Source organism: Joostella sp. CR20, assembly GCF_038433465.1.
In the GTDB taxonomy this organism is placed as follows: domain Bacteria; phylum Bacteroidota; class Bacteroidia; order Flavobacteriales; family Flavobacteriaceae; genus Galbibacter.
Genome location: NZ_JAESVF010000008.1, coordinates 1 through 57,671, shown reverse-complemented (window position 1 = coordinate 57,671; position 57,671 = coordinate 1). Strand labels below are relative to the sequence as shown.

The following is a 57,671-nucleotide window of genomic DNA, read 5'->3' as shown; positions in this document are numbered from 1 at the left end:
GTACAAGAAGAAGTTGCAAAGCAAATTGAAAACTATTTAAATTCTGGAGAACCTGTTATTATTGAAGACGAAACGACACCTTCAAAAGTACCAGTTACTGTTTATGCTGAAAGCACTCCAAACCCAGCTGCCTTAAAATTTGTATCAAACAAAAAACTTGTGTTGGCTGCTTTTGAATTTAAAAATATTGAAGAAGCAAAAATATCGCCATTGGCAAGCGGACTCTTCCACTTTCCATTTGTAAAAGAAGTATTTATTGACGAAAATTATATTTCAGTTTTAAAATACGACATTACAGAGTGGGATGATATCGCTTCTGAATTAAGAGAATACATTCGTTTACATATTGAAGAAGGAAAAGAAATTGTTTCTGAAGATGCTAAAAGCAACACTCAAAACACAACAGAAAATGCAGAAAACAATACTGTTGAAACAACTTCTTTAGATGAAACTTCTCAGCAAATTGTAGACATTTTAGAAGAATATGTAAAACCTGCAGTAGCGAGCGACGGTGGTAACATTCGCTTTCAATCGTATGATGAAGAAAGTAAAACTGTGAGTGTTATTTTACAAGGTGCTTGTAGCGGTTGCCCTTCTTCTACTTTCACTTTAAAAAACGGAATCGAAACTATGCTTAAAAGCATGCTCGACGGGAAAGTAAACGAAGTTGTTGCTATTAACGGCTAAGATTTTCATAAAGCATAAAAAAAGGTCGATTGTAATAATCGACTTTTTTTTATGTCTATTTTATTCTAGAATAATCATCGTGAAACTCTTTAAATAAGGTTAACAAACTAATAGTTGCCGTGATTAAATCTTTAGTTTCTAGGAGTAAACTAAAATAGAGTTTTGTGTTTTTCGGACTCGTTTCGGTGCTTCGAATACGGTCTATTTGCTTCTGAATTAACCCAGAAACATTGTCGAGCAACTCCTTTTTATCTTCAATAATAAATCCAATATCTTCAAAAGTATTTCCGTCTAAGTCAACTTTAATTCTATCAAAAAGTACTTCCAAGCGTTCGTCAATTCGTTTTAAATCTCGAATTTGATTAAACTTTAAGTTTTTATGATTGTTGTTGACATGGGCATAGCTATTCTTGGTAATATAACTTATCGATTGCACCATGTCTTGCAAATAATCGAGCGTTAAAATGTAAAATTTACTAGCTTCAACAGAACTTTCATCCAACGATTTAATAAAATAAAATATATCACTCTTTAGCGTATCAACCTCTGTTTCTAATTTATTTAATTGCTTTTTCGTTTTTTTCAGTTTATTCAAATCTTGCAATCCTAAGCTGTCAATTACCTCGCCGTATACTTTACTTATTCTTCGGATAACTTTAGAGATATTATCAGAACTTTCACTTATAATTTCGTTAATCGTAATTAAAGAAGTTCTATCCACTTCAAGTGCAGCTTCTTTTTCTTTTTCATTTTTCTTATAAAGAAGAAAGCTTCTTGTCAGTAAAAATATCGCCAGCACTAATAATATTACAAGCGCTGTTGCTTTTCCGTAGTAAATTATAGTTGCAAACAATGCTGCTGCGGCAAACGCTACAATGGCCGTTACAAACCATCCGCCAATTACATTAAAAACTCCTGCAACTCTATACACAGCACTTTCTCGTCCCCATGCCTTGTCTGAAAGCGATGTTCCCATTGCCACCATAAACGAAACATAGGTTGTAGATAGCGGTAATTTAAGAGACGTTGCCAATGAAATTAAAATACTTGCCACCATTAAATTTACGGCTGCACGAACCATATCGAAAGCTGGTTCGTTTTCTGGATTCTTACTTCTTTTGGTTTCTGGTTTTTCAAACCTTGCCTCTATACTTTTTTGTAATCCATTTGGCATTGCATTAGACAGCACTTGGTTAAAACTAACCGAAGTACGCACAATAAAACGCGATAAAAAATTAGGTTCAAACTTCTCAGAACCATCGCCACTACGCGCTAAATTAATTTCGGTGTACATTACAGAACGTGCCTTTTTAGACAACCAAAGTGTAACAACCATAACCAAACCTGCAAGTACAAGCATATAAGTTGGAGTTTCTACTTGTCCAGATAAACTTGCCATTCCGAATTCTGAAGGCAAAACTCCCGAAGTTTCATAGGCAGTATGCCAAATTTCGTACGATTGATATGCAGCTATTGGCACCCCGATAAAATTTACCAAATCGTTTCCTGCAAAAGCCAAAGCCAAAGCAAAGGTCCCGATTAAAATGATGATTTTAAGTAAATTGATTTTTGTGAAACTTACTATAATTTGAGAAATTGCCGTGAATAACAACAAACAAACAAGTATAATTAAAGGCTTATTTCCGTCAACAAAATTTAAAAAAGCTTCAGGAATAATTGTTACCCCTTTAATTCCTTTTATCAGAATAAAATAGGTAATCGAAGTAATGGCAATACCACCAAAAATTCCACCAACGAATTTCATTCTTTTTTCATACTGAAAAGAAAAAATAAGTCGCGAAACCCACTGAACAACCGTACCGACAGTAAAAGCTATGACTACCGACATTAATATCCCAACGATAATTTCGGTTGCTTTGTCACCATTAATGTAATTCGAAATACTACCAATAGCAGCATCCGCTTGAAATATTTTAATAAATGAAATCGCTACGGAAGCTCCTAAAAGCTCAAAAACAATTGAAACTGTTGTAGAAGTTGGTAATGCCAACGAATTAAAAAGATCGAGTAATAAAATATCGGTGATCATTACCGCCATGAAAATAATCATGATCTCGTCAAAATAAAACTGCTCGGGATTAAAGATTCCCTTTCTGGCAACCTCCATCAACCCTGACGAAAAGATAGCACCCACAGCAACTCCTATACTTGCAATAATAAGTATGGTTTTTAAGGATGCCGCCTTGGAGCCTACTGCTGAGTTTAAAAAATTTACCGCATCGTTACTTACTCCTACCGTCAAATCTGTAATGGCCAAAACAAAAAGTGCCACTAACATAAAAATATAAAACTGCTCCATATCGATTTTTAACTAACAGCAAAAGTCTATTTTCAAATTAAAAGCAAAGTTAATTTAAGGTTACCAAAATATTACTTCGGAATTAATAACCCCTTATTAATGTATAAGTTACACTACCTATTTTTTCCAACCTCAAAAAAATGACTTATCTTTAAAAGAAAGATTAACCACAAAAAACAAATAATCATGGCAGTATTAAAAGTTATTGAAGTATTATCAAATTCAGACAAAAGTTGGGAAGACGCTACAAAATCGGCTATAAAAAAAGCTTCTAAGTCTGTAAAAAATATTCGCTCGGTGTACATTAACGAGCAAAGTGCCACTGTTACAGATGGCGAAATTGACAATTATCGTGTAAACGTAAAAATTACATTCGAAATCGATTAAAACACAAAGCCTAGCTAACAAGACTGTCTGGAAAATTAATTTTACGTCAAACTGAGCTTGACTCAGTTTCTCATCGTGTAAAAACTATTATGATGAGATTCTGAAATAAATTCAGAATGACGCCTAGAATATTTCAGGCAGTCTTCTTTTTTGGAAAACTTTAGGAAAATATGCACAAATAAACACCTTGATATTTTTCGTATTTAAGAATATAGGTTCTAATTTTGAAAAAAATTAAAAATTTATATGGAAACAGACAAGTGGTTACAACAAGGAATGGAAGTAGTTGCTGAATACGCTCCAAGAGTTGTCTTGGCTATTCTAATCTGGATAGTTGGGTCAATCGTATTTAGCAGAATTGTAAAATTTGCACGAAAAATTATGGAGCGTAGACGCTACGAAGTTAGCTTACGCGAATTTTTAGGGACTCTTTTATACTGGGCTTTAAAAATATTATTAGTAATTGTTATTTTAGGTACCTTAGGTATCGAGACAACCTCATTTGCAGCTATTATTGCTTCGGCAGGTTTGGCTGTTGGTTTAGCATTACAAGGATCTTTAGCAAACTTTGCTGGAGGAGTGCTTATTTTAATTTTCAAACCTTTTAAAGTTGGTGATTTTATCGAAGCGCAAGGACTTTCTGGTACGGTAAAAGAAATCGGTATTATCAATACTGTTTTAAATACCTTCGGGAACCAACAAGCTATTATTCCTAACGGAAAACTTTCAAACGAAAACATTGTAAACTACAGTGCCGAAAGTACACGTCGTGAAAATATTACTGCTGGAATTAGCTACGACTCCGACATCAAAAAAGCAAAAGCTATTTTATTGGATATCGTAAAGAGCAATGAAAAAGTATTAAAACATCCAGAGCCTGTGGTAATGGTTGCCGAACTTGCCGATAGTTCTGTAAACCTATCATTAAGATACTGGGCTACCAATGCCGATTTTTGGGATTGTAGATGGTATGTTTTAGAAGAAATGAAAAACAGATTTGATGCTGAAGGTATCGAAATTCCTTTCCCACATCAAGTAGAAATTCAAAAACAAGTTTAATTAATTTTTAGGTTTTGTAGTTACAAAATCTTTTAAATAATACGGTTCAAAATAGGCGACATCTTCAAAGTCGCCTTTTTTGTACTTTGTAAATGCTAAAACTGCCATTTCTTCTGCAGAAGGATACGCAACTGTATCTGGGAAAATAGCATTTTCATGTACGATTACATCTTTGCACTTTTCAGCACCATCACCAATAAAGTTCACTTTTCCTTTTGATAAAAATTCAGAAAAAGAAGTTTCAGTAATAATTTCTGCTTCTGTATCTCTACATTGCTCACCAGCCTTAAAAACTGCCGAATACACTTCCATACGTCGAGCATCTAATAACGGAATAACAAATCCTTCTTCAGCAACAATTTGAGAAGCTAAAATACTTAATGTAGGAATGGAAATTAAAGGTTTTTGCAAAGCATAACACAAGCCTTTTGCTGCAGAAACTCCAATGCGCAAACCTGTGTATGAACCTGGGCCCTTGCTCACCGCAATGGCATCGATGTCTGAAAATAATAAAGAAGCGTCTTTCAACGCTTCTTCTATAAATACATGCAAATTTTCGGCATGTGTATATCCGTTATCATTAATTTCTTTTAACGATAAAACTTTATCTTCTTTACTGATACTAACCGAACAATTGGTCGTAGCTGTTTCTATGTTCAGAATAATTGCCATAGTACAAAAATACCTGCAATGTTACCATTCTTCCAAAGGAATTCCGTAATAAAATTTCAATACTTTTAATCGGAAGATAAAATCGTATTTCGCCTGAATTAAAGTTGCTTCTGCATCGTCTAAACGTGCCTGCGACTGACTAAAATCGAAACTATTCATTAAACCTACATTGTAGCGCTCCTTTGCATAATCGTACGACAAACGTCTTGCCTCAACAGTTTTCCCTGCTGCTTCATAGCTTTTGTACGAACCTTTAACATCAACATACGCTTGGTTGATATCCGACTCTAGACTTAATTTATCTTGTGCATACTGAAGTTTAGCTCGCTCAACTCCTATCTGGCTTCTCTTAATATTATTACTCACAGAAAAACCGTTTAAAATAGGAATATTGATTTGCGCTCCGTATGAAAATCCATCTTGCAACCACAACTGGTCTTTAAACGAAATTTCTGCACCTGGAATAATTTGTTGTGTATTTGGGTCTACAGTACTCGGGTAACGAGCATTGTCAGAATATCTGGTGTTGTACTGAAAAAACGCACTCAACGTTGGATAACGAGCACCTTTGGCAATATCTAAATCTTTTTCAGCTAAATCAACATTCAACTCAGAAGCTTTAATATCGTTTCTAAAGGTAAGCGCCTTTTCATAAATTTCTCTCGGAGAAACATTCAAAACTGCATCATCTGGAATTACATAACCTTCGTCTACCACATCAAAATTTTCGTAATCGCTTATTTGTAAAAGCTGCGCTAAACTAATTCTCGAAATCAACACATTATTTTCAGCAGCTACAATTTGCTGTTGTTGTGTTGCAGCAGTAGCTTCAATTTCTAATAAATCACCTCTTGGCAACACTCCATTTTCCACCAATTCGTTTGTTCTATCTAAATCCTGTTGAGTAGATCGGTATTGTGCATTCAACACATTTAGCGTTTCTCTGTTTGATAAAATCTGAAGATACGCATTTGCAACTGCAAGTCGGATATCATCTTTAATATCGTCTGACTGATATTGCGTAGCAATAGCGTTTAGCTTTGCTCTATTTAACTGATGAAAATTACGCAATCCATCAAACAAAGTTAATGATGAAGAAACCGCTGGAGTTACATTGAAAAACTTCTGGTTTACAAAACTATTGGTAGTAGGATCGATAGAATACCCTGTACTAGACGATGCAGAAGCTTGTGCGTTTAATGAAGGAATGAAATTCCCAATCGCATCAGATTTGTCGATTTTAGCATTTTCCAAATCTAATTCTGCCTGCTGAATAGTTAAGTTATGCTCTTCAGCATAACGAACACATTCTTCTAGTGTCCACAGTTTTTTTTCTTGAGCAATAGCAAAAGTAGTAGTTACCAATGCCAATATTAATAATTTAAACTTCATAAGCTCTTTTTAAATATTCAGTAATTCTAGCTATCGCCTTTTTTATCGTCGTCCATCGACTCTACTTTATTCCAAACCTTAATCTTATCGTCTTTCGTAATTCCCGATAAAATTTCAACATTAATTCCGTCGGAAACACCCAACTCTAAATCGCGACGCTCGTATTCATTTTCGCCAACAACAACTTCTACGTATGGTTTTTCAGTTTCTTTATCAAACTGAAGTAAAGCTTCTTTGATAGCCAAAACATTTTCTTTTTTATCTAAAATGATAGCTGCATTGGCACTATACCCCGCTCTGATGAAAATGTTATCTGGAAGTTTCAAGTCGGCTTTAATTGTAAATTGTACCGCACCTTGATCTTCCACTCCTTTTGGAGCAATAAACTTTAATTTGGCATCAAACTCTTCATCTTGAACAGCCCCCAAACTAATAGTAATTGGCATATCCATTTTTAGTTTATCTACTTCAGCTTCGTCTACTTGTCCTTCAAAAATCATTTTCGACATATCTGCAATAGTAGCGATTGATGTACCGTCGTTAAAGTTATTCGCTTCAATTACTTGATCTCCTTCTTTTACAGGAATTTCCAAAACAGTTCCGTCAACCGTAGCACGAATATTTGTATTGGCCGTTGCTGAACCCCCAGCAGAACCTACTCGGATAATTTGATAGTCGTTTTGTGCATTTTGCAATTCTTGCTTTGCTTGATTGTATTGCAATTCTACTGCAAGGAAATCTTGACTCGATACAACACCTTTATCAAATAGTTTTTTATTTCGATCGTATTCAATTTGCGCATTGTTTAGTGCTATTTGAGCATTGCTTACACGCCCTCTTGCACTTACCAACGATTGCTCGTTTGGTACTACTTTAATCTTCGCAATTAAATCGCCCGACTTTAACTTATCGCCTTCTTCAACTAGAATAGATTCGATAATTCCAGAAATTTGAGGTTTAATAAGTACCTCGTCTTCTGGATTTACTTTTCCAGTAGCAATTACTTTATTGATAATAGTTTCTTCGGTAGCAGTGGCTGTTTCGAAGCTAACTGCAGGCTTGCTATTGGTTTTTAATACTCTTGCCACTGCGTATAGAACCAAAATTACGCCTACTCCAATTAAAACGTATCTTAAAATTTTTTTCATCAGTTAATATTTATTGTTTTATGGTTGTCTAGAATGCCTTTTGTTTTTTATTGGCGCTTCAATTATTCTTCTCTTAATGCTTCTATTGGTTTTATTTTTACAGCTCTGTTTGCTGGAATCAATCCTATCAACATGCTCAGTCCCACCATCAGTATAAATGAAATTAAGATTTGCATAATACTTACAGTTGGATTGGTAAACGGAAAGTCTTCACTTGCTCCAAACTTATAATCTAAAAAGTGTAAAGCTGCAACTGAAATTACAAATCCTACTAACCCTGCAAAACTTGTTAATACAATAGATTCTAATATAATTTGACGTCGGATAATCTTTGGAGTTGCTCCCAAAGCACGTCGTACACCAATTTCGTTGGTACGCTCTTTTACTGTAATTAATAAAATATTACTCACCGCAATTACTCCAGCTAACAAGGTGAAGATTCCGACAAAAAATGAGAACCCTTGTAATACAAATGTAAAAGCGCTAATTCCTTTAAAAATCTCTGAAAAATCGAAAGATCCAATAGCTCTAACATCATCTGGATGTACGTTGTATTTTCGTTTTAATAAGGTTTTAATTTTTCTTTCGGCAGTGGCTACTTCTTTATCTGGATCGACCAAAACAGCCATCCATCCTATTTTGTTTCCGCTGTTAAATGCTTTTTGGAATGTGGTAAAAGGAACGAAAATTGCGTTCTCTCCTTCAAAATTTATATTGTCGTTCTTTTTAAAAATTCCGACAACTGTAAAATACACTCCGTTTATCTTAATAGATTTTCCGATTGCCTTTTCGCCTTTATCAAATAGCAATTTATAGGCATCAACACCAATAACACATATTTTTTTCTGTTCGTCTATATCATTTTGGTTGATAAAACGCCCTTCAACAATACGTTTTTTAGAGACAAGGTCGATACTTGGGTAATCGCCATACACTCCAGAACCACTGGTACGGCCATTTCTGATAACCGTTGCGGTTCCGCCAAAGTCACCTAGCTGAATTCGCGGTGCGATGATATCTACCTCACTCACTTGTTGCTTGATTAAATCGACATCTTCCAACGTAAAATCTAAACGTCTGCCACGCTCAAAACCTTTATAGGCCATCGAAGTGGTTTGCGTCCACATAAACATACTGTTGGTAGCAGTTCCTGCAAATACTTTATTAAAACCATTTGCCATTCCATTGGTAGCACCGAGCAACAGAATTAAAATAATAATGGCAAAAATAACCCCCAAAGTAGTTAGGAACGTTCGAAGCATATTTTTGCTAAGCGTACTAAAAACTTCATTCCAAAGGTCTCTATCTAATATTCCCATAATTAATCGGCTCTTAGTGCTACAATTGGTTTTACATTGGCGGCTTTAATAGCAGGAATTAAACCTGCAAATACTCCTGCAATTACCAAAACTATGGTACAGGTTACAACCGTTATTCCGTCTACAGAAGGATTTGAAAATGCTGGTGCATCTACAATTGGAGAGATTAAAGCAACCAACCCCATGGCAAAAAGCATTCCTACAAATCCAGATATCGAAGTGATGAAAACCGACTCGAATAATACCAACTGAATTACATCCATCGGCTTGGCTCCAAGTGCTTTTCGAACTCCAATCTCTTTTGTTCTTTCTTTAATAATAAAGACTAAAATATTTCCTATCCCTACAATTCCTGCAATTAAAATAAGCATCCCAATCCCGATACTAATTACAGAAAGCATCGTTGTAAAATTGGAAACATTTGAAAACTGCTCGGCATAATTATTAAAATACAAGGCGCCTTGATCTTCAGGATCGATTATCAATCTTCTTTTTAAAACAACCTCTAAATTATCTGAGAAATTAATAGCTTCAGCAAAATTAAATTCAGGGTTATAGGTTAATGCAATCTGATCGATGTTACGCGTATTTCCATACAGACGTTGAATGGTAGAAACAGGAGCATACATATTTCGCTCTTCGCGTTCGTTTCCATCATCAGAAAAAACACCGATAACACGATACGATAATTTATTTAAAATGATGTTTTGCCCAACAGGATCTACATCTTTAAAAAGTTCGTCGGCAACAACCTTTCCAATCACCACTACTTTTAACGTATTTCGAATATCGGCATCGTTAATGTAACGCCCTTTATCGATAACTGTTCGTTCAATTTTTTGGTGATCTGGATTTACCGAACGCACAGAATATGTCCCAGTTTCGCTTCCAAAACTCGCTGTAACACTCTTGGTAAATCTCGGAGTTATATACTCGTAATATCCTTCAAAACTTCTTCTGATAAAATCGATATCATCATTATCAAACTGAATACGTCTTCCAGCTTCAAATCCGCCATACGGTTTTGTAGTTGTACCTGGATATATAAAAATTGAATTGGTAGCGTCGTCGTTAAATTGCTTGGTAAATCCGTTTTTCATTCCGTCAACAGAAGCCAACAAGAGCACCAAAATAAAAATACCCCATGCTACCGAAAACCCTGTTAAAAAGGTTCGAAGCTTGTTGCTTTTTATACTGTGGAATATTTCTGCCCAGAGATCTCTATTGAACATACGGCGTAACTCTTACTTGATCAACAACAGTGTCTTGCACTATGACACCATCTTTTAAATGAACGATACGTTTACACATATGCGCAATATCATCTTCGTGGGTAACAACCAAAATGGTTTTTCCTTCGTCGTTAATTTTTTGGATAAGATCCATCACCTCATGCGAAGTTTTACTATCTAAAGCCCCTGTAGGCTCATCGGCAAGCATTACTTTTGGATCTGCAGCCAACGCTCTCGCTATTGCTACCCTTTGCTTTTGCCCTCCTGAAAGTTCACTTGGTAAATGGTTTACCCACGGACCTAAACCAACAGATTCTAAGTGTTTAATGGCTGTTTCTTTTCGGATTTTTCTGTTTACTCCCTGGTAGTACAATGGAAGTGCAACATTTTCCCAAGCCGATTTGTAGTTGATAAGGTTAAAAGATTGAAAAATAAATCCTAAAAACTTATTTCGGTAATTTGCAGCTTTGGTTTCATTAAGGTTTTTAATGGCCACACCATCTAAAAGATATTCGCCTTCATCTAAATTATCTAGCATTCCTAAAATATTTAAAAATGTAGATTTTCCAGATCCTGAAGACCCCATTATGGCAACAAGTTCTCCTTCTTTTACAGAAAAATTAATTCCTTTTAATACGTGAAGAGAATTACTCCCCATGTGATATGACTTGTGAAGGTCTTTAATTTCAATCATGATGGTTAGGTTTCTTATAAACAACCCCTCCAAAAAAGAAGGGAGCTACATCTAGCTTTTATATTGAATTCACTGCAAGTAAATTACAAAAATTTTAGCTAGCTTAACACTTAGTTTCAATTATAAGACTCTCTTCACATCAATTTGTTACAAGAAAAAATGTTTTTTTTGAAAAAATTTATTCTGAAGTGTTTCGGAAGCGCTATTTCATTCTTTTAAAAATAAAAAAACCTAACACCGCAATCAAAACATAAGGCACCGCCATTAAGTACATAATGCCATTATTTATTCCCTCGGCTACCTCTTGGTTTTCTCCTGTTTCGAGTACGGCTCTACACATAGCACATTGCGCATGAAGCAAATCTGGCAAGCACACCAACACTAGTGTAACTAATAAAATTTTGTATATAGATATTGATTTATGCATAATAAGGCGAAATCATTAAATACACTACAACACCTGTTACAGCCACATACAACCACAATGGGAAAGTAATTTTTGCAAGTTTTTTGTGCTTATCAAAACGTTTTGAAAGTGCTCGTACATACGTAATTAAAACCAATGGAATAATTGCTATGGAAAGAATAATATGGGTAATTAAAATAAAATAATACACATATTTGATACTTCCTTCACCTCCAAAAGGTGTAGAATCTGATGTCATATGGTAAGCAACATACATTACTAAAAACGCTACAGATAGTCCAATGCAAACTTTCATTAACCACTCATGCAACACCAAATTTTTATTTTTTACCGCAATAACAGCAGCCACTAAAAAAACTGCAGTTAATCCGTTTATGCTAGCATATAATGGTGGCAAAAACGATAACGGCTCTACATTTGGAATTCGAACTCCAAATAAAATTGCTACCGCTACAGGTATGGCAATGGATAATATTACTATCCACTTATTATATTTTTTTTCTACTGAAGTAGGCTCCATATTAATTATTTAAAAGTGTTGCTATGTCTTGTTTAATCATTTTAATTCCTTCGTCTGTGGTGCCATCGTAATACACAATCGGGTTTCCAAAATCGTCGGCTCTAGAACGGATATAACCTTCAGCATCAATCAAAGCAAATAAACCAGAATGTTCAAAACCACCATTCACATTTTCATTTTGCCCCGCATACAAATTAAACCCAGTATTAGAAAGTTTATAAACTTGTTGCATATCGCCTGTTAGCAAATGCCAATTTTCCATTGTAATACCATACTCTTTTGCGTAGGCTGATAAAACTTCTGGCGTATCATGTGTAGGATTGATTGAAAAAGAAGCAATCGCAAAATTATCATCAGTTTTAAACTCATTTTGTAACTTCACCATATTCCCTGTCATTATCGGGCAAATAGTTGGGCAGGTAGTAAAGAAAAATTCTACCACATATACTTTACCTTTGTAATCTTCATTGGTAATTGTTTTTCCGTTTTGATCGGTAAATTCAAACCCAGGAACTTTTCCCATTTTTAGAAGACTCTCAACAGACGGTTTCTTTTCGCCTACAGCATGACGATCGCTATCTACTACCGAACCGCTTGAAATGCGGTCGATAATTTCAGGAATAAAGATAATTCCGAACACTAAGATTACAAATCCGACTAGTATGTACGATTTATTTTTCATCTGAATTTTTATTGTATTTTAAATAAGAATCTCTGTCTTTCGACTTTCCATTTTTCTTCAATGCCAATCTGTATTCTGCCAACAACACTTTAATATCGTCTATCATTTTATTATTTAAAACTGCCACAGAAGTTGCATCGTAGCCGTACAATTCTCTTTTAGTATCGTCGTCTTTTACGCGACCGCGTAATTTTTCGTCTTTATCAATTATAAAAACATACGGACTGTATCCAGTATCCGACAAGGTAAAAGGTGTTTGTAAACTATTAAAAACGGTTTCAATATTTTCTTTTGAATCGAATAAAAAATGCCAGTTAGAAACATCTGCAAGCGGACTCAACTCTTTCTTCAAGCTATCGGCAGCTTGTTCGGTTCCGAAGGGAAGAAGAAATACAAACTGAAAATCTTTAAAACCATTAAAGCGTTTGTATATTTTTTGATTAAGATTGAAGGCATTTAGTTTTTTTGAATTTACATCTTCACCTAAAAATCCTAAAACAGAAATTTTTCCTTTGAAGCTAACTGCCTTTGGGTTTGGATTTGTAAACGCAGTTACATCTTGTACTTGTTCTGTTGTCAAGGTAGGGAGTTTTCCAAAGTTATTTACTCCAGAAGCAAAAAACATATAGACAACAATTGGGAGAATAAACAAAACAGCAAGAACAATATACTTCTTCATCAAAATAAAATTAATACCCTACAAAAATAAAAAAAGACGGTTAAAAAACCGCCTTTTATATATAGTTAAAAACTCTTAAAAATCCCAACTTATAAATCCGTCGTGATAAACATCGTGAATGTAGTTACCTTCAACCAATAATATAAATGATAAATACATTATCAAAAACACTAAAGGTAAAACTATAGACCAACGTAAACCTGCTTTTTCTCCTTCAAGGTGCATAAATGCCCAAGCGATGTAATAAGCTTTAACGATTGTTAAAATAATGAATATCCAGTTTAAAAGTTTCATTCCAGCTACATGAGCCTCTAAAGCTTCTGGTCGGATAATTCCTAATATAACTTCTACGATAGTAATAACGGAAAGGATTCCAAAAACTACCCAAATTCTTTTTGTATTCGATTCGTGTGCGTGTGCCATTTTTCTATCAATAATAAATTATACAAGGTAAAAGAAGGTAAATACAAATACCCATACAAGGTCTACAAAGTGCCAGTATAAACCAACTTTTTCAACCATTTCGTAATTCTTTCTTCTTTCGTAAGTTCCTAAAATCACATTAATAAAAATGATGATATTGATAACAACTCCAGAAAGTACGTGAAATCCGTGAAAACCTGTAATGAAGAAGAAGAAATCTGCAAATAAGCGGTTTCCGTATTCGTTGTGAATTAAGTTTGCTCCTTCAACTACCATCGTTGCTTGCGTTAAACGCTCTGCAGTTTCTTCACGAGACAGTACAACTTTCTTTCCGTGCTCGTCTGAAATCTCTGTTCTTGCAACGATATTATGGTTTGCTTCAAAACCTGCTTTTACTTCTTCTACTGAAAAAGAAGGCAATGTGCTTTCAGACATATACCAAACTCCTTCGTTAGCATGTTGTGTGGTACGCTCACCATGAAGTGGCTTTGCAAAATCTGCTAAAGCAACACGTTCTCCTGTAGAAGCATCTAAAAATTGTAATATTCTACCAGACTTTAACTCTACTGCTCCGTATTCTCCTTTGATAAAGTTTTTCCACTCCCAAGCTTGCGATCCTACGAAAATGATACCTCCTATAATAGTTAGGAACATGTACCAAATTACTTTTTTCTGTTTTAATTGATGACCAGCATCTACCGCCAATACCATTGTAACAGACGAGAATATAAGAATAAACGTCATTAATGCCACGTAGTACATTGGCGCATCTACACCGTGTAAAAATGGAAAGTGTGTAAACACTTCATCGGCGATTGGCCATGATTCGATGAATTTAAATCTAGAAAAACCATAAGCGGCTAAAAATCCAGAAAAAGTAAGTGCATCTGATACGATAAAAAACCACATCATCATCTTACCATAACTTGCATTTAGGGGTTCGTTTCCTCCACCCCAAACTTTTTCTTTAGAACCTGTTGTAACAGTAGCTTCCATAAATGTTAAAGTATTCTTATTTTAAAAATTTTTCAAATTTACATTTTTTATTTATCTAAAGAAATAGAAAAATAAAATCAAATACACCCACAAAAAGTCTAAAAAGTGCCAAAACATCGCACCTAGCTCTATACCAAGGGTTTGACCGGGTTTATACTTTTCTTTATAATGATTATAAATAACAACCAACAACACTACCAGCCCGCCAAAAACGTGAACTAAGTGCGAAAACACGATTGCATAAAGAAAAGAAGTTGTAATGGTACTTTCACTTCCTGTAAAATAAAATCCAGCATCTATTATTTCTGAAAATCCTTTAAACTGAAGAAAAACAAAAAGTAACCCTAAAGCCAAAGTAACAAACAACGAAATAGACGCTGCACTTCTATTATTATTCTCGATAGATTTTTTAGCAAAATAAAACGTGAAGCTACTTAACACAATAGCAATTGTACTAAATACAAACGCCATCGGAATATCGATAGCCGACACCCAGTCTGGTCTTGATTTACTTACTACGTAAGCACTTGTAAGACCAGCAAACATCATTGCTATACTTATCATTCCAAACCAAAGCATCATTTTTTTTGCTCTAGCGTTTTTCACTTCGGGAGTCCCTTGAGTTAAATCCATCAACTTAAAAATTTATCAACTACATATACAATTTGCATTAACGAAATATAGCTAACACTAGCCAACATTAATGCTCTTGCCGATTTGTTATCTCTTTTATGATATAATTGAAATGCAAAAATCAGCATTCCTATTCCGAGTAAAAATATAATTACCGCAGCAGGAACAGACAATGTTAAACTCCCTGTTAACCCTGTTACAGGAAAAATAGAAGCTAAAATCATCCAAATAGTATACATTATTATTTGTATTGCAGTGGCTTTATCTTTCTTTCCCGTAGGCAACATTTTAAAACCTGCTCGGCTATAATCTTCATCTAAAACCCAACCTATTGCCCAAAAATGTGGGAATTGCCAAAAAAACTGAATCATAAATAAAGTGCCTGGCTCTATACCAAATTCATTGGTTGCCGCTACCCATCCTAACATAAACGGAATTGCGCCAGGAAATGCTCCAACAAAAACCGCCAAAGGTGTTTTTGTTTTTAAAGGAGTATACACACACGTATATAGGAAAATAGAAATTGCACCAAACATTGCTGTTTTTGGATTTACTATATATAAGGTAACAACGCCGAGTATTGTAAAAGTAACTGCAATTGCAAAAGCCGTTTTTGAAGACATTCTACCGGAAGGAATTGGCCTATTTTGCGTACGCTTCATTAAGGCATCGAGGTCTTTCTCGATTAATTGATTAAAAGCGTTTGAAGCACCTACCATAAAATAACCTCCAAAAGCAAGCAAAAGGACGGTTGTAAAACTAATGGTCTCCGCACCTAAAAAGTAACCTGCAATAGAAGAAAACACCACACTAAACGCAAGCCCTGCTTTGGTAATTTGTTTAAAATCATCAAAAACCAAAGAAAAAGAATTTGTATTTGTACTTGTATCCAATGCAGTTTTCATCAATCATGGTAAATCGGGTGCAAAGATAACTCACAAAAGGTTTCTATGCAATCATTTAAGAAATTACTGTACTTTAAAAATAATTGGCTTTAAAAAGATCACATCAACCTCTTGATCCCCCTGCCTACCTGGCTTCATCTGAGGAATCAAAGCTGTTACTCGAGCAGCTTCTCTTTCCAAAGACTTATGTGGCGCACGAACTTTAACATCTGAAACTTCTCCTTGTTTGTTAATTTTAAACTGAACATCTATCCTTAACGTTCCACTTAGACCATAATCCGAAGCTATTGAAGCATCAAAGTTTTTCTTAACTATACGGTTAATTTTATCGCTCATACAATCACGACGCTCTATATTTGTAGTTAAAGCTTCACAACCTGGATACACAGGAACATATTGAACTGAATTTATAGAAATTGGACCAATATCTTCAACTGGCTCTACATCCACAATATCATCTACCGAAATTTCCACTTTATCATCAACATTATTAAAAAACTCTTCCTTAACATCCACCACAGCATCATCCTCAACGACCTCCACTTCATCTATTAACTTTGAAATTTTCGATAAATCGTTTTTCTTAGTCACCTCTTTAACACGTTCAATCTCAAAAGCAGGCATAACATACACCTCATCTTCTTCTAGCATGGAAACATTAGTGGTGCTATTAACGTCGGGGATTGCAAAAGCGGTTTCTATTAATAGATAACACATTACTAATGCCACCAACAAACCAATTTGAAAGCGAATAGTTCCACCTTTAATTTTTAAATCTCTTTTAGATGTTTTCAACGAAGTGCTATGACTCAAATCAGACTTCTTTTCTTCTGGATAATTTTTCATAAGAATATGGTTTTTAAATAGTTAATTCTAAAAACCATATTCAATAAACATACCAAAAACAAAAAGCCCGAGTAAAAACTCGGGCTTCTAATATATTGTTATAAACTTTTCTAGTTTAATTTAAATACGATAGGATAAGCAAATGTTACAGGAGTTGGTCTTCCTCTTTGTTTACCAGGAATAAGTTTTGGTAACTTATTAATGATTCTTCTTGCTTCTTCATCCAAACTTTTGTCTGGAGCTCTTGTATTTAAAATTGTAATTGTTCCATCTTTATTAATACGGAAGTTTACATACACTCTACCTTGGATTCCCATTTCTTGAGCCATCTCTGGGTAACGGAATGTTTTTCTTACGTGCTTATCAAGATTTTCTTTGAAACAGTTAAATTGCTCTGCTTTTGGAACCCCTTTACATTGCTCAAACATCGGTTTGTCTTCAATTACTGTAAATGGTACATCCACGTCTACAGGAACATCAACCTCAACGATATCTTCAACTTCTGCAATTTCTTCATCTTGCGTAGTTTCAGTAGACTCGATAATAGTTTCTTCTACTTCTTCCTCATCTTCTACAACCTCAATAACTTCAGGTGCAGCTGGTGGTGGCGGTGGTGGTGGAGGCGTATTTAATTGCTCCGTTAAAGGAACTTCTTCTTCTAATTGATCATCTACATCTAAGGTATAATTAAAAGCCTCTACTTTATCGTACTTTTTCCACTCGATTGCTTGCCAACATACAAGCGTAATCAAAGCCAACCCTATAGCAAAGTATAGTCCGCTATTACGGGTTAAATCAGCTTTTGGATTCTTTTTAGGTTCCATAATTTATTAATTTGTTTGCTAATTTAATTATTTATTTAGTTTTTTTCCAATTAAATTTCCCTTTTTAATGCAATCTTGATGCTAACCAAAAGTTTATCAAAAAGATAGCTATTAAAATTCCTACTGAATTTGCAAGAATATCTTTCAAATCAAAGGATCTATCGTACGGTAATATGTATTGTAACACTTCAATAACTATACCATAAACGAATGAAAACAAAGAAACTTTAGGAAGTACGTTTTTAAAATTTGCTTTACGAAGGTAACAATACCACAAAATTGTATTGCCAAAGTAGAATATCCCGTGTACTAATTTATCAGAAACACGAATGTTTGTTTCTACTTCGTTTACAACAGATACAGAAACTAAACTACCTATTGTAACACCCAACAACCATAAAGCGGCAAATAAAAGATACGTAGTTTTATTAAGCCCCAATAAGCTCTTTATAATCGGCATCGCTTAATAAATCGTCTATTTCAGAAGTATCAGAAATTTTAATTTTAATCATCCATCCGTCTCCGTAAGGATCTGTATTTACTTTTTCTGGCTCGTCTTCCAACGACTCATTAAATTCGATTATTTCACCAGAAAGTGGTAAAAATAAATCTGAAACTGTTTTTACGGCTTCTACTGTTCCGAAAACTTCTTCTCTCTCTAAAGTTTCATCTACAGTTTCAACTTCTACATAAACGATGTCTCCTAATTCGCTTTGCGCAAAATCCGTAACTCCTACGGTAGCAACATCACCTTCGATTTTAACCCACTCGTGGTCTTTTGTGTATTTTAATTCTGAAGGAATATTCATAAAAATAAAATATTAAAATATTAGCTGGACAAATGTAATTCTTTATACTATTGATTTCAAACAGAAAGCTGTTAATTTCCAAAATTATATCGCAAAGTAAATCCTGTACGGATTGTTGTCTGCGGAAATGCAGTAGAAACTTTAAACTCAGAGAATGTATGATCGTAAAAGAATAGTGTTGTTAAGTTTTTTGTAAGTGCGTAATCTGCAGTAAACTTGAGCGCCCAAATATTCTGCCCCGCTGTAACCTGATTGGTGTTGATGTCGAGGTTTCTAATAACCGTTAAATTATCTCTCAAAGACAAATCGGCTTTCAAATTCAAATCGCCTTTCAATACATTTCTACGTCCTCCAATATTCGTAACAAAACGAAGGTCTGAAATTCGATACCCAAGTCCAACTACATATTCGTTACCAGACATTTCCGTGAGTAAGTTGTTATCAAAACTCATCGACAAGGCTCTGTCTTTACGCATTTCAGCAAGTACACTTACCGAGTTATTCATTTCAAAATCCATTCGCAACAGCGGATTAAACTGCTCCACCAAAGTTGCATTGGTATAAAGTATCGGGTTTTTATAATTCCCAGATTGGTCAAACTGACTTCCGTTTCCGTAGTCTAAGTTCGAACGGAAACTATTTATACTATAACTCGAACGATATCCGTGCGCCAAAGAGAAACGTCTAAACTTTTCTTTAAACCACCCTAAACGCATCAGCCCAGTATATTTTACTGTCCAGTTAGGAATTGGCGTATCTCTAAACGCTCCCAAAGATACCGAATTGGCACTCTTCCCTGTATAGGCAGCAATAAACGCTGGCAATAATACCGCTTGATTTGTTGGCCCGTACCCTTCTGGATATTCGGTAGCATCTGGATTTTGCGGTTCGCCTGCCAAACGCTGCGCTATTAAAATTCTATTTTTACTGAATTGATTAAATGTTTCTGAAGTAGCTTCTTCTGAACTATCAAAAGCAGTCCCCAACATAATAGTCGAGATCGAGAAGTCTCCATATTTATTTTGAATAAGCGGATTGTAATCTAAAACTCCATCTCCGTTTAAATCTTCAATTCGATAGTTTTCTGCATACGACTCGGAATACTGCCTGTCTGCAACCAAATCAATCGTTAAATCTCGCACAGGCTGAATGTTTGCCGAAATATTCAACTGATTGGCTTTTCTAGACATGTACTGCATGTTAAACTCTGGGAATGTTGTAAGCCATCCTTTTTGAGCTGCTTCAAATCGCACATCCGACTGACTACCAAATACAAACCCCCATGATGGACGCAAAGTTCCTATAAACCCAACCGACTCTGTATATCCTGGTAACAATTTACCATTGTTCTCACTATAACTTACATTAATACGTTTTACCATAGTTACCAAATCAATCATGGCATTGTACCCTACATATTTTTTACTTTTTGTTTCTTGTGGCTGTTGTTGCCCATTTGCATCTGCCACTGGTAAAGCTCCCCTTGAACTTCTGGCTGTAGTTCCAGATTTACGCTTCAACCCTAAAGCAGTATACAGTCTATCCATTCCTAACGAACCACTAAGATTATGCGTACTTGCATTTTGAATGGTATTTAATTCTTCCCCAGCAACTTCATTTAATACATCACTTCCACGCTGCCAATCAAAGTCTCCAGTGTAGGCATAAGTTCCAGAAATAAAATCTAAAAACGGAATTTTATCAAACGGAATATCATAATTCAACTGTAATTGTTGCATATGCCTATTCGGATCTCCAACATCCCAGAATCCATCCCATAATGCTAAGTCACGGTTTACAATTTGATCGCCGTTTTCATCTTCAGTAAAATAATTCTTAACTATATAATTGTTAGCCGCTGTAAAATTAAATTGCAACGATTTGGTAAGATTGTAATTTACCGCATATTGCCAATCGAATAAATAATTACGTTGCTGTACTTCTGGCAACCCAAGGAAATCTGCCGTTGTTCCCGCCTCCACAACTTGCCTAAACGACTGCCTGTTGAGCGTACGTGTAATGTTAGAATTTAAAGAAACACTTGTTGGCAATAGGTTAAAATTAAAGTCTTTTAACCACGTCCAATATTTACTTTTTAAAATAGAATCTTTATTTTTTAGAGGCACCACTTCCATCGGCTGGAAACTGTGGTTATACAAAAATCCTGTTCTTACATTTTGATCTCGAAGACGTTCAATTTCGTAATCGCGATGCTCCATTTGGTTGTAAGCAAAATTAAATGTGAAGTTCTCTACATCGTACACTGTTGGTTTTTGCTCTGGACCTCTATTTTTTCGAACACCAATAAAATTGATACTTTTTCGCTTGGTATAATCTTCCGCTTGATTTCTTATCTGATTTTTCTCCTGAGAAGTCTCAGCAGCATTAATTCGGTCTTCAAGCTTAAGGTCTTGATACAACGGATCAAACTCTGGTGTTATTAATTCTTCGGAAACACTATAATTCATTGGTAATTGAACCCCCCAATTCTTCGGAAGCAATTGCCCTAAATTAACATTACTATTCAACGAATACCCTCTAGCATCTTCTCTACTTCGCTCGTTTGGAGTTTGGTCGATACTTCCAAAACCAGAAGTACTCATATTTCCTGTTGCTGAAACATTTGCAAAATCGGCAACATTCAAATCCATTGAAGCTACTGCTGCCCAACCTCCGCTATTATCGAGTTCTGCCAAACGCAATTCGTTAAACCAAACCTCTCCACAAACATTATCTCCCACAGTTGTACTTGGGTTTTTCACCCCAACCATAGCTGCTCTAATACTTCCTAAACTCGGATTACCTTTTATAGCTACACGCATTTCTCCCAACTCTCGTGGAGCAAATTCGTCTACCAAGTTTCCGTCAGCATCGTAATACGTAACTTCTTGTAATGACCCATCTGCAATACCTGTAGCTTTAATTTTTGAAAGTAAATCCAAAGGCAAATCAATACTATTTATATCTGGCCAAATAGTTGAAGAATCTGTTGTTCCTGCAGGAGTAACTTGCAATGGCATCTCCACCTGATAATAGTTTTCTGTAAAATCGGTACCTATTCGAACAAACGCTACCAAATCACCATCGGCTAACGGATTTGTATTGTATTGTTCCGCATGAATAAACATTTTTAATCGTTTATACTGACGGATATCTACATTGATGTTTTTAAATACTGCACGAGAGTCTTCAGGTTCTAAGTCGCATACCGCAAAAGAAAGCGATTGCTCATTCTGACGAATAATGGTGTTATTGTTATTCAATTCTTCTCGAACAACTCCTGGAGGCAAACGATACGGAATTGGCTCTCTTTGCTCGTTTTCTTGTATGTTTACTGTATTTACATCTACTAAAGTTCCGTCGTCAGTTGGATCTGGATCGTCTTCTGGTTGCAAACTCGATGAGTAATTTCTCCAATCGCCACGCACTAAATCGAGCGTTCCAAAACGCAATACAATAGGTTCGCTAAATCCTGTCATAAACATTCGCATAAAACTAATCGAACGAATATCTGTAATTCCACCTATTGCTTCATCGTATTCATCAATTGGCACTTTAAACTGAATCCAACGTACACGATAATTGTCGTTGTTTGGCGTTTCAACTTCAACTTCTCTAATATCTGTTACAAAAGGATCGGTTCTTTGAATATTTGGTCCAATTGGAATTCGGTACTCAAAATAACTATCAACCGTATTCATCGTTAAATCTCGGTCAATATCTTCAACATCTGGCAAGGTAGTAGATCCTCTATTGGTATCTCCCACTTGTACAGGAGAGTTCCCTTGCGGATTGTTATAATTGTAGTAACGATCTAAAATTCCTCCTGTAGCATCCAAATAGAATTGATAGTTATCGAGTGCTGGATCAGGACCAGGATTACTATAATATGAAGCTTCCTCCTCGTCTAAAAGTCCGTCATAACCTGCATCCTGAACATTTCTATTAGAAGTATCGGCATTAAAAGCATATACCAACGATTGTGTTGAAGGCACTTTTCCGAAAGAAGTAGTATTTACAAGCGCAGGATTATTCTCTACTGGCAACCCGTTTTCGTACTGCTTTCTACCGTCTTTTAAAATATCTTCGTTTATGTTTCCCAAGTTAAAAACAAGCTCTCCGTTTTGCCCAGGAGTTGGCCCGTCTTGATAATAAGGATCGAGTACCCAAAACTGAATGTACTCCACATTTGATTGCTCAAAATTGGTACTGTTAACCGAACGCATAATTCCCGCCCAACGATCTTGTGCTGTTAAATTATCAAAACTCGCATTGTCGTTATAAGGTCCTTTTTCAGCAGGGTAATAAGCAACATCCAACGTAGCTTGCACCAACGTTTGCCCTTGTGCCACATCTTGCTGAGGAAAAATTTCATCTATAAAAATACGTCGTGTTTGATTGCTCGAAATATCGTTGTCGTTAATTCCGCTTGGACGTTGGTTGCTATAAAAAATAGGGTCGATAGTATACCAAGCCATCTTTGCACGTTTTGCACGCGAAGCCACATTGTCGTTTTCAATCTCTCCACCATAACCAATTGGTGCACTTGCCAACGACCATGCCAACGAAGATCGAATATCGATAAAAGCTTGCGCTCCTTCAAAATCATCAAGATAAGAAGTTGTTTCTCCGTCAAAGTCCGAACTCTTAGGAGAACCTGGAATTAAATATGCAAAGTCTCCACGAACCGAAAGCCTCGAAGGCGCATCGGTATCAATATTTGGAAGTTTGTTTACCATTCGGGTTAAAAATGGTATTTCTTTTGAATAGTTTCCGTTGAGTCCTAAAATAGTATTATTAACAGGCTCTATTCCGAAGTTTGCTTTTTGCGTTAACGGACGTTCGCTCATATTCAAAAACGTACCTCCTAACATAAAATCTTCATTAAACTGATGCTCTACATGAACTCCAGAAAAACGACGCGTTTGTTGCCCGAAAACTGCATTGTTTTCTACGGAAACTTCAATCGGCACATTCGAAGCCTCCAAACTCGGATCGATAATTTGTACTGTTCCCGCCTGATAATTTACCGTATAATCTACACCCTCTTGAAGTACACGTCCACCAGCAGTAACACGCACAGAACCTTGAGGCACGTTAAAAGCCCCTAAAGGAATTCCGCCAGAGCTTTGCGCTTTGTAGCGTCCTTTCAGCATAAACTTATTTTTCTCAGCATTTTCTAAAGAAGCTGCTTTGGTAAGTTTATACATATTTCGGTAAACATATTTAGCTTGGTTATCGTTATTTGGCGAATAATTATCATCGTCATAATTATTTCCGCCTCCTAAAACATCGTATAAATAACCTCCAAAAGGCTCAACTTTTGTAAACTTTATCAATCCGTTTTGAACATCAATAGTTACTCCTGGCAAATAATCAAAAAATCCATCTCCACCATTCTGCGGATCATTGTAAACATTTAATCGGTCAAAATTGAAAACTTGCAATAAAATTTTCTCGTCCAATCCTTGTGGCCAAGTAGCCTCGTCTACAGGAGTAATATAATTTATAGGAGAAGGATCGGTGTACAAAATGTTCATCCTAAAGTCTTCTTGAGATAATTGATATGCTCCTGTTGAATAGAAGTTTTTCATCATCAAATCCCACACAGGATCGGAAACATTTGTAATGTTACTCTTTAGCATTTTCAATACCAATGCTTGCGGATTTACTTGTGTTACGACTCCGTTAGATTCTTCAAACTCGGTAGCATTTACACCATCATTTGCAAACTCCCCAACTTGGTAAACTTCACCTTGATATGTATATTGATAAGCTACTGCAAGCACCTCATCATTGCTCAACCGCTGATTTAAGGAAATATACCCAAGCTGCGTATCTACTGTATATTCTCGATTTGGCTCTAATTTTCGAGCGTTTTCTAAAATCGAATAATCAAAACCTTGACTCGGGTTGTAGCCCGCCATATTAAACCCTTGCTGAACCGTTGCGATATCTCGAATAGCATCGGTTAACACAGAGCCTGCACCTCCAATATTGAATGGATCGTAAGCATTTGCAGCGTTTCGTGGTAAATTGTTTATCGAACCAAAAAATCCGCCTGGCGCATTTTGGTTGATACGTGTATTTTCTTGTTCGGGTTCCCCTAAATCTTGAAGCGCCACAACATTTCTAACATTGTCGGTTCGTTGCGCACGGTTGGTTACCCAAACCTCAATTCTTGTAATTTGAACTTGACTTCGGATGTATGGATAGTTCTCCAACGCCTGGTCGTATTGATCTCTAAAATATTGTGATAAGAAGAAGTGTCGATCTTCATCGTAATCGAGTGCTAAAATTTCGAAATCGTTTATGGTTCCTCCGCCTTGCGCCGTTACGCTTCGGCTTTGAGAACGCTGCTCTGAAAACACTCCTGTAACCCTTGTACGCCCAAATTTAAGTTCTGTTTTTACACCGAATAAACTTTGTGCCCCACTAATCAACGAACTGTTAAGCGGCATACTAACATTACCAACCTCTACTTTTTGAATGATATCGTCTTCGTTGGGTTGATATTCTAATTTGATGATATTCTGAAAATCGAAAGTTGCCTCGGTATCGTAATTTGCATTAATCGACAAACGCGTACCTACACGCCCCAATAAACTCAAACTAATTCGTTGATCGAAGTCGAAAGAAATATTACTTCTATTTCTAGGCGATAAAGCTGGGTTGTCATTTTTTTGATAACGCACCCCCAAATCCATCGCTACCGAACCTTGCGGAATTACCTCGATTGTATTTCCTCCGAAGACACTTTCAAAAAAATCTGAATTTACATAAAAACTAGGCAGTAAATTTTTCTGAGCCCCTTCCGTTCCTTCCTTCCCATCAACAGCGTCTATTTTCTCTTTGAAATACTCTTTCATTTGTTCCTTCAGAATCAATTTTTCATATTCTTCTGAAGTCAACATAATAGGGTGGGAAACATCGTATTTACCAATGGTTTCGGTATAAATATACATATCTGACACAGGGTCATAAGTATATTTGGTAGCAATACTTTCGAGTTTTTGCATTTTAATCCGACCCAAAGACGCTCCTGCCTGGGTAGAATCTTGCTCTTGATTAGACTCTTCCTGGGAAAAAATTGTAGTTGTAAAAAACAAGCAACATACAACAAAAAGTGTGCTTAGCTGCCTATTTAATAAGTTAGGGCTAGTATTCTTTTTCAAGCCAGTTATAAATTTTTAAGCGCGTTTTTAATTATGTTTTCAACACTTAAATCGGGTTCGGTTTTTACTATTTTATCTACCACTTTTTCGGCTTGCTTTCTCGCAAAGCCTAAAACTTCTAAAGCAGATAACGCCTCATCTTTATTTGTATTGCCCTGAGGAGTAAAAACTTCATCGATATCGTAAATTTTAAGTATTTTGTCTTTTAAATCTATGATAACACGCTGCGCTGTTTTAGCACCAATTCCTTTAACAGATTGAATTGTAGCCACATCGCTTGAAGCAATAGCATCGCGTATTTGAATAGGTTCTAGCGAGCTCAACATCGTTCTTGCTATACTAGCACCAATTCCTGAAACAGAAATTAACAGTCTAAATATTTCTCTTTCCGCTTTGTCTGCAAACCCATAAAGTGTATGCGAGTCTTCTTTTACTTGCAAATGGGTGTACAGCAGTAGGTTTTCGTTTGAGGGGATCTTTGAGTAGGTATTCAAAGAAATGTGTATTTCGTAGCCAACACCATTACACTCGATAACCACATCGGTTGGATTCTTTTCAACAAGTCTTCCTTTAATCTGTGTAATCATTCTTAATAAAACGTTAATGCTCCAAATGTAACAAAATTAATTACATTTAGAGCATTTATTCTTATTATGAATTTATAATTCTTATGAATTTGCTGCCTTCTGACGCTTTTCTTTCTCTTGGGCATCAACCACTGCAACAGCTGTCATATTTACAATTTCTTCTACTCCAGCTCCCAATTGAAGAATATGAACAGGTTTTTTCATTCCTAATAAAATAGGTCCGATAGAATCGGTTTGATTCAACTCTTTCATTAACTTATAGGTGATGTTTGCAGCATCTAAGTTAGGGAATATCAAGGTATTTACTTTTTTCCCTGCTAGTTTTGAAAATGGAAACTGACTTTGTAACAACTCTTTGTTTAAAGCAAAATCTGATTGTAACTCTCCATCTACCAAAATATCTGGATAATGACGGTGTAAATACGCTACTGCATCGCCTACTTTGTTTGCTCTTTCATCTTTAGAAGAACCAAAGTTTGCATACGAAAGCATTGCAATAACAGGCTCAATTCCAAACATTTTTGCAGCAGTTGCTGTCATTTGTGCGATCTTAGCCAATTCTTTTGCTGTAGGATCGATATTAATTGATGTATCTGCTAAGAACATTGGACCACGACCCGTAATCATTAAGTTCATTGCAGCAACTTTACTTACGCCATTTGCTTTCCCGATAAGCTCTAACATTGGTCTAACTACCGTTGGATAAGCTCTAGAATACCCAGAAATTAAACAGTCGGCATCACCTTCATTAACCATCATGGCAGCAAAATAATTGCGATCGCGCATTTTCTTTTGTGCATCATAAAAAGTTACTCCATGACGCTTTCTAGCTTCCCAATATTTTTGTGCATATTGTTTTTTCTTCTCGTTGCAAGCATCGGTTTTGGTATCGATGATAACTACATCGGCTTCAAAATCGATTTCTTTCATCAACTCGACAATGGTTTCTTTGTTCCCTAGTAAAATAGGCTCTGCAATTCCTTCATCTAAAACAATTTGCGCAGCTTTTAAAATATCTAAATGATCTGCTTCTGCAAAAACAACTTTCTTCGGATTTGTTTTCGCTCTGTTATGCAGTAGCCTTACAATTTTATTATCGTTTCCAAGGCGTTGTAGCAACTCCTCCTCATAACGATCCCAATCTTCGATAGGCTCTTTTGCAACACCACTTTCCATAGCCGCTTTGGCAACTGCTGGCGGCACTGCTGCAATAAGTCTTGGATCGAATGGCTTCGGAATGATATAATCTCTACCAAAAGTCAATTTTGTTTCGCCATAAGCAATATTTACTTGCTCTGGCACTGGCTCTTTTGTAAGCTCTGCAAGTGCTTTTACAGCCGCCATTTTCATGGCTTCGTTAATTTTTGTAGCACGTACATCTAATGCTCCTCTAAAAATAAAAGGAAACCCAAGAACGTTATTTACTTGGTTAGGATGGTCGGAACGTCCTGTAGCCATAATAATGTCTTCGCGAGTGCTCATTGCCAAATCGTATGCAATTTCTGGATCTGGATTTGCCATTGCAAAAACAATTGGGTTAAGCGCCATCGACGTTAGCATTTCTGGCGTTACCACATCGGCAATCGAAAGTCCGATAAAAACATCGGCGTCTTTCATAGCTTCTTCTAAAGTGTCTATTTTTCTATCGGAAGCAAATTCCAACTTTTCTTTTGAAAGATTTTCACGATCTTTTCTGATAACACCTTTGCTATCGAGCATTACAATATTTTCTGCACTTGCTCCAAAGGCTTTATACAAACGCGTACATGAAACTGCTGCTGCCCCTGCTCCGCTAATTACGATACGGACATCTTCAATTTTCTTCTCTGCAATTTCTAATGCATTTAACAACGCTGCCGCCGAAATAATTGCCGTTCCGTGTTGGTCGTCGTGCATTACAGGAATATCTAATTCTTCCTTTAAACGACGTTCAATTTCGAAAGCTTCAGGCGCTTTGATATCTTCTAAATTAATTCCTCCAAAGGTTGGTGCAATTGTTTTTACGGTTTCGATAAACTTATCTACATCTTTGGTGTTAAGTTCGATATCGATTCCGTCAATATCAGCAAAAATTTTAAACAACAATCCTTTACCTTCCATTACTGGTTTTGAGGCTTCCGGACCTATATCTCCAAGTCCTAAAACAGCAGTTCCGTTGGTAATTACTGCTACCAAATTCCCTTTGGCGGTGTATTTGTATGCGTTATCTACATCTTTTGCGATTTCCAAACAAGGCTCTGCAACTCCTGGCGAATATGCCAATGCCAAGTCGCGTTGCGTAGCGTATCTCTTGGTTGGAACTATTTTTATTTTTCCCGGTTGGGGTTTAGCATGGTATACTAAAGCTTCTCGTCTTCTGCTTTCTTTACTCATAATTGCTGTTTTTCCTACTGAATGAGTTTTTTATCTTCTGATAAAATTATATAAATAACGCAAGGCGATGATTTATATTTTAACTATTAATTTCTATACGCAAAGGTATAAGAATAATCATCGAAACGTTTAAACAAAAAGTGAAAATATTTATATTCTTTTATGTGTTTTATTCCTATTGAAAATTTTGGATAAACTTTCAAATTTTTCGAACTACACACTATTTTTTCCCTTCGGAAAGAAATTCAATATTCCGTTTAAGTCCGGCGTATTTTGTGCGTTTTACTGCCGATTTCTTGAAAATTTCGCTAAAAACTTCCTGTGTGATTTCTTCCCAATCTTTTTTGGTCATTGCTAACAACTCTGGATGCGGATTAAAAAGTGGTTCATTATGCGGTTTTGAAAAACGGTTCCACGGGCATACATCTTGACACACATCGCAACCAAACATCCAATCGTCAAATTTCCCAGAAAAACCTGTTGGGATTTGGTCTTTCAACTCAATTGTAAAATACGAAATACACTTGCTACCATCTACCACATAAGGCTCCGTAATTGCTTGCGTTGGACAGGCATCGATACAAGCAGTACAACTTCCGCAGTGGTCGGTTACTGGAGTGTCGTAAATTAAATCTAAATCGACAATCAATTCAGCAATAAAAAAGAAAGAACCCACTTGTTTGGAAAGCAAATTACTGTTTTTGCCTATCCATCCTAAACCGCTTTTTGCAGCCCAAGCTTTGTCGAGTACAGGTGCCGAATCAACAAAAGCACGCCCTGAGACGTCTCCAATTTCGGTTTCTATAAATGCCAAAAGTTGTTTCAGCTTGTCTTTTATTACAAAGTGGTAATCGGTTCCGTAGGCATATTTCGAAATTTTTGGCGCTGAAGTGTCTTGTTGCACTTCCGAAGGAAAATAATTTAACAGCAACGAAATAACCGATTTTGAACCTTCTACCAACTTTCGAGGATCCAAACGCTTATCAAAATGGTTTTCCATATAACGCATTTCGCCGTGCATTTCATTTTTTAGCCAACGTTCTAAGCGAGGTGCTTCGGCTTCCAAAAAATCGGCTTTCGAAATTCCGCAGGACAAAAACCCGAGACGTTTTGCTTCGGCTTTGATAAGGTTTGTATGTTTTTCTTTGGGCGTCAATTATCTATTCTTTGCTGAAAATGTAAGGGCACTTTTTTAGGTTTCAAGGAAATAAGCGGATTGATATCTACCGCTTCCAACCTTGATGAAACTTTATACTTTTTGAAGATTTCTACTAAAACCAGCATCATTTCAAACATTGCAAAATTATTTCCAACGCACATTCTCGGTCCAGCTCCAAACGGATAATAATAAGCAGCGTATTCTTTTTTGTCGGTATTTAAAAAGCGATCTGGATTAAATTCATCTGGGTTTTTCCAAAAATTTTCTGCTCGATGCAATTCGTAAATAGACAATAAAACTAAAGTGTCCTTTTTAAAAATATGCCCTTCTACCTCATCGTCTTCAATAGCAACCCTATCGATTACATAAACAGGCGGATACAAACGCATTGCCTCCTCAATACACGCTTTCACATACGGTAACTCCTTAAAAACAGCTGCTATTTGATCTTCATCAATGGTAATATCTTTAATTTCTCGGTATAATTTTTCTTGAATTTCAGGATGTTTTGCCAATAAAAACAAAGTAAAACTCAAGGTATTTGCCGTAGTTTCGTGCCCCGCTGTAAATAAAATTAAAACTTCATCTATTAATTGCTGTCGCGACATGGAAGTTCCGTCTTCATATTTGGCATTGAGCAACATATCGAGCAAATCGTTTTCTTCTCTTTTAGACGAAATCCGTTCTTCGATAATTGTATTTAAAATTTCGCGCCCTTCTTGTGCAAATCCCAAATGCTTTTTTTTCATTCCAGATAACGAAAACCACCATTGTAAATATGGTTGTCTCATTTCGCGAATTACCATTTGCTGATTCACTTCGGTAATATGCTGAAGTTTTGCCATCGATGCTCGAATATCGGTACGACTAAAAAGTGATTTTGCAACCACTTGAAAAGCCAAATCTCCCATCAACGGATATACGTCTAAGGTTTTGTTTTCTTGAATTTGAAGAAGTTCTGCTTTGATAGCATGGAGCATTGTATTCAGTAAATCTTCCAACTTTTTTTTATGAAAAGCAGGCTGAATCATTCTTCGATGTACTAACCAGTGCGCTCCTTCCGAAGTTAATAATCCGTGACCGATATAATTTGCTAAATCTTCTGTTTGAAGTGAAGACTTTTTGTAATTACTGTGGTTTTTCTGAAGAATATGCCGAACTATATTTGGGTTTTTGGTAAACACAACAGGCGCTCCTGTAGGTGTACTGACCGTGAAAATATCTCCACTCTCCTCAAAAATTTCTTTATGAAAAGATAATGGATTCTTTAAAATCCGTTGTGCATTTAAAATCACTCTCCACTGCGGAACTTTTGGTAATTTTTGCATAACGTATCGATTTTTACAATTCTATTTAAAACAATCCGCCTTGGATTCCTCCTTTAATTTTTCCCAAATGTTTGTAAGCAAGTTCGGTTACCTCGCGTCCTCTTGGCGTACGAATTATAAATCCTTGTTGAATTAAAAAAGGTTCATAAACCTCTTCAATAGTCTCCGCACTTTCAGAAACTGCAGTCGCCAAAGTGGTAATTCCAACAGGGCCGCCTTTAAATTTATCGATAATGGTGGTTAAAATCTTGTTGTCCATTTCATCTAACCCAAAAGCATCAACATTAAGCGCTTTTAAACCGAATTTAGAAATTTCGATATCTATTTTTCCGTTTCCTTTAATCTGTGCAAAATCACGAATTCTACGTAAAAGTGCGTTTGCAATACGCGGTGTTCCTCTACTTCTTCCTGCAATTTCAATAGCTGCTTCCATAGAAATTGGCACTTTTAAAATGTGTGCACTTCGCTGAACAATATCTGCCAATAACTCGGTGGTGTAATACTGCAACCGACTACTAATTCCGAAACGAGCACGCATAGGCGCCGTTAAAAGTCCAGATCGTGTGGTTGCGCCAATAAGTGTAAACGGATTGAGGTTAATTTGTACGGTTCGAGCATTCGGACCACTTTCAATCATGATATCGATTTTATAATCTTCCATTGCAGAATACAAATACTCTTCTACAATAGGACTCAACCGATGGATTTCATCAATAAAAAGTACATCTCGTTCTTCAAGATTGGTTAGCAACCCTGCTAAATCTCCAGGTTTATCCAACACTGGCCCCGAAGTAACTTTAATTCCAACTCCAAGTTCGTTAGCTAAAATATGCGCCAAAGTGGTTTTTCCCAATCCTGGAGGGCCATGAAACAATGTATGATCTAAGGCTTCCGAGCGCAAATTGGCAGCTTGCACAAAAACAGTTAAGTTTTCCAACACCTGTTCTTGCCCAGCAAAATCGTTAAAACTTAACGGCCGTAATGCTTTTTCAATATCTACTTCTTCCGGAGAAAAATGGTCGCCTGTAGGATCTAAATATTCATTCATAGGTTACAAAAGTACGTGATTTTTTTTCATTTTTATTTGTATTAAAACTGCGTACAACTCGTCAAGTTATAAATAGGTTAAATTTTATTTTTCTGAAACAGAAATTTGTAATTTGTATCTATGAAAAATACTACATATACCGCCGAAATATTAAAATACATCCCATTTTTATATGTTATTTGGTCTGATGAACTGCTTTCGCCTTCGGAAATTTCTGTACTGAAAAAATCTATCGAAGCTGATGTTATTTCAAAAGATAGTAAAACGACTCTTAAAAAATGGATTAATCCTGAAAAGTCTCCTTCAAATGAAACTCTTATTTCATGGAAGAATATTATTGACGAATCTGAGCTAAAGCTAATTGAAAGCGACGCTTATCCGCTTACATCTTTTAGCAAACGATTGGCAAGCAATAGTCAAACTACCGAAATTCATGATGAAAGTTTAAAATATATCGAAATCAATTTAGGAATTCAACCCAACCATTACCACCATTTATTCAATGTAAAAGTTGAAACTGTTGGTAGTGTTTCGTTTTATTCCGCAGAAAAAATAGACAGCCTATTAAAAGGCGAACATGCTGCTGAAATTGATAAGTTTCGAGAAAAATTGAACGATCCCATTTTTGATTTTAAAATCATTAGAGATAAAGATGAGTTTAGGAATCGAGTACTGTCGCAAGTAAAATTTCTAGCGAAAGACGGTTATGGTGCCATGGCTTACGATAAGGCTTATGGAGGAGTTGCAAACATGCCTACCTACGCTAGCATTTTTGAAAATCTAATGTTTGTAGACGGAAGTTTAACCGTAAAGTTTGGAGTTCAATTTGGACTTTTTGGAGGGAGTATTCAGAATTTAGGGACAAAAAAACACCATGATAAATATTTAAAAGAAACTGGCGAAGCCAATTTTTTAGGCTGTTTCGCTATGACGGAAACACGCCATGGCTCAAATGTAAGAGGGGTGAAAACTACTGCTACGTATGTAAAAGAAACAGATTCGATAATTATTGAAACTCCTGGAGAAAACGACAATAAAGAATACATTGGAAATGCACTTCATGCTGAAATGGCTACAGTTTTTGCGCAACTCATTGTTAATGGTAAAAACGAAGGTGTACACGCTATTCTAACTCGAATAAGAGATAAGGATGGAAATTTAATGCCTGGCGTAAGAATTGAAGACAACGGCTATAAGCTTGGGCTGAATGGTGTTGACAATGGAAAAATTTGGTTTTCGAATGTTGCTGTGCCACGAGAAAATTTATTAAATAGATATGGAGATATCGACGAAAATGGGAATTATACTTCGCCGATTGAAAACCCAAACAAACGCTTTTTCACCATGCTTGGAACCTTGGTTGGTGGAAGAATTTGCGTGGCGAAAGGTGCTTTAAGTGGCGCTAAGAAAGCGTTAGCGATTGCGGTGAAGTATGCGTTGCAAAGACGACAATTTAATAGTAACGAAAAAGTTCAAGAGGACTTAATTATGGATTACCCTACGCATCAATTACGGTTAATAAAACCTATTGCGAAGTCTTATGTTTACCACACTGTACTAGACAAACTTATTAAAGATTATGCAAATTCTACTGAAGATGGTCGCAGAGAAATAGAAACACAGGCAGCGGCATTAAAAGCTTCGATAACTTGGTTTTCGAACCAAACCATACAAGAATGCAGGGAAGCATGTGGCGGAAAAGGATATTTGTTAGAAAATAAAATTCCATACATTAAAGGAGACGTAGACATTTTCACCACTTTTGAAGGAGACAATACCGTATTAATTCAACTAGCAGCGAAAGGGATACTGACTAATTTTAAAACTGAATTTAATAGCGACAATTTCATGGATGTGCTTAAATATGTAGGTACACAATTGTCTGACCGACTCACTACTTTCAATCCTATTTTCACCAATAAAACAGACAAAGAACATCTCTTTGATTCGGATTTTCACCGAGAAGCTTTTGAATACAGAACTCGAAGACTCACATTTTCTGTAGCGTCGAGAGTTCAAAAATATATTAAAAAGGGAATTCCTTCCTATCAAGCGTTTTTAAAAGTACAAACACATTTGGTTATGTTAGGAAAAGCGTACAGTCAGGAACTGGCGTATAATGAATTTTTAAACTTCACTGAAAATATTAAAGATGAAGAGCTTCGCTTTTTGTTTAATAAACTAGGCGTATTATTTGCTCTAAGCGAAATTAACGAACATGCCACTTGGTATTTAGAGCAAGGCTACATCAGTGCCAACAAATCTAAAGCAATTAGGAAACAGGTTGAACGCATCTGTTCGGAATTAAGACCGCACGTAAATACACTTGTAGATGGTTTTGGTATCCCGAAAAGTTGTTTAGAAACTCCTATTCTATAGATACAGAAGCAAAAAAAAAAGCTGGTTTAAAAAACCAGCTTTTTTTATATAAACGGAATTAATTTCCTATTTAGTCTTCTAAAGAAGCTACCATAGCATCTGTATAGCTACAAGCAACTTTTTCTTGTAAGAAAGCAACCGCTTCAGCTCTTGGTGTAGCTGGATCGATTTTTACTTCTTCTCCGTTTGGAAGGTTAACAATGTACATTCCTTCTTTAAATGAAGAAAGCTCGATTACCTCTCCGTTTGGTTTTACAGCGTTCCAAGATTTTGCATCTGGCTTGTAAACTAAATCTACTTTTTCTCCTTTTTTAGGACCATCAACAACTGCAATTTGCATTCTGTTTTTGGTCGCTGTCATTTCGTACGTATTTCCTTCTCTTTCTACAATTTGAGTTTCAGACTCTCCTTCTTTCATTGCAATTGGATTAGAACCTGTCCAGAACTCAATAACGTTGAAAATGATTGTATCTCCTAAGAAGAATAAACCATAAACAGGAATAATGTTAAGTCCCCAGAAAATTAAGTTATTTACAAACTTGTTTCCAGTTACACCGTCGTTCCAGTCTTTTAAATTATTAAAAGCACTATAAGAACCTAAACAGCTTGAACATAAAATAGTAAGTGCAAGAGCACCTGAAATGACAACTTTTTTCATGATAAAAAGATTTTTTTTGATTATTAGTATGTCTAATTTATTAATAAAATTAGAAACTACATCATTTTTTTATAGTAATTTTCCTAAGTTATAGAAGAAAAAACGTTTGTCATTATTCATCGCTACAAATAAACCATCTTTAAACACACTGTTTAACGGCACTGTTACTACATCGCAACCATCGGTTTCTTGCGTACTTAAATTCAGCTCTTTAACAAAACTTCTCGTTTCTTTATCAAAAATAACAAAACTGTGGTTTTGCTGATTTGATACAATGATATAGCTCTTTCCATCTGCCATATCAGCAATGCAAAGTCCTTCTATATCTTCACGAAAATATTCCACTCCAAAAAAGTCCAATTCTTCATTTCCTTTGCTTGGTTCGGCATAGTACATATGAATCCCCGCACCTTCATCCGAGTAGTACACAATACCTTCTTTATCATCTACAGCAATAGCTTCAATTTCTTTCTTTCCGCTAAATTTTCCAAACTTACGTACCAATTCAGCTTTAACTCCTGTAGAATCTGACTTCAATAAATACTGATATAAATACCCATCCGAAGGACCAGTTTTTCTACCAACAATAGCATACATCTCTCCGTTTACTGCGGAATGATACAAACTTATTCCCATTGGTAAATTGTGCTCTGGAACTGTTGCATCAGTAAAAACAGGAAAACCACCATTATCCAAAGGCTTCATGTCTGGAACTGAAAATAAACGGATTTGTTGACGCTCGCGCTCTGTAAATGCAAGTACATCTACTTTGGTAGAATCATTCAATTGAAAATCGTAACGTACATCAACATTATTTGGACGCTTTAGTCCTCTTATTGTTTTTTCTTCAATAATTTTTCCGTCTAAATCGAAAGCATAAATAGCCCCATCGGTATCTTTATCAGTACCAAAAACAATACTTTTTGAAGCATCATTTTTGTTAATCCATATTGCAGGATCATCGGTGTCGTGTAATGTTTCTTGTGTAGTAACATCTGGACTTATTGCTGGTAAATTATTTTTACTGCAGGATACAGCTACCAATGCTGTTACTGCTAAAATTCTGTATAGTTTCATTTCCGTAGAGTTTTATAACAACGGGGGAAGCAATCTAAGCTTTTGGAATTAAAATCGAAACAGATTGCTTCGCTCCCGAAAAAATATTAGTAGTTTTTATTTTTTAAACAAATCGTATTTAATACCAAAAGTTAAGCGCTTTTCGTAGTATTCCATTTGCATGGTTCTACCTTTAACTCCTTGGTAATAACGCAAAGGTTGGTTGGTAATATTATTCAAATTAGCGTACACTCTAATATTGTTGGTAATTGCGTAGTTTACACTAAAATCTAAAAAGAATTGCTCATCGTAGTAACGATCTTCAAATGGGTTTCCTCCAATTTCATCGATATACGCATCAGAATAATTAGCAGATAAACGTACGCTTAATTTCTTGTCGTTATATCCTAACGATCCGTTAAACATGTTTGGTGATGTGTTTGGTAAGTCGATGTCATCACGCTCGTCTCCATCTTCATTTTTAATACCATTTGCATCTGATGTTAAATAAGTATAGTTAAGGTAAATATTGAAGTTTTTGGCAAATCCTGGTAAGAAATCTAATTGTCTTTGCAAAGAAACTTCAGCACCAAAAATAGATGCATTGTCTCCATTTTGTGGCTGATACAAGTCGAAACCTGTTGTATCATCTCCATAAATATCACTTGTAGCCTCGGTAATTGAAGTGTAAATAAATTTATCTACATCTTTATAAAACAATCCTCCCGATAAAATACCAACAGACTCAAAATAGTGTTCTGCCATGATATCGAAGTTCATAGAAGTTGTTGGATCTAAATCGGCATTTCCTAATACAATTTCTTCATCTTCAGAAATTACATCTACATACGGCACTAAATCTACATAATTAGGACGCGCTAATGTATTTGTCCAAGCAAAACGCAAAATTGTTTGATCAGAAAAATCATATTTAAAATGAACTCCAGGAAGCACATTGGTATACGAACTCTTCTCTGTAATTGTTCCTATTAAATCTTCTTCGTCTAAAATACTATTTCCAGTTGCTGTAATTTGTGTGTTTTCAATACGAATACCCGCCAACACACTCAACTTGTCTGTTAACTGCTGTTTCGTCATTACATACCCTGCATACACTTCTTCATCTACATCAAAGTTAGCTCTTAAATATTCATCTGGAACCGACCCTCCTTCAAACTGACTTTCATCGGTAAGTTTCATGTTTCCTAAGAAATCTGGCGTAACAAAATATCCAGCTTTGTATTGACTTCCCGCTAAATAATCTGCATCTGTATAATCTCTAGTTTCTACTAAATCCATAGTATCGTATTGCGAACCAAGTGGCGAATACTCAAAGAAGTTATTATCGCGATTTTTATTTTTGATACGTGTACGCGCACCAAATTTGATACTTCCATCTCCGTTTCCAAAGAAATCTGCTGGCAATTCAAAGTTTAAAAATGCATTGATATCTTTTTCTTCTGTATACTGATATTCTTCTGTAAGTTCATCAAACTCATAGTTTCCAAGTGCATTATCACTTTCATCTTGAGGAGTGAAAATTGGTTTTTTAGTATCTAAATTTCTGTTGATTCCAAACTCACTTGCGTAAGTAATATATCGCTCATGCGGACGCTCTTCTGAAGCTTTTGCATACGAAGCCATCCAGTCGAATTTCAATTCTCCAAATAAATGATCTCCACCAATGCTATAGTTTTGCATTCTTTGATCTTCCAAACGTGCATTTTGAATTCTTCCACCAGGAATTCCTCCTTTGGTTTCTCTTTTTGCCTCTATTGGAAAAGCAACTAAATTGTTGTTGCTATCAATCATAAAGTCATCTGCACCAATATCTTCACCGTCTAAAATTTCGTTGCTGTACACAAAACGATTTTCACGATCGTCTCTCCAGTTGTACATTGTTTTTAAGTAAACGCTATTATTTTCGTTCAGCTTATAATCAAGATTTGCCGAAAAACTACGTCTTACTCTTTGTACCAAATACGTACGTGTTTCGTAAACCGAAGCGTATGGGTTAACATCTAATTCCTCAAGAATATCTTCGCCATCGGCATCTTGCATTCCTGTGTTGTACTCAAATTCATTGCTCCATTCAGCCTCAACATCATCCGATCCAAAATCGTTATCGTTAATCGATGCAGAAACCATCCATCCAAACTTTCCGTCTTTGGTACGATCTCCTACTAAAAACGATCCGTTTAAAATTCTTTTATCAGTAATAAAATTAATTCCAGAACCAGCAGTAGCCGAAACTCTAAATCCTTGCGGAGCGGTACGTGTAACTAAGTTTACAGAACCTCCCAAAGCATCACCATCCATATCTGGTGTAACTGCTTTGCTTACCTCTACAGTTTGGATCATGTCTGAAGGAATTAAATCCATCTGAACGTTTCTGTTATCTCCCTCTGCTGAAGGAATACGGCTCCCGTTTAAAGTTACCGAGTTTAATTGTGGCGACAATCCACGCACAATAATATTACGCGCCTCCCCTTGGTCTACTTGCATCGTAATCCCTGGTATACGTTTTACAGCATCTCCAATGTTTGCATCTGGAAATTTCCCAATCTGGTCTGTAGAAACCACATTGGTAATATTGGTGTTATTTTTCTGTGTGTTTAATGCTCTTGCCTGTCCGCTCAATCCGTAGGCAGAAACTTCAACACCTTCAAGCTCTAAACTTTCTGAATTTAAACTTACAGAAACAGCTACAGTTTGTCCTGCAATAACTTCTATTTCTTGAAAGTAATCAGAAAACCCTAAATACTTAATTAATAATTCGTGTTTTCCAGCAGGAACAGCAACAAATGTAAATTTCCCATCTACATCAGAAACAACTCCTTTATTTAAGTCTTGAATTAAAACAGTTGCACCAGGTATATAAATTCCGTTTTCGTCGGTAATTACCCCCTGCACATTCCCATTTTGAGCACTCATACTACTCGCAAAAAAGGCAACAATTAAGGTTGCAAAAATTAGTTTAAATGATTTCATAAAATTAGGTTTATTTTTATGCAAATCTATATTTAACAAGACTTTAGCACGTAAAACTCATGAAAACAAAATGTAATGAAAATGCATTTTTAGGTAGTATACAAAGGCAACATTTAAGTTTGCGTAACATTGAATTAACATAAAAAGCATTTGTCTTAATATTCACTACAACTGATGTAAAAAACTCGTTAATTTTTCTCCGGAATTGATAGCTAACTTTTTTCGTAATCGATACCTTGCTATTCGAATACTATCTGGAGTGATTCTCAAAATTGATGCAATTTCTTTGGAAGATAAATTCAGCTTTAACAACATGCACAATCTCATTTCTGAAGACGACAATTCTTCGAGGGTTTTACTTTCTAAGTTTTTGAAGAAACTCGGATGAATTTGACCAAAGTACCCCATAAACTCTTCCCATTCTTGTTTTTCAGAAAGGTCATCGTTTATCAACTCCACCACCGATGTGAGTTTGCTATGCACATCCATTTGTTTCCTCCCTTTCAAGTTTTTTAACGTGTGCGCTACATCTGCCAACATTTTATTTTTATGCGCTAAATGCAAACTGTACTTAGAAAGCGATGTAGTTTTAAGTTCTATTTCTCGTTGTAAATTCTCTTCAATAAGTTGCTTCTTTTCCAAATCGGCTTTTAAAACTTGCTGTTTATAATGCTGAAGTTTTATCGCACTTTCTTTTCTTTTCTTCAAGTACAAATACGCGCCAATTGCACAGAGTACCAAACCAACTAGCGCCAACAAAAGCATACTTTCGTGCGCCGACTTAACTTGATTTTCCTTCAGCAACAAATCTATTTTAGACTGTTTATTCTTGGCATCATACAGCGCCTGCAAGGCATTCACTTGTCGGGTGTTTTGCAATTCCAGAATTTCTTCGTGGATAGAATCAGATAGCACCAATGCCCCATAAGCTTTTTCATAATCTTTCAAAAAAGCATAGTTTTTAGACAAGTCTTTATACGCACTTTCCAACTGATGCGAGTTTGAAGTTTCTAAAGCAATTTTAACCGCCTGTTCAGTATACGGCAACGCATCAACATACTTCCCTGCCTTTCTATTGGCATCTCCCAAATTGTTTAGAATATTAATTTTACGATCTACATCATTCGTTTTTTCTACGTAGGTTAGCGCCTGTTGGAAAGCTTGATAAGCTTTTTCAAACTCAAACTGATCTTCATAAATACTACCAATGTTTTCATTTACAAGTGCCAGTCCTAAATAATCATTGAGTCTCTCGAATAATGTCAAACTTTTCTGCTGATGGACAAGTGCCTGTTTGAAATCCCCTTGCTTTTCAAAACAACTTCCCAATGCACTTTGCGCCATTGCTTCACCACGAGTATAATCCATTGCTCGAGAATCTTGAAGCGCTTCAAGGTATGCTTGCTTTGCAATTTCAAATTGTTTAATAAAAAAATTAATACTCCCAATTTGCAATTTTACGTACACTTTTAAAGTATCGTCGGTATGCTGTAATAAATCGGATGCCTTTTGATAATTCAAAATAGCTTCATTTACAGCACCCGAGTTGTTATAAAAATTGGCAAACTCGATATGTTTAATGGTAGTAAGCGAATCGTTTTGTTGTTCGATAGCAGACGTAAGTTCATCCTTCAGTTTAAAAAAGGTGCTATCGATACTTTGTTGTGTGGAAGAATAATTGGTTGCAACCTCTTGCCCATATAAGTTGGATACATTCAGCAGTAAAAAAAACAGTATGACTTTATAAAAATTCACTCGAAGCAATATTTTAAAACCTCGAAAAATACATGCTATAAAGTTTATAGAAATTAATAAACGGTTAAGAAAAAGTTGTTTTTATAGTATTAAGATTCATTTTCAATATAAATTCTAAAAACGCAAATACAACTCAGTAGAGTTAATAGAGTTGTTTATTTTTCATTTTTGTCTTGACACAAAAACGAAACAAAAAAGTCAAGACTAATTAAAAAAGTATAAAAAAATCTACGGAAACAACCGCCACAGATAAAAAGAACTCGCTGCGCTCAAACAGCTTTTTATCTTTCAGCCTACGCTGCTTCCTTGATTTTCAACACTTTTTTAAAAGGTCAAATAAACACATATAAACTTTCAGCAAACTTGTGCTTTAGAAAATTGATACATAATTAACGTAAACTTCAAGCATAAAAAAACCCTTCCTAATTTGAGAATAGGAAGGGTTAATACCATAAGAGAGTAAGCTCAATTATGCCTCGAAAGGCTCTATTGAAACGTATGATTTGTTATCTCTTTTCTTTTGGAACTTAACGATACCGTCAATCTTGGCATGTAATGTATGGTCTTTCCCCATATATACATTTTCACCTGGATTGTGCGAAGTACCTCTTTGTCTTACGATGATATTTCCAGCAATTGCAGCTTGACCACCAAAAATCTTAACTCCTAATCGTTTCGATTCTGATTCTCTACCGTTCTTGGAACTACCAACACCTTTTTTGTGTGCCATTTCTTTCGGTTTTAATGCTCTTGATTACATCAAGAAATGTTATACTTTATTTTAAAAAAATCTCGATGGATTATTTACCACCGTTTAATTCGTCTTGCCATTTCTTTAGCTCGTCCCATTTGTCGTTTGCTGCAAGGTCTGCTTGCGCTGCCCACGTTCCTGGATCTAAATGTGCTAAAGTTGAACTAGCCTCAGTTAAAATTTCTTTAACCTCGTCTGCAGATTTTTTAGCTAATTTAGCAAAAGTATCAACTCCTGCATTTGTTAAAGCCTCTGCTGCTTTAGGACCAATTCCTTCAATTTTCTTTAAATCGTCTCCTTTTTTAGAAGTAGATTTTTTAGTAGCTTTCTTTGCTGCTGGCTTCGCTTCTTCAGTTTTAGCTGCTGCTTTCTTTTTAGGAGCTTCTTTTTTAGTTGCTCCGCTAGCTACGATGTTTTCAATAACGATTTCAGTTAAAGATTGTCTGTGACCGTTTTTCTTACGGAAACCTTTACGTCTTTTCTTTTTGAAAACGATTACTTTATCACCTTTTAAGTGCTTAACGACTTTCGCTTCTACTGAAGCTCCGTCTATAGCCGGGGCGCCTAAAGTGATTGCTCCATCATTATCTAACAATAAAACATTGTCAAAAGATACTTTATCTCCTTCTTCAGAAGCTAAACGATGAACAAAAACCTTTTGGTCTTTCGCAACTTTAAATTGCTGCCCTGCTATCTCTACAATTGCGTACATAGCGTTGTTATTAATAAATTTAACTTTATAAATGTGCTCAAATTAAAATTTAAGCGGGTGCAAATATACTGCTAAATCATTAAAGAACAAATGTTTTTATAGCTTTTAGAGTGTTTTTTTTAAGTTCCAACTCGGTTTAAACTTTTGCATTAGTACAAATGATATAATCATGGAGGCTGCAAACCCTTCAATTAAAAGTACAAATAGCAGTATTGCAGGCCCTTGATTGTAGTCTTCAATCCAAGTTCCCATTACTTCAGCAGGAAATCCTACATCGATATGATACATATAAATTGCCATGAAAATTATAAAAAGTGTGGAGGCTACAAACCCAGTATAAATTGCTGCCAATCCTCCGGAAAATAAATCAAAATCTGCTCCTAGAATTTCTTTTTGCTTTTTAATTACAAAGTACAACCCGTAGGCTACAATAATTCCGTTTAACAACCTTAACCATATATATTTATGTAATCCGAAGATTTTAAAAATTAAAAAAAATGCTATCAATCCGAGTGCTATATAAACAGCATATTTAAAAAAGTGCTTAAAAAAATTCATTGCTTCAGTGTTTTGGTTTACAAGCAGTTAAGTTACAAAAAATAGAAACTAAAAACGTTAAACATTTTTTAATTGTTATTTGACTGTTTTTTGTGTAGAAAAAAATCATTAGCTTAGAAACTTTAACAAAAATCGTCGTAACATTTTTGTTAAAAAGAAGTCAAACAACAAAACTATTTATTTAATTATGAAATGTTTTCATGTTGAAGCACCCTATTTACTTCAGTATAAAACATTCCATCTGACCATTTAAAAACAACAACAGATGAAACACAAACTACTCTCTTTAGCAATGGTAGCCTCTTTTTGCACCGCTTCTTTTGCTCAGGAAATTAAATTTCAAGAATACGATTTGGCCAATGGCTTACACGTAATTCTTCACCAAGACAATACGGCTCCTGTGGTTACCACTTCGGTGATGTACCACGTAGGATCGAAAGACGAAAACCCAGAACGCACAGGTTTTGCACATTTCTTCGAACATTTATTATTTGAAGGAACCGAAAACATTGAACGTGGCGAGTGGTTTAAAATTGTAAGTGCCAATGGAGGTAGCAACAATGCAAATACTACTTCAGACAGAACTTATTATTACGAAGTATTCCCTTCAAACAAAGTAGAATTAGGACTTTGGATGGAGTCTGAAAGATTAATGCATCCAGTAATTAATGAAATAGGCGTAGAAACTCAAAACGAAGTTGTAAAAGAAGAAAAACGCCAACGTGTTGATAATGCTCCTTATGGCGGACTAAGCTACGGGACTGCTATTCAGCCACACTTATTTACCAACCACCCATATCGTTGGAGTGTTATTGGATCGATGGAACATTTGGACGCTGCAACTTTGGATGAATTCAAAGCTTTCTTTAAAAAGTATTATGTACCAAATAACGCTGTACTTGTAGTTGCTGGTGATATTGATATTGCCAAAACTCAAAAAATGATCCAAGATTACTTCGGACCAATTCCAAGAGGTGCAGCGATAGAAAGAACTCATCCTAAAGAGGCTCCTATCACACAACAAATGACTGCTACCGAATACGATAGCAATATTCAAATTCCAGCATTGGCACTTTGCTACAGAACTCCTGCCAGAACTGAAAAAGATTCGTATGTGTTAAATATGATTTCAACATATTTAAGTGATGGTAAAACATCTAAACTATACAAAAAAATGGTCGACGAAAACAAATCGGCTTTACAGGTTTTTGCCTTTAACAGAAGTCAAGAAGATTACAGTATGTACAATATTTTTGCACTTCCGTTGGGCGATGTTTCTATGACACAATTAGAAACTGAAATCGACGAAGAAATTAAAAAACTTCAAACTTCATTAATTTCTGAAAACGACTACACTAAACTTCAGAATAAAATGGAAAACGACTTTGTAAACTCAAATGCTAGTATTTCTGGAATTGCAAGTTCGTTGGCAAGCTACTATATGTTGTATGGTGATACTAATTTAATTAATTCTGAAATTGAAATTTACAGAAACATCACCAGAGAAGACATTAAAAGAGTTGCAAATAAGTACCTTAACAAAAACCAACGTTTGCGATTAGAATATTTACCAAAAACTGCACAAGAAAAATAAAAACACATGAAAACCAGAATATTATCTATCATATTACTATTTAGTGTAGGGTTTACATTTGCACAAATAGATCGCTCAAAACAACCAGCTCCTGGTCCAGCACCAACCATTAATTTGGCAGAACCAGAAACCTTTGTATTAAACAACGGCTTAACGGTAATGGTTGTAGAAAATCATAAACTTCCGCGAGTTACTACCACTTTAACAATAGACAATGCTCCTATTGTAGAAGGACAAAAAGTTGGAGTTTCTCAATTAACAGGAGATGTACTCGGAAGCGGAACAACAACAAAAAGCAAAGACGAATTTAATGAGCGCGTAGACTTTCTAGGTGCTTCGGTTAATTTTGGATCGCAAAGCGCTTACGCTAGTTGTCTTTCAAAATATTTCCCAGAAATTTTATCATTAATGGCAGACGGTGCCTTGAATCCTGTTTTTAGTCAAGAAGAATTTGACAAAAAGAAAAAGCAACTGGAAGAAGGTATCAAATCATCAGACAATGATGTATCGAGTATCGCTGCGAGAGTAACAAATGCGTTAGCTTTTGGAAAAGATCATCCTTATGGCGAATTTCTTTCCGCAGAAAACTTACAAAACATCTCATTAAACGATGTTCAAAACTTCTACAACACTTACTTCAAACCAGAAAAAGCATATTTGGTTATCGTTGGAGATGTTAAAGCAAAAGAAGTTGAAAAACTAGTTAAGGATACTTTTGGTAAATGGAAAAAAGGAAATGCACCACAAGTAACATATTCGGCTCCAAAAGATGTACAGTACACACAAATCAACTTTGTTGATATGCCAAATGCTGTACAATCGGAAATTGAAGTTGGAAATATGGTCGACTTAAAAATGTCGGACAAAGATTATCATGCCGCACTTATTGCAAACTATATTTTAGGAGGAGGTTTTGGTAGTTACCTTAACATGAATTTACGCGAAGCACACGGTTATACGTACGGAGCGCGTTCTAGTATCAATACAGACCAATACAACGCTTCTCAATTTTCAGCATCTGCAAGTGTAAGAAACGCAGTAACCGATAGCGCTGTTGTAGAATTCATGAAAGAAATAAAACGTATTAGAACCGAACCTGTAAGCACAGAAGACTTGGTAAATGCAAAAGCAAAATACGTTGGAAACTTTGTGTTAGCGCTCGAAAACCCGAGAACAATTGCTCGTTACGCACTTAATATCAAAACAAACAACCTTCCAGAAGATTTCTACTTAAACTACCTTGAAAAAATAAATGCTGTTACTGTTGCAGATGTACAACGTGTTGCGCAAAAATATTTCAAAGAAGACAACGCTCGTATCGTAGTTACAGGAAAAGGAAGTGAAATTGCAGATAAATTAGAAGCGCTGAACTACCCTGTTACGTATTACGATAAAAAAGCAAATCAAGTAGAAAAACCAAACTACAATGTTGCAACTCCAGAGGGTGTTACTGCAAACGATGTGTTGACAAACTACCTAAATGCTATTGGAGGAAAAGACAAAATCGAAGCGCTAAAAGCTATCGAATTTGTTTACGAATCTAGCTTTAATGGTGCCACTATTAAAACTGTAACGCAAAGAGAAGCCAACAGAACTGCTGCTCATATTTATATGAATGGTAGCTCAATGATGGATATTGTTGCAAGCGGAGACGATGCTTTTATGAAGCAAGGTGGAAATAAACTACCAATCCCTCCAGCAATGGTAAACGACTTAAAAACTGACAAAGGAACTTTTCCTGAACTTACACTCTTAAACAACAGCAAAGTTAAATTGGCTGGAGTTGAAAAAGTAGACGGAAAAGACGCTTACAGAGTAGATGTTGCTGGTGAGGTGGTACAAGCTTCTTATTTTTACGATATAGAAAGCGGATTAAAAGTGAAAGAGGCAACTGTTACTTCAATTGGCGGACAAACACAAAATCAAGAGACTTTCTTAAAAGATTATAAAGAGCACGAAGGTATTAAAGTACCAAGTACTAGAGAAGCTTCTATGGCAGGACAACCACTTGTTCATACGCTTTCGGAAGTTAAAATTAATCCGGAGTTTACCGCTGCCGATTTTGAATAATTCTTTTAAAAAAACAAATTAATATAAGGCTGTCGTAAAAGTTTGACGTATAATTAAACTTTTTACGACAGCTTTTTTTCAAATAAAACTATATCCTTTCACTTCCAAACACAATTTAAATCCATTTTTCAGCAAAAAATTGAAGCTTTTATATATTTTTGCAAACGAAAATGCGAAAATCCATTTTGTGAAACGATTTTTTCCAATAGTATTTACATTGTTATACATGCTTGCCATGCTCAAGCCTGTATTGCCAGTTTTCGACTATGTGATAAATCAAGACTACATTGCAGAATACCTTTGTATTAATAAAGACAAGCCCGAGATGCATTGCGACGGAAAATGTTATTTAATGCAAATGCTCGAAGAACAAAACAACGAGAAAAAGCAAAACCTACCCGCTATCGATTTAAAAGAGTATCCAATAGGTTTTGTAACACTTATTAACCTCCCGAGCGAAACTACAACTACAACACCACAAAAAAATCATAACAATTACCATAATCAATACCGCTTTTTAACAAGCGAGCAGCACTTCCACCCTCCTATTTTTTCTTAATTGCAAATTATTCGAAATTCATTTTTGGCGTTCCCTGCGGGCGGGCTTTACGCGCTACATGGTAGCTAGCTCCAATCCCTAACGCAATAACAACACTTTTTTATAACCACAAGTGTAAAGCAAAAATGTGCCTTTTCGAATCTTTTATCCTCACAAAAGTTTGTTCATTTAAACAAAAAACAATCAAGAAAAAATGAAATCTATAAGGTTAAAACCGCTATTTCGAGTAGTGTTTTAACTAATGAGATTCCATGTGTACTTTCAAAAAAATAACAAAATAAACACATGAAAAATATAATTTTTGCCATCTTTATTTTTATAGCAAACTCGGTACTTTACGCCCAAACAACTTATACTGGCAAAGTAACCGATGTACAAAATACACCACTAACGGGAGTTGCTGTTATCGCTAAAAACAGTGTCAACAAAGGTGTTGCAACCGATAGCAATGGAAACTTCAATATTACGCTAAACAGTCCTGAAGTCATCATAAAATATATGGGCTACGAAACCCAAATTGTTACATTTACAAACACTTCCAATGTCATCATTTTACAAGAAGACACTCAAGCGCTTGAAGAAATTATAGTTTCTGCAAGTCGCGAAGCGCAAAAACGCTCCGAAATTCCTGGTGCTATATCAGTTATTAGCGCAAACACCATTGAAGAAACAAAACCTTTCGGGATTGAGCAACTAGTCAACCAAGCGCCTGGAGTGTATATGTCGACTTCCAAAGCTTCAAGCAACGAGCAACACATGATGGCTGTAAGGTCTCCAATTTCAACCAAATCGCTATTTTTATATCTAGAAGACGGACTTCCAATTCGGCCAACGGCAGTTTTTAACCATAATGCCCTACTAGAAATGAACGATGTTACTTTTGGTAGAGTGGAAGTTTTAAAAGGTCCTGCTTCCAGTATATACGGGAGCGAAGCTATTGGTGGAAGTTTCAACTTTATCACCAAAAATCCAACACCAGAACTCGAAGGAAGCCTTGGTTTCGAAATTAACGATATGGGGCTTACAAAATACGCTTTTGAAGCTTCTAAAAATGTAAGTGAGAAATTAGGTCTTTACCTCGGCTCGCAATACGTCCAACGAAATAACGGTCCAATTCAACACAGTGATTACGAAAAATTTGCTGTGTCATTTAAAACCGTATATCAACTTAACGAGTCTACCACTTGGACAAATATGATTGACTTGATTGATTACCGGTCGGACATGACTGGTTCTTTAACAGAAGAAGACTACAACGCAGGCAATTACGAAAGCGACCAAACTTTTACCGAACGCGTAGCTAAGGCTTTTAGATACCGTTCTACGCTAACAAAAATTTGGAACGAACAAAACAAAACAGCCTTCAATTTCGTGTTTAGAAACAATCAAATGGACCAAATTCCTTCGTATCGCATAAGTCAATTTAGACAAAACGGTCAACTTACAGGCGAAGGTTCAGGAGAAACTAACACAAATAAATTTAATAGTTTTGTAGGACTTATTCAGCATAAAAAAGATTTCAACTTTGCCAATTCGTCTTTAATTGTTGGAGCTACGGTAGATTACTCTCCGCAATCGTATATCGCCGAAACCATCGATGTAACTGTCGATCCAAACACTGGTGTAAACACAGCATATTCACTCGATAACAGTTCATACATTTTAAACTACGATGCCGATATTTTAAATTATGCAGGCTTCCTTCAGTATGAAATAAATCCGCTTGAAAATTTAAAAGTAACAGCCGCGTTACGTTACGACCGTTTTGAATACGACTACAACAATTTACTAGATGGACAAGCAGGACCAAAAGATTCTAGAAACCAATACGACAATATTGCACCAAAAATCGGACTCAACTACAACCTAAACAATCACACAGGTGTTTATGCCAATTATTCTAACGGTTTTACGCCACCAGAGACTTCAACTTTATACAGAAATAGTTATGTTGGTGTTGGCGGAGAAGTATTCGATTTAAAACCGAGTTCTTATAACAATTACGAAATTGGAGGTTATTTTGTATCCGACAAATGGAAACTCGATGCTGCGCTTTATATTTTAGACGGGAAAAACACCTTGGTAACACTTCGAGATAACAACGACCAATACTACAATGCAAATGCAGGAAAAACACGCTCGTACGGTATTGAATATGGCATTACTTTTAAACCTGTACCAGAATTGAGTATTAGTCATAACGGAAGCTACGCAAAACATCGTTATATTAAATTTTACGACAGCGGAATTGACTATTCCGACACCGATCAAGAAACAGCGCCAAACTTACTTGGAAATACACAAATAAACTATCAGCCTAATTTTATTAAAAACTTTAGTATTGGTTTAGAATATGAATTAGTAGGAAAATACAATACCAGTTTTGAAAACCAAATAGATAATGGTGATGGTAGTTATAGCACTGCAACTTACGACGGACATAATATTTTCAATCTGCGTGCAAGCTATCAACTCTATCAATTCGAAATTTGGGCACACGCTTTAAATATTTTCGACAGTTTGTATTCAACTAGAGCGTCATATAACAGGTACAGTAGAGAAAACAATTACTCCATAGGAAACCCTAGAGCGTTTCATTTTGGTGTTAAATACAAGTTTTAAAACATGGCAAAAAACAACAAACTCAACAAATGGCTTTGGAAATGGCACTTTATAGCCGGACTCATCTCCTTGCCTTTTATACTGTTATTGTCGGTAACAGGAACTATTTACCTCTTTAAAGCACAATACGAAGCTCCTATTTACAAGCCAATTAAAGAGGTTATTGCTGAAGGAACTCCGATTAGCTACCAAGAACAATGGGAAATTGCGAATGCAAATGCAATTAAAAAACCTAACGGAATGATTATTCCTTCGGAAACTACGCAGGCTACCGAATTTACTTCGGGAATGTTTGGAGAAGCAACAAGCCTTTTTGTAAATCCCTACCAAGGAAGCATTTCAGGAGAAATTATCCCAAAAGAATCGTTTATGTACAAAGTTAGAAAACTGCACGGCGAACTCTTAATGGGAAGTTACGGAACCAAAATTGTAGAACTCATTGCCTGTTGGATGGTAGTACTTATCATTACCGGGCTTTATGTATGGTGGCCAGAACGCGGATGGAAAATTAAAGGATACTTTATCCCTCGTACCAATCTGGGGAAACGTACTTTCTTTCGAGATACGCACGCTATTACAGGGTTTTGGATGTCTATTTTATTTTTACTGATTTTAGCAGGCGGCTTACCTTGGACAGATGTTTTTGGAGCCGGATTTAAATGGGTGCAAAATGTAACAAATACTGGATATCCAAGTACCTGGAATAGATTTTCTGTTACTGAAGAAAACACTAAAATGATTAGTCTTGACGAAATGGTTGCAAAAGCAAAAGCTTTACAGCTTTCTGGAGACGTAAAAATTGGTTTTCCGAAAGGTGATAATGGTGTTTTTAGTGTTTCAAATACGTACTACGAAGATTTAAATCAGCAAAAAATGATTCATTTTAACCCCTATACTGGCTCTCAAGTTTTAAAACACAACTGGGAAGATGTTGGTATTTTAATGCGTGGGAGAATGTGGGTTATGGCATTTCATCAAGGGCAATTTGGAAAATGGAATTGGGTATTAATGCTCTTTACTGGCATTGTTTTATTCCTAATGAGTTTGTCGGCTTTAGTCTCGTATGTTTTACGCAAACGAAAAGGAGATTGGGGTGTTCCTAAAGTTCCTGCATCATTTAAACTCAACTATTTTATAGTTTTTATTATTGGTTTGCTATGCATCTTGCTTCCGTTATTTGGAATTAGTGTGCTTTTAATATGTATTTTTGAATTGTTTAAACTGAAAAAATTATCATTTTTAAAATAATAAATCATGAAAAGATTACTTGTCCTCGCCTTAGCAGTTTCACTTTCAGCAATAAGTTGTAAAACAGAAACTAAAAACGCTGGCCCTACTCAAATGGAAACAGTAATGGCTGTGCACGATAGCTTAATGCCAAAAATGAGTACCGTAAACAAATTAATTGGGGAGTTAAATGCAAAAGCTGACACGACCGAAGTAGGCTTAAAATATAACGCCGCAAAAGAAGATTTACAGGCTGCTCATAAAAGTATGATGGATTGGATGCAAGATTTCGGAACAAAATTTGACCATGAGGAAATTTTAAAAGGAAAGGAATTATCTGAAGAGAAAAAAGCGCTTCTAGATGAAGAAGAAAAAGAAGTAACAGCGCTTAAAGAACAAATAAATACAAGCATCGAAAATGCAGAAAAGCTTTTAGCTGAGTAAATTCAAACAGCTGAAACATATTAAAAAAACGTCATTCTCAAGTTAATCAGAATGACGTTTTTTATATATACTGAAGCTACTACCTCTTTTTACTTCCAATGTAGAGTCTCCATCATCTTTCGGATGTCTTCTTCTAAATATTTAGCTGCAGGTAAAACCGAATCGTAATTTGGTTTTGTATTGAAATAAAGCGACCCTGTTAAAAAATGCGAAGTACTATCCGTTACATAAAATTGCGATGCCGATGCTGCATTTCCAGAAACTACATAAAACATTCCGTAAACTTTATTGGTAGGGTTTACAAAAGGTTGCTCCTGTATATTATCGGCTTTGGCAACATGCTCGTAGGTTAGTTTCTGCGCATCACGAAGTAGTTTGTCTAAATTATCGGCTACAGGTTTGTAGGTAATAAAGATACTCGCATTCATTTTTGGATATTGCAAGGTTAACGCACAATTATTGGTTAACGTTACTACTGTTTCTTTATTGATATCAAAAGCATATGCGCAAGTTGTATCTAACTGCGAGTAACTTGCCTTCGGATATTCCAAACGAAGCATTCCTTTTGGTTTTGGCAAAGGGTCGCCTCCGCAAGAAAACATCAAGAAACTAATAAGGATAAGGCTTTGGAGGATTATTCTTTTCAATTGAGGGTTACTTTTATTTGTTTGATTCGTTTTTTATCTAACGCTTCTACCACAAAAGTAATATCGTTAAACGTTATCTTTTCTCCTTTGGTAGGGAAACTTCCTGCAATTTCTAGCACAAAACCAGCAATGGTTTCCGATTCGCCTTTGTTATCTTCAAAAATACTTTCATCTTCAATATCGATAACTCTGTAAAAATCTTTCAAGGCTGTTTTTCCTTCGAAGACATAATTTTTTTCATCGAGCTTTGAAAATACCAAATCTTCATCATCAAACTCGTCACTGATATCTCCAACTATTTCTTCAATAATATCTTCTAAAGTAACCAAACCAGAAGTTCCTCCGTATTCATCAACCACAATTGCTAAATGGTTTTTCATCTCTTGAAATTCTTTTAGCAAATCGTCTAACTTTTTATTTTCAGGAACAAAATAAGGGTCGCGTTTCAAAGAAGCCCAATCAAAGTTTTTCTTATCTAAATACGGCAACAAATCTTTTACATACAACACTCCAGTAACATTGTCCATATTGTCTTTAAAAACAGGAATTCGAGAATATCCGTTTTTAATAATTTCATCGACAATTTCTTGAAACTTCATTTCTTCATTAAGTGCAAAAACATCAATTCGCGGTTGCATTACTTGGCGAGTATCGGTGTTTCCGAAAGAAACAATTCCTTGTAAAATTTTCTGTTCTTCTACTGTTGTATCTTCTTCAGAAGTAAGTTCGAGTGCGTGCGAAAGTTGGTCGACCGAAATATTTGTACGTTGCTTTCCCAATTTATCTTGTAAAAATAAAGTGATAGAACGCATTGGCATACTTAACGGATAGAAAAGCGTGTCCAACACATTCAGCGGATACGCCATAAAATAGGCGAATTTGATTCGGTTTCGACTGGCGTAAACTTTCGGAAGAATCTCTCCGAAAAGTAAAATCAAAAATGTAACGACACCAACTTCTATAATAAAACGAACAATTCCAGTTTCTAAAGCACCAAACAAAAATTCGCCAAGCGAACTAAACAAAAGTACAATGGCGATGTTTATAAAATTGTTGGCCACCAAAATTGTAGCCAATAGTTTTTTTGGTTTGTTAAGGAGTTTTACAATAATTGCTCCTGCGGAAGTTTTAGAATCTTCCACCTCATTTAAATCGGTTTGCGATAAAGAGAAAAATGCTACTTCTGCTCCAGAAATTAAAGCAGAACAGATAAGTAATACAACTAAAACTATCAATTTAATAATTGAAGCTGAATCGATAAAAAGTGCTATTGAAAATAAACTCGAGGGCTCTGGGTCCAAAGTTTTTTGTTTTGATTAAACTTAATTAAAATGGCAAATCGTCGTCTGCATCTTGCGACAACGGCGATTGCTCAGTTGGTTTATTATACGTTTGCGGTGCTGATGTTGGTTGTTGGCTTCCGCTATTTTGGTTTTGCATTGGTATTGAAGCACCCGCACTATCTGCTTTATTGGTTAGAAACGTAAAATCGGTAACCTGAATTTCGGTTGTATATCGTGTATTTCCGTCTTCGCCTTGCCATTGTCTAGTTTTTAAGCGTCCTTCCACATATAGTTTATCACCTTTGCTTAAATATTTTTCGCAAATTTCGGCAGCTTTATTTCGAACCACAATGTTATGCCATTCGGTATTGGTAACACGCTCACCACTTTGTCTATTTGTATAGGTTTCGTTGGTTGCTAGCGGAAAACGCCCAATACTTCCTCCTCCTTCAAAATAGGTTACTTTTACATCGTCTCCTAAATGTCCAATTAGCATTACTTTGTTTAACGTTCCACTCATGTTTTTATTTCTTATTCGTTAATTTATAAATGTATTAAAATTTACTGTAAAATACACAATTCGGGTTATTAAATAGGAATACACTACTCCTTAAAAACCAAAATCTTCTACAAAATTGGCAATCAATACAGGTACAGGGTAATCTGCAACTGTATTTACAGCAATGCCTTCTTTTAATTCATCTTGCAAAGTTACAATCCAAAAACGAGTATATATATGTTGATGTGATAATTTATGAACTTTTGCTACTTGATTATAAAGATGTATCTCGAAATTGTGATTTTTAGTTAAGTCGATAAAACTTTCATTCTTCTTTAAAGCCTCCATCGTTATTTCTTCGGAAGTTTCTACCAGAGGAAATTCATATAAATTAAGCCAAATATCCTTTTTTGTTCGTTGTTGAAGTATGGTTTTATGCGCATCATTAAAGACGATATAATTAAAGTATCTATTTTTAATTTTCGTTTTCTTCAATTTTACAGGAAGCTCATTTACCCGATTTTCAGCAAAAGCCACACACTTTGTTTGCAAATTGCACACCTCGCAATTGGGCGATTGTGGCTTACATTGCTTGGCTCCATACTCCATAATTGCTTGGTTGTAGGTGCCAGGGTCGTTTGCATCAATAAGCTCGGTAGCCAATTGTTTAAATTGTTTTATTCCTTCTGTACTATTAATAGGCGTAGCAATCCCAAAGAAGCGCGCCAACACTCTATACACATTCCCGTCGACCACGGGAGCAACTTCGTTAAAGCAAATAGAAGCAATTGCACTTGCTGTATAATCGCCAATTCCTTTAAGTTTTTTTAATTCTTTATAGGTGTTTGGAAACTTCCCGTCTAATTCAAAAGCTACTTTCTTGGCAGTTGCATGCAAATTTCTAGCACGCGAATAATAGCCTAAACCTTGCCAAAGTTTCAAAACTTCTTCTTCGGATGCGTTTGCAAGCTCAAAAACGGTTGGATATTTTTCAGTAAATTTGAGGTAATATGGGAGTCCTTGTTCGACTCTTGTTTGCTGAAGCATTATTTCAGAAAGCCAAATTTTGTATGGATTTTTGGTTGTTCGCCAGGGTAAAATCCGTTTATTTTCATCATACCAAAGCATGATAACGCCTTTAAAATCCATATGTTTCTTTATCGGTTTCAAAAATAATAGCTTTATTTAGTTAAATTTTAATTATTTACACTTTATTTATTGGGTAATTAATTTATATATTTGCATCCCCTAAATTTATAACACTGTAAACAAATATAAAAAAATGACTAAAGCAGACATTGTAGCTAAGATTTCAGAGAAACTTGGCATGGAAAAGGGAGATGTACAGGCAACTGTAGAGTCCTTTATGGAAGAGGTGAAAAACTCATTAGAAAGCGGTGATAATGTGTATCTAAGAGGTTTTGGTAGTTTTATTATCAAAACAAGAGCAGAAAAAACAGGTAGAAACATTTCTAAAAACACAACTATTAAGATTCCTGCTCACAACATTCCAGCTTTCAAGCCCGCAAAAGTATTTGTAGAGGGTGTTAAGACAAGTGTAGAAGTAAAATAAGTATTAATATAAAAAATTAAAGTCGATGCCAAGCGGTAAAAAAAGAAAAAGACATAAGGTAGCTACGCACAAGCGTAAGAAAAGAAGAAGAGCTAACCGTCACAAGAAAAAGTAGTTAGATAACTACTTTTTCTTTTTTAAGTGATTGTACACTTAACGTACAAAACGTTCATTGAAAAAGAAATCATCTTAGCTCCAGAGAGTTAAGGTTATTTCGCTGGGTTTATTCAAAAAAACCTGTAGTAAAAATTTATTTCGCCTCATGGCGGAACAAATTTATTGTTTAATCCATCGGTTTTGATGTTTTACCCGATTACCTTCAGCAGAAAAAGAAAGTAAAGAGGTATAATTTCAAGGCAGATAAAAATTCATTCAGAGTGAATAAAGAATTAATTGTAAGATCTAGTTCCTCTGACGTTGATTTTGCCATATTAAAGGATGGAAAACTTGTTGAATTACACAAGGAAGAAGAAAGTAGCGATTTTTCTGTGGGTGATATCATGCTGGCAAAAGTGCGCAAACCTGTAACGGGTTTAAACGCTGCTTTTGTAAACGTAGGATACGAAAAAGATGCGTTTTTGCATTACCACGATTTAGGTCCGCAACTGAGTTCCTTGCTGAAATTCATCAAACGTGTAAGCACAGGTAAATTAAAAGATTTCTCTTTAAAAGACTTCCCATTTGAAAAAGATATAGATAAAGATGGCACGATTAACAACGTGTTAAAAGCCAATCAATCTATATTAGTACAAATTGTAAAAGAGCCTATTTCCACCAAAGGACCACGAATAAGTTCTGAGCTTTCGATAGCCGGAAGGTATTTGGTATTGGTTCCTTTTTCCGACAGGGTTTCTGTTTCTCAAAAAATAGAAAGCAAGGAAGAAAAAGACCGACTTAAAAGGCTCGTTCAAAGTATCCGCCCAAAAGGGTTTGGAGTAATTGTACGAACAGTGGCAGAAGGCAAAAAAGTCGCCGAACTAGACAAAGATTTAAACAACCTGTTAGCCAAATGGACAGCGTTGTGTAAAAAAATTTATAAGGCAAACTATCCGTCTAAAGTTTTAAGTGAAATGAATCGTGCCGCCTCTATTTTAAGAGACGTATTTAACGACGATTTTACAGGAATTTACGTAGACGACGAGACGCTTTATTATCAAATTAAAGATTACTTACATGAGATTGCGCCACAGAAAGAATCGATTGTAAAATTGTATGAGTCGAATGTTCCAATTTTTGAAAAATACGGAATAGAACGACAAATAAAAACTTCTTTTGGACGAACCGTATCTTCCAGTAAAGGTGCCTATTTGGTTATCGAACATACCGAAGCTTTACACGTAATTGATGTAAACAGCGGAAACCGTTCGAACAAAGCCAAATCTCAAGAAGACACCGCTCTAGAAGTAAACCTAATTGCTGCATCGGAAGTTGCAAGGCAGTTACGCTTACGAGATATGGGAGGTATTATTGTTGTAGATTTTATCGATATGTCTAATGCAGACAACCGTAGAAAACTATACGACCATTTAAGAGAAGAAATGCGAGACGATAGAGCCAAACACAAAATCCTACCTCCAAGCAAGTTTGGCCTCATACAAATTACAAGGCAACGCGTAAGACCAGAAATGAATATTAAAACTCGTGAGGAAAACCCGAACGGAAACGGAGGCGAAGTTGAAGCCCCAATAGTTTTAATAAATAAAATAAGTTTCGATCTGGAACGCATCATTAAAAGTAAAAATAGCAACAACGGTATTGTTTTAAACACACACCCGTTTATTGCTGCATATTTAACAAAAGGATTTCCATCCGTACGTTCTAAATGGTTTTTAGAATATAAAAAATGGGTCAAGATTTTACCAAGAGATGCTTACACATACTTAGAATACCGTTTTAAAGATAAAAACGGAAAAGTCTTAAAATAAAAGAAAACCATGCTCAAAAGGCGTGGTTTTTTTTGTTTAATCTC

General features: G+C 35.7%; 48 protein-coding genes (1 of these 48 running past the window's edge). 12 read left to right on the top strand and 36 right to left on the bottom strand.

Annotated features, from left to right (window positions below; all coding sequences use genetic code 11):
- On the top strand, positions 1-687 hold the 3' portion of the coding sequence (locus tag JMA43_RS10920) for a NifU family protein (RefSeq protein ID WP_342156627.1). 228 nt of this gene lie to the left of the window's left edge; the window shows 687 of its 915 coding nt (coding positions 229-915); the start codon falls outside the window, past its left edge; its stop codon occupies positions 685-687.
- Between the two features lie 55 nt (positions 688-742).
- Here JMA43_RS10920 and JMA43_RS10915 read toward each other — a convergent pair whose 3' ends face one another.
- Complete coding sequence (locus tag JMA43_RS10915; RefSeq protein WP_342156626.1) at positions 743-3,007, bottom strand: inorganic phosphate transporter; 2,265 nt, start codon at positions 3,005-3,007, stop codon at positions 743-745.
- 186 nt (positions 3,008-3,193) lie between these two features.
- Here JMA43_RS10915 and JMA43_RS10910 point away from each other — a divergent pair, with 186 nt between their 5' ends.
- Positions 3,194-3,394, top strand: a complete 201-nt coding sequence (locus tag JMA43_RS10910; protein ID WP_342156625.1) for a dodecin family protein — start codon at positions 3,194-3,196, stop codon at positions 3,392-3,394.
- A 246-nt stretch (positions 3,395-3,640) separates the two neighbouring features.
- Positions 3,641-4,453, top strand: a complete 813-nt coding sequence (locus JMA43_RS10905) for a mechanosensitive ion channel family protein (RefSeq protein ID WP_342156624.1) — start codon at positions 3,641-3,643, stop codon at positions 4,451-4,453.
- Here the strand turns inward: JMA43_RS10905 and tsaB are convergent, their stop codons facing one another.
- From tsaB to ruvB, 24 genes are all read right to left on the bottom strand, one after another.
- Entirely contained in the window at positions 4,454-5,125 is a 672-nt protein-coding gene (tsaB, locus tag JMA43_RS10900) for a tRNA (adenosine(37)-N6)-threonylcarbamoyltransferase complex dimerization subunit type 1 TsaB (RefSeq protein ID WP_342156623.1), read from the bottom strand. It lies immediately after the preceding gene.
- A 21-nt stretch (positions 5,126-5,146) separates the two neighbouring features.
- On the bottom strand, positions 5,147-6,517 hold the full coding sequence (locus JMA43_RS10895; RefSeq protein ID WP_342156621.1) for a TolC family protein: 1,371 nt from the start codon (positions 6,515-6,517) through the stop codon (positions 5,147-5,149).
- A 26-nt stretch (positions 6,518-6,543) separates the two neighbouring features.
- Positions 6,544-7,665, bottom strand: a complete 1,122-nt coding sequence (locus JMA43_RS10890) for an efflux RND transporter periplasmic adaptor subunit (RefSeq protein ID WP_342156620.1) — start codon at positions 7,663-7,665, stop codon at positions 6,544-6,546.
- Positions 7,666-7,727: 62 nt separating this feature from the next.
- A complete protein-coding gene (locus tag JMA43_RS10885) occupies positions 7,728-8,984 on the bottom strand; it encodes an ABC transporter permease (RefSeq protein WP_342156619.1) in 1,257 nt (418 codons plus the stop codon).
- 2 nt (positions 8,985-8,986) lie between these two features.
- Complete coding sequence (locus tag JMA43_RS10880) at positions 8,987-10,216, bottom strand: ABC transporter permease (RefSeq protein ID WP_342156618.1); 1,230 nt, start codon at positions 10,214-10,216, stop codon at positions 8,987-8,989.
- A complete protein-coding gene (locus tag JMA43_RS10875; RefSeq protein WP_342156617.1) occupies positions 10,206-10,910 on the bottom strand; it encodes an ABC transporter ATP-binding protein in 705 nt (234 codons plus the stop codon). The genes JMA43_RS10880 and JMA43_RS10875 overlap by 11 nt, the downstream gene beginning before the upstream one ends.
- 202 nt (positions 10,911-11,112) lie before the next feature.
- Positions 11,113-11,337: a hypothetical protein gene (locus JMA43_RS10870; protein ID WP_342156616.1), complete on the bottom strand. Its 225-nt coding sequence runs from the start codon at positions 11,335-11,337 to the stop codon at positions 11,113-11,115.
- Positions 11,330-11,857, bottom strand: a complete 528-nt coding sequence (locus tag JMA43_RS10865; RefSeq protein ID WP_342156615.1) for a DUF420 domain-containing protein — start codon at positions 11,855-11,857, stop codon at positions 11,330-11,332. Before JMA43_RS10865 ends, JMA43_RS10870 begins: the two co-directional genes overlap by 8 nt.
- A 1-nt stretch (position 11,858) precedes the next feature.
- The gene (locus JMA43_RS10860) at positions 11,859-12,539 is read right to left on the bottom strand and encodes an SCO family protein (protein ID WP_342156614.1); all 681 of its coding nucleotides are present in this window, start codon (positions 12,537-12,539) and stop codon (positions 11,859-11,861) included.
- Positions 12,529-13,218: a hypothetical protein gene (locus JMA43_RS10855; protein ID WP_342156613.1), complete on the bottom strand. Its 690-nt coding sequence runs from the start codon at positions 13,216-13,218 to the stop codon at positions 12,529-12,531. The genes JMA43_RS10860 and JMA43_RS10855 overlap by 11 nt, the downstream gene beginning before the upstream one ends.
- A 75-nt stretch (positions 13,219-13,293) precedes the next feature.
- Positions 13,294-13,641: a cytochrome C oxidase subunit IV family protein gene (locus tag JMA43_RS10850; protein ID WP_342156612.1), complete on the bottom strand. Its 348-nt coding sequence runs from the start codon at positions 13,639-13,641 to the stop codon at positions 13,294-13,296.
- An 18-nt stretch (positions 13,642-13,659) separates the two neighbouring features.
- Complete coding sequence (locus JMA43_RS10845; RefSeq protein ID WP_342156611.1) at positions 13,660-14,637, bottom strand: cytochrome c oxidase subunit 3; 978 nt, start codon at positions 14,635-14,637, stop codon at positions 13,660-13,662.
- Positions 14,638-14,688: 51 nt separating this feature from the next.
- On the bottom strand, positions 14,689-15,270 hold the full coding sequence (locus JMA43_RS10840; protein ID WP_342156610.1) for a cytochrome c oxidase subunit 3: 582 nt from the start codon (positions 15,268-15,270) through the stop codon (positions 14,689-14,691).
- A complete protein-coding gene (gene cyoE / locus JMA43_RS10835; RefSeq protein ID WP_342156609.1) occupies positions 15,270-16,175 on the bottom strand; it encodes a heme o synthase in 906 nt (301 codons plus the stop codon). The genes JMA43_RS10840 and cyoE overlap by 1 nt, the downstream gene beginning before the upstream one ends.
- 63 nt (positions 16,176-16,238) lie before the next feature.
- Positions 16,239-17,021, bottom strand: coding sequence for an energy transducer TonB (locus tag JMA43_RS10830; protein ID WP_342156608.1), 783 nt, complete (start codon positions 17,019-17,021; stop codon positions 16,239-16,241).
- Positions 17,022-17,131: 110 nt separating this feature from the next.
- Positions 17,132-17,845, bottom strand: a complete 714-nt coding sequence (locus JMA43_RS10825; RefSeq protein WP_342156607.1) for an energy transducer TonB — start codon at positions 17,843-17,845, stop codon at positions 17,132-17,134.
- 64 nt (positions 17,846-17,909) lie between these two features.
- The gene (locus tag JMA43_RS10820; protein ID WP_342156605.1) at positions 17,910-18,284 is read right to left on the bottom strand and encodes a VanZ family protein; all 375 of its coding nucleotides are present in this window, start codon (positions 18,282-18,284) and stop codon (positions 17,910-17,912) included.
- Complete coding sequence (gene gcvH / locus JMA43_RS10815; RefSeq protein ID WP_342156604.1) at positions 18,274-18,654, bottom strand: glycine cleavage system protein GcvH; 381 nt, start codon at positions 18,652-18,654, stop codon at positions 18,274-18,276. The genes JMA43_RS10820 and gcvH overlap by 11 nt, the downstream gene beginning before the upstream one ends.
- Positions 18,655-18,725: 71 nt before the next feature.
- Positions 18,726-25,829 carry a T9SS outer membrane translocon Sov/SprA gene (sov, locus tag JMA43_RS10810; protein ID WP_446719405.1) on the bottom strand — a complete coding sequence of 2,368 codons (7,104 nt, stop codon included), beginning with the start codon at positions 25,827-25,829 and terminating at the stop codon, positions 18,726-18,728.
- A gap of 5 nt (positions 25,830-25,834) precedes the next feature.
- Positions 25,835-26,416 (bottom strand): Holliday junction branch migration protein RuvA, encoded by a 582-nt coding sequence (gene ruvA, locus JMA43_RS10805; RefSeq protein ID WP_342156602.1) that lies wholly within the window; start codon positions 26,414-26,416, stop codon positions 25,835-25,837.
- Positions 26,417-26,497: 81 nt separating this feature from the next.
- Positions 26,498-28,789: an NADP-dependent malic enzyme gene (locus JMA43_RS10800; protein WP_342156601.1), complete on the bottom strand. Its 2,292-nt coding sequence runs from the start codon at positions 28,787-28,789 to the stop codon at positions 26,498-26,500.
- A gap of 220 nt (positions 28,790-29,009) precedes the next feature.
- Positions 29,010-29,945: a tRNA epoxyqueuosine(34) reductase QueG gene (gene queG, locus JMA43_RS10795; RefSeq protein ID WP_342156600.1), complete on the bottom strand. Its 936-nt coding sequence runs from the start codon at positions 29,943-29,945 to the stop codon at positions 29,010-29,012.
- On the bottom strand, positions 29,942-31,276 hold the full coding sequence (locus JMA43_RS10790) for a cytochrome P450 (RefSeq protein ID WP_342156599.1): 1,335 nt from the start codon (positions 31,274-31,276) through the stop codon (positions 29,942-29,944). Before JMA43_RS10790 ends, queG begins: the two co-directional genes overlap by 4 nt.
- Positions 31,277-31,301: 25 nt before the next feature.
- A complete protein-coding gene (gene ruvB / locus JMA43_RS10785; protein WP_342156598.1) occupies positions 31,302-32,324 on the bottom strand; it encodes a Holliday junction branch migration DNA helicase RuvB in 1,023 nt (340 codons plus the stop codon).
- Between the two features lie 120 nt (positions 32,325-32,444).
- Between ruvB and JMA43_RS10780 the strand changes: the two genes are divergently transcribed.
- Positions 32,445-34,703, top strand: a complete 2,259-nt coding sequence (locus tag JMA43_RS10780; protein ID WP_342156597.1) for an acyl-CoA dehydrogenase family protein — start codon at positions 32,445-32,447, stop codon at positions 34,701-34,703.
- A gap of 70 nt (positions 34,704-34,773) precedes the next feature.
- On the opposite strand, the gene JMA43_RS10775 is transcribed toward JMA43_RS10780, so the two are convergent.
- The 7 genes from JMA43_RS10775 to JMA43_RS10745 form a co-directional block, all read right to left on the bottom strand.
- Entirely contained in the window at positions 34,774-35,361 is a 588-nt protein-coding gene (locus JMA43_RS10775) for a DUF3332 domain-containing protein (protein WP_342156596.1), read from the bottom strand.
- A gap of 69 nt (positions 35,362-35,430) precedes the next feature.
- Positions 35,431-36,438, bottom strand: a complete 1,008-nt coding sequence (locus JMA43_RS10770; RefSeq protein ID WP_342156595.1) for a phytase — start codon at positions 36,436-36,438, stop codon at positions 35,431-35,433.
- Positions 36,439-36,534: 96 nt separating this feature from the next.
- Entirely contained in the window at positions 36,535-39,408 is a 2,874-nt protein-coding gene (locus JMA43_RS10765; RefSeq protein ID WP_342156594.1) for a TonB-dependent receptor, read from the bottom strand.
- A gap of 165 nt (positions 39,409-39,573) precedes the next feature.
- Complete coding sequence (locus JMA43_RS10760) at positions 39,574-41,163, bottom strand: tetratricopeptide repeat protein (RefSeq protein WP_342156593.1); 1,590 nt, start codon at positions 41,161-41,163, stop codon at positions 39,574-39,576.
- 469 nt (positions 41,164-41,632) lie between these two features.
- Positions 41,633-41,893 (bottom strand): 50S ribosomal protein L27, encoded by a 261-nt coding sequence (gene rpmA, locus JMA43_RS10755; protein WP_342156592.1) that lies wholly within the window; start codon positions 41,891-41,893, stop codon positions 41,633-41,635.
- 70 nt (positions 41,894-41,963) lie between these two features.
- On the bottom strand, positions 41,964-42,626 hold the full coding sequence (rplU, locus tag JMA43_RS10750) for a 50S ribosomal protein L21 (RefSeq protein ID WP_342156591.1): 663 nt from the start codon (positions 42,624-42,626) through the stop codon (positions 41,964-41,966).
- A gap of 105 nt (positions 42,627-42,731) precedes the next feature.
- Positions 42,732-43,184, bottom strand: coding sequence for a DUF4199 domain-containing protein (locus JMA43_RS10745; protein ID WP_342156590.1), 453 nt, complete (start codon positions 43,182-43,184; stop codon positions 42,732-42,734).
- A gap of 265 nt (positions 43,185-43,449) precedes the next feature.
- Here JMA43_RS10745 and JMA43_RS10740 point away from each other — a divergent pair, with 265 nt between their 5' ends.
- From JMA43_RS10740 to JMA43_RS10715, 6 genes are all read left to right on the top strand, one after another.
- The gene (locus JMA43_RS10740; RefSeq protein WP_342156589.1) at positions 43,450-44,778 is read left to right on the top strand and encodes a M16 family metallopeptidase; all 1,329 of its coding nucleotides are present in this window, start codon (positions 43,450-43,452) and stop codon (positions 44,776-44,778) included.
- A gap of 6 nt (positions 44,779-44,784) precedes the next feature.
- Positions 44,785-46,848, top strand: coding sequence for a M16 family metallopeptidase (locus tag JMA43_RS10735; protein WP_342156588.1), 2,064 nt, complete (start codon positions 44,785-44,787; stop codon positions 46,846-46,848).
- Positions 46,849-47,035: 187 nt separating this feature from the next.
- A complete protein-coding gene (locus JMA43_RS10730; RefSeq protein ID WP_342156587.1) occupies positions 47,036-47,407 on the top strand; it encodes a hypothetical protein in 372 nt (123 codons plus the stop codon).
- Between the two features lie 285 nt (positions 47,408-47,692).
- Positions 47,693-50,029 (top strand): TonB-dependent receptor, encoded by a 2,337-nt coding sequence (locus JMA43_RS10725; RefSeq protein ID WP_342156586.1) that lies wholly within the window; start codon positions 47,693-47,695, stop codon positions 50,027-50,029.
- Positions 50,030-50,032: 3 nt separating this feature from the next.
- A complete protein-coding gene (locus tag JMA43_RS10720; RefSeq protein ID WP_342156585.1) occupies positions 50,033-51,277 on the top strand; it encodes a PepSY-associated TM helix domain-containing protein in 1,245 nt (414 codons plus the stop codon).
- Positions 51,278-51,283: 6 nt separating this feature from the next.
- Positions 51,284-51,700, top strand: coding sequence for a hypothetical protein (locus JMA43_RS10715; RefSeq protein WP_342156584.1), 417 nt, complete (start codon positions 51,284-51,286; stop codon positions 51,698-51,700).
- A gap of 89 nt (positions 51,701-51,789) precedes the next feature.
- Here the strand turns inward: JMA43_RS10715 and gldD are convergent, their stop codons facing one another.
- From gldD to mutY, 4 genes are all read right to left on the bottom strand, one after another.
- Entirely contained in the window at positions 51,790-52,347 is a 558-nt protein-coding gene (gene gldD, locus JMA43_RS10710; RefSeq protein WP_342156583.1) for a gliding motility lipoprotein GldD, read from the bottom strand.
- Complete coding sequence (locus JMA43_RS10705) at positions 52,344-53,648, bottom strand: gliding motility-associated protein GldE (protein WP_342156582.1); 1,305 nt, start codon at positions 53,646-53,648, stop codon at positions 52,344-52,346. Before JMA43_RS10705 ends, gldD begins: the two co-directional genes overlap by 4 nt.
- Before the next feature lie 25 nt (positions 53,649-53,673).
- Positions 53,674-54,150, bottom strand: a complete 477-nt coding sequence (locus tag JMA43_RS10700) for a single-stranded DNA-binding protein (RefSeq protein ID WP_342156581.1) — start codon at positions 54,148-54,150, stop codon at positions 53,674-53,676.
- A 90-nt stretch (positions 54,151-54,240) separates the two neighbouring features.
- Positions 54,241-55,278: an A/G-specific adenine glycosylase gene (gene mutY / locus JMA43_RS10695; protein WP_342156580.1), complete on the bottom strand. Its 1,038-nt coding sequence runs from the start codon at positions 55,276-55,278 to the stop codon at positions 54,241-54,243.
- A gap of 103 nt (positions 55,279-55,381) precedes the next feature.
- Between mutY and JMA43_RS10690 the strand changes: the two genes are divergently transcribed.
- Together JMA43_RS10690 and JMA43_RS10685 are read left to right on the top strand one after the other, a co-directional pair.
- The gene (locus JMA43_RS10690) at positions 55,382-55,702 is read left to right on the top strand and encodes an HU family DNA-binding protein (protein ID WP_280985323.1); all 321 of its coding nucleotides are present in this window, start codon (positions 55,382-55,384) and stop codon (positions 55,700-55,702) included.
- A 377-nt stretch (positions 55,703-56,079) separates the two neighbouring features.
- Positions 56,080-57,627: a ribonuclease E/G gene (locus JMA43_RS10685; RefSeq protein ID WP_342156579.1), complete on the top strand. Its 1,548-nt coding sequence runs from the start codon at positions 56,080-56,082 to the stop codon at positions 57,625-57,627.
- The last annotated feature ends 44 nt before the right edge of the window (positions 57,628-57,671 follow it).

Coding starts and splice junctions, on each gene's coding strand:
- JMA43_RS10915 (WP_342156626.1), bottom strand. CDS start 3,007: ATGGAGCAGTTTTATATTTTTATGTTAGTGGCACTTTTTGTTTTGGCC.
- JMA43_RS10910 (WP_342156625.1), top strand. CDS start 3,194: ATGGCAGTATTAAAAGTTATTGAAGTATTATCAAATTCAGACAAAAGT.
- JMA43_RS10905 (WP_342156624.1), top strand. CDS start 3,641: ATGGAAACAGACAAGTGGTTACAACAAGGAATGGAAGTAGTTGCTGAA.
- tsaB (WP_342156623.1), bottom strand. CDS start 5,125: ATGGCAATTATTCTGAACATAGAAACAGCTACGACCAATTGTTCGGTT.
- JMA43_RS10895 (WP_342156621.1), bottom strand. CDS start 6,517: ATGAAGTTTAAATTATTAATATTGGCATTGGTAACTACTACTTTTGCT.
- JMA43_RS10890 (WP_342156620.1), bottom strand. CDS start 7,665: ATGAAAAAAATTTTAAGATACGTTTTAATTGGAGTAGGCGTAATTTTG.
- JMA43_RS10885 (WP_342156619.1), bottom strand. CDS start 8,984: ATGGGAATATTAGATAGAGACCTTTGGAATGAAGTTTTTAGTACGCTT.
- JMA43_RS10880 (WP_342156618.1), bottom strand. CDS start 10,216: ATGTTCAATAGAGATCTCTGGGCAGAAATATTCCACAGTATAAAAAGC.
- JMA43_RS10875 (WP_342156617.1), bottom strand. CDS start 10,910: ATGATTGAAATTAAAGACCTTCACAAGTCATATCACATGGGGAGTAAT.
- JMA43_RS10870 (WP_342156616.1), bottom strand. CDS start 11,337: ATGCATAAATCAATATCTATATACAAAATTTTATTAGTTACACTAGTG.
- JMA43_RS10865 (WP_342156615.1), bottom strand. CDS start 11,857: ATGGAGCCTACTTCAGTAGAAAAAAAATATAATAAGTGGATAGTAATA.
- JMA43_RS10860 (WP_342156614.1), bottom strand. CDS start 12,539: ATGAAAAATAAATCGTACATACTAGTCGGATTTGTAATCTTAGTGTTC.
- JMA43_RS10855 (WP_342156613.1), bottom strand. CDS start 13,218: ATGAAGAAGTATATTGTTCTTGCTGTTTTGTTTATTCTCCCAATTGTT.
- JMA43_RS10850 (WP_342156612.1), bottom strand. CDS start 13,641: ATGGCACACGCACACGAATCGAATACAAAAAGAATTTGGGTAGTTTTT.
- JMA43_RS10845 (WP_342156611.1), bottom strand. CDS start 14,637: ATGGAAGCTACTGTTACAACAGGTTCTAAAGAAAAAGTTTGGGGTGGA.
- JMA43_RS10840 (WP_342156610.1), bottom strand. CDS start 15,270: ATGGATTTAACTCAAGGGACTCCCGAAGTGAAAAACGCTAGAGCAAAA.
- cyoE (WP_342156609.1), bottom strand. CDS start 16,175: ATGAAAACTGCATTGGATACAAGTACAAATACAAATTCTTTTTCTTTG.
- JMA43_RS10830 (WP_342156608.1), bottom strand. CDS start 17,021: ATGAAAAATTATCCAGAAGAAAAGAAGTCTGATTTGAGTCATAGCACT.
- JMA43_RS10825 (WP_342156607.1), bottom strand. CDS start 17,845: ATGGAACCTAAAAAGAATCCAAAAGCTGATTTAACCCGTAATAGCGGA.
- gcvH (WP_342156604.1), bottom strand. CDS start 18,654: ATGAATATTCCTTCAGAATTAAAATACACAAAAGACCACGAGTGGGTT.
- ruvA (WP_342156602.1), bottom strand. CDS start 26,416: ATGATTACACAGATTAAAGGAAGACTTGTTGAAAAGAATCCAACCGAT.
- JMA43_RS10800 (WP_342156601.1), bottom strand. CDS start 28,789: ATGAGTAAAGAAAGCAGAAGACGAGAAGCTTTAGTATACCATGCTAAA.
- JMA43_RS10790 (WP_342156599.1), bottom strand. CDS start 31,276: ATGCAAAAATTACCAAAAGTTCCGCAGTGGAGAGTGATTTTAAATGCA.
- ruvB (WP_342156598.1), bottom strand. CDS start 32,324: ATGAATGAATATTTAGATCCTACAGGCGACCATTTTTCTCCGGAAGAA.
- JMA43_RS10780 (WP_342156597.1), top strand. CDS start 32,445: ATGAAAAATACTACATATACCGCCGAAATATTAAAATACATCCCATTT.
- JMA43_RS10775 (WP_342156596.1), bottom strand. CDS start 35,361: ATGAAAAAAGTTGTCATTTCAGGTGCTCTTGCACTTACTATTTTATGT.
- JMA43_RS10770 (WP_342156595.1), bottom strand. CDS start 36,438: ATGAAACTATACAGAATTTTAGCAGTAACAGCATTGGTAGCTGTATCC.
- JMA43_RS10765 (WP_342156594.1), bottom strand. CDS start 39,408: ATGAAATCATTTAAACTAATTTTTGCAACCTTAATTGTTGCCTTTTTT.
- rpmA (WP_342156592.1), bottom strand. CDS start 41,893: ATGGCACACAAAAAAGGTGTTGGTAGTTCCAAGAACGGTAGAGAATCA.
- rplU (WP_342156591.1), bottom strand. CDS start 42,626: ATGTACGCAATTGTAGAGATAGCAGGGCAGCAATTTAAAGTTGCGAAA.
- JMA43_RS10745 (WP_342156590.1), bottom strand. CDS start 43,184: ATGAATTTTTTTAAGCACTTTTTTAAATATGCTGTTTATATAGCACTC.
- JMA43_RS10740 (WP_342156589.1), top strand. CDS start 43,450: ATGAAACACAAACTACTCTCTTTAGCAATGGTAGCCTCTTTTTGCACC.
- JMA43_RS10735 (WP_342156588.1), top strand. CDS start 44,785: ATGAAAACCAGAATATTATCTATCATATTACTATTTAGTGTAGGGTTT.
- JMA43_RS10725 (WP_342156586.1), top strand. CDS start 47,693: ATGAAAAATATAATTTTTGCCATCTTTATTTTTATAGCAAACTCGGTA.
- JMA43_RS10720 (WP_342156585.1), top strand. CDS start 50,033: ATGGCAAAAAACAACAAACTCAACAAATGGCTTTGGAAATGGCACTTT.
- JMA43_RS10715 (WP_342156584.1), top strand. CDS start 51,284: ATGAAAAGATTACTTGTCCTCGCCTTAGCAGTTTCACTTTCAGCAATA.
- JMA43_RS10700 (WP_342156581.1), bottom strand. CDS start 54,150: ATGAGTGGAACGTTAAACAAAGTAATGCTAATTGGACATTTAGGAGAC.
- mutY (WP_342156580.1), bottom strand. CDS start 55,278: ATGGATTTTAAAGGCGTTATCATGCTTTGGTATGATGAAAATAAACGG.